The following is a 57,671-nucleotide window of genomic DNA, read 5'->3' as shown; positions in this document are numbered from 1 at the left end:
CCGTCCGCCACCCCGTCCGCCACCCTGTCGGAGGCCTCGTCGGAGGCCGTCGTCCCGGCGCAGGCCGAGGAGCGGGAGCCCGCCCTGGTGGGCGCCGCGCCGGTCGCCCCGGACGACGAGGCGCACACCCCCTCCTGGGCGCGGCCGGCCGTGGCCACGGCCACCCAGCCGCTGGCGGCGTACGCCTCGGCCGGCGGCGGGGACAACACCCCGGCCGGTTCCGCGGTCCACGGCTTCGTCCGCAACGCGGAGGGCCACCCCGTACCGCGCTCCGCGGTGACGCTGATCTCGCTCAGCGGGCGGCAGTTGGGCCGCGCGGTCGCCCAGGCCAACGGCTCGTACGTGCTCAGCGCCCCCGGCGCCGGTTCGTATGTGCTGATCGCCGCGGCCGACGGCCACCAGCCGCAGGCCTCCACGGTCGTCATCGGCGACCAGCCGCACGCCTACGACATCCTGCTCAGCGGCACCAGCGGCCTCGGCGGCCAGGTCCGCAGCGCGGCCACCGGCGCACCGGTCGACGGGGCGATGGTCGTCGTCACCGACGTCCGCGGCGAGGTGCTGGCCACCGGAAAGACCGGCGCCGAGGGCCACTTCGCCTTCGACGAGCTGGCGCCCGGTACCTTCACCGTCGCGGTGAACGCCCCGGACCACCGCCCGGCCGCACTGCCGGTCGAGATCGGCGGCCAGGGCACCACCCGGATCGAGATCGAGCTGCTGTCCGGCGCGCGGGTGCAGGGCGTCGTGCGGGCCGGTGCGCACCGCCGGCCGCTGCCCGACGCACGGGTCACGCTGGTGGACGCGGCGGGCAATGTCGTCGCCACCTCGACGACCGGGGAGGACGGCGCCTACGCCTTCACCGACCTGGACGCCGGCGACTACACCGTCATCGCGAGCGGCTACCCGCCCGTCGCCACCGGCCTCGCGGTCGATGCACGCGGGGTCGACGGCTACGACGTCGAGCTCGCACACCCCGGCGACTGAATCTCCCCGGCGACTGAATCCCCCCGGGGGACTGAATCCCCCGGGCCCGGGGATCTCACCCGGGAGCAATACCCCGGTCCGGGGCGCGCTTTGAGCGGACGCGCCCCGGACCGGACCCAAGGGCTCCGGCGGCGGCGCTGCGCACAGGCAGGGGACGGCCTGCACGCCGCCGTCCGGAGCCCGAACACTTCCCCACGCTCCCGGCTCCCCTCCGCACTCGGCTCGGTCCGAGCAGGCGGGGAGCCCATGAGCGGGGGACACACCAGGCAACAAACGGGAGAGGCAATGACTTCGACGGGCGCGGCAGCCGCGGGACTGCGGGCGCAGGTCCGCACACGGGACGGCTGGGCGGTCCAGCACGCCGTACTGACCGTCACCGACATGACCGGCGCGCAGGTACTGCGGGCCTCGGCGGACGACGAAGGCACCATCCGCAGCGCGGAGCCGCTGCCGGCCGGCCCGTACACGGTGATCGTGACGGCCGTCGGCTACGCACCGGTCGCCTCCAGCGCGATCGTGACGGCCAGCGGCCGGATGGACGTGGGCAGTGTCGTGCTGGCACGGCAGGGCGGGGCCGAACTGCCGCCGCCCGGTGCCTGGACCATCGACCCGATGCACTCGACGGTCGCCGCGGTCGCCCAGCACCTGGGGATCTCCAGCGTGCACGGCCGGTTCACCGAGTTCAGCGGCCGGATCGAGATCGCCGAGGACCTGTCCGCCTCGCGGGTCGAGGCGGACATCAAGGCCGCGTCCATCGACACCGGCAACGGGATGCGCGACGGCCATCTGCGCTCCGAGGACTTCCTGAACGTCGAGGAGTACCCGGAGATCACCTACCGCAGCTCGGGCCTGGCACCGGCCGGCCCGGACCGCTGGACGGTGCACGGTGAGCTGTCGCTGCACGGCGTCGTACGGCCGGTGGACCTCGATCTGAGCTACCTCGGCACCGGCCCCGACCCGTGGGGCGGGGTGCGCGCCGCGTTCCGGGCCACCGCGGAACTGCGCCGCGAGGACTTCAAGATGAACTACAACCAGGTCGTGGCGGCCGGTATCGCGGCCATCGGGACCACCTTGAAGGTCGAGCTGGACATCCAGGCGGTGCAGGGGGAGAGCCTGCCGGTGGGGTGAGGCCCTCCGGTCTTCCCTCCCCGGGGCCACGCCGGTCGGTTCCCCGGGCCCCCGCAGGTCGGTCCCCGGCCGGCCGCGTCAGCCCCCCGGCCGGCCGCGCATCGCCTCGATGCCCGCGATCTGCAGATCGAGGGCGAAGGCGAAGTCGCGGTCGCGCATCTCCCGTACGGTGGTGCCGCCGCGGGCCTCCATGACCTTGGTGGTGTTCTCCAGCGTCTCCGCGAACTCCGGACGGCTCTCGACCGCGGTCATCACCTGGTGGAAGTACTCGTCGACGGGCAGCCCCGCCTCCGCGCAACGGTCGTTGAACAGGCCCTCGATGGTGGCGAAGCCGTAGACGAACTGGAAGACGGCGGACAGCCCGCCGGTGATCTGCTGCAGCGACAGCCCGCTCTCCTTCATCACCCGCATGCTGGCGTTGGAGAAGGCGATCGAGTGCGGGCCGATGTTGATGTACGTGCCCAGCAACCGGGCCACCCAGGCGTGTCCGGTCAGCAGGGTGCGGTACTCGTCGGCCAGGGAGCGCAGATGGTCCCGCCAGTCCCGCTCGGTGTCGGCCTCGTCCGGCAGCCGCATCTCGCCCATGACGCTGTCCAGGGCGAGTTCCAGCAGGTCGTCCTTGGTGTCGACGTACCAGTAGACGGACATCGCGGTGACGCCGAGCTCGGCCGCGAGCCTGCGCATCGAGAACTTCGCCAGGCCCTCGGCGTCCAGCAGCCGGACCGTCGCCGCGACGATCTTGTCGAGGCCGAGTCCGGCCGGCTGGTCCGCCTTCCGTTTGGGCGGGGGGCGTTCGGTCAGCCAGACGCTGTTCGGCCGCTTCCCGGTGCGGCCGTCCGTCGCTGCCATGGCGCCCCTCCTTGCCCTGAGCGTCTTCGACGTCCTGGGTGTCGTCGTCGGTGTCGTCTTCGGTGTCCTCGCCGGTGCACGGCACGTACGGGTTCTCATACGTGCCGTGTGTACGTGCCGTTCACGATCACGTACCCGCCGATGATGCTATTCCGCCGAGGCGGCCGCCGGTTCCGCGGCGGAGGGCGTGGCAGGCGCCTCGGTGTCCTGGCCGGTGCGCTCCGCCCGGCGCAGCAGTACGGCGGCGACCAGCCCGCCCAGGAACACCGCGGCCGCGCCGACGAGCTGGCTGGTGCCGATTCCGGCGGCGAAGGCGTCATGGACGGCCGTGCGTTCGGCGTCCGTACGGGTCCTGGCGAGCGCCGCGGGCAGTGAGCCGGCGCCCGCGGCGGCCAGCGGAAGCAGCGCGACGAAGCGGGAGTTGAGGACCGCGCCGAGGACGGCGACGCCGAGCCCCTGGCCGAACTCCATCAGGGTGCCGTTGACGCCCGCCCCCACTCCGGCCTTGGCCGGCGGGATCGCGGACATGATGGCGTTGGCCATCGTCGGCATGGCGAGCGCGACACCGACACCCATCACGATCAGGCCGGTCAGCATGCCGCCATAGCTGTCCCCGCCGAGCAGGGAGATCGCGGCGAGGCCCGCCGCGAGCAGCGACATCCCCGAGACGATCATTCCGGGGGTACCGAGCCGGGGCAGCAGACGCGCGCTCAGACCGGTGAAGTTGAGCAGGATGACGGTGACGGCGAGCGGCGCCATCCGCAGTCCGGCGTCCAACGGGCCGTAACCGAGGACCAGTTGCAGATGCTGGGTGAGCAGGAACATCGAGCCGCCCATCCCGAAGGCGACGAGGATGCCGCCGGAGACGGCCCCGATGAAGCGGCGGTTGCGGAAGAAGTGCATGTCCAGCATCGGATACGGGACGCGCAGCTCCCACAGCGCGAAGACGGCGAGGCCGACGAGGCCGATGGCGGCGGAGACCAGCACCCGGCCGGAGAGCCAGCCGGTGACCGGCCCGGAGATGATCGCGAAGACCACTCCGACCATGCCGATCATGGACAGCAGGGCACCCACGAGGTCCGGCCGCTCGCCCGCGCGGCTCTTGGACTCCGGGACGAGGGTGAGGACGGCGGTCAGCGCCACCACCGCGACGGGGAGGTTGACCAGGAACAGCGAACCCCACCAGAAGTGGTCGAGCAGCACCCCGCCGATCAGCGGTCCGGCGGCGAAGCCGAGGGAGTTGACCGAGCTCCAGATACCGATGGCCTTGGGGCGCTCGTCGTCGTCGAAGATCTGCATGACGACGGCGAGGGTGGTGGTCACCAGCAGCGCGCCGCCGACGCCCATCCCGGCGCGGGCGGCGATCAGCTGACCGGGCGACTGGGCGAGCGCCGCGCCGAGCGACGCGACACCGAAGAGCACCAGGCCGACGGCGAGCATTTTCTTGCGCCCGTAGCGGTCCGCGGAATTGCCGGCGGTGAGCAGCAGGCCCGACTGGACCAGCGAATACGCGTTGATCATCCACTGGACGTCGGCGGTGCTGGCACCCAGGTCCTCGGTGAGGGAGGGGATGGCGACGTTGAGGACGGTGTTGTCGAGGATGACCGTCAGCTGGGCGAGGCAGATGACGGCGAGGATCAGCCAGCGGGCGGCGGTCCGGCCCGGCGGCTGGAGTGTGGTGGTGGCGTCGGAGGCCACAGGGGACATACGGGCTCCCTGGACGGTGTGAGCGGATGACATACACCGTACAGGGAGCGTTATACGCCGTACATTTTGTTTTCGGCTGACTGGTGGGGCGGGGGTCGGCGGGGGCGGTTTCGGCTGGGCGGGCGGGGGTGTGCGTGGCGGTCGGGGGCGCGGCTTCGGCTGCGCCGTCCGGGGCGCGTCTGGCGGTCCTGGGCGTACCTGGTGGGGCGGGCCTGCCGGGCGCGCCCCACCCGATCGCGCCTCCCCGGTCAGGCCTCCTCGATCACGCATCCCCGATCACGCCTCCCCGATCACACCCTCCGGGTCAGGTCGTAGAACGTGGCGCTGCCGACGGTGACCTTCTGGAAGGTCTTCGCCACCCAGGACGTGATCTTCGACGAGCCGCCCCGGCCGCCACCGGGGCCGCCCTGGCCGCCCGCGAGGAAGTAGTGGATCTTCCCGTCCGCGACGTACTCCTTGAACCGGGCGAGGGTCGGCGACGGATCGCTCCCGTTGAAGCCACCGATCGCCATCACCGGCTTCCCGGTGGCGAGTTGGTAGCTCGCCGCGTTCTGGGAGCCGATCGCCGCGGCGGCCCAGGTGTAGTCGTCCGCGTCCTTTTCCAGCAGCGCCTTGGCCCGGTCGCTCACCTTGCTGCCGTTGAGCAGCCCGCCCATACCGCGCATCCGGCCGGCACCGCCCTCGCCGAAGCCGCCCCGACCGCCGGGGACGCCCGGCCGGGTGCCCGGCGAGGGGAACTGCCCCTGCTTCCCGGCCTGCCCATTGCCCTGATTGCCGCCCGGAGCCCGGCCCTGGCCGCCCTTGCCGCCTTGGCCGCCCTGGCCGGGGGGAAGGGCCTGGCCCGGGGCCCCGCCCTGACCTGCGCCGGGTGCGCCGCCCATGCGGCCGGGCATCCGGCCGCCCGGGAAGCCGCCGGGGCCGCCCATGCCGCCCCGTACCGAGGGACCGGCCGTGATGATTGAGCCGCCCTTGGCCGTGTTGACCGTATTGAGCGTGTACGCGACCGGACCGGCCAGCGCCGTCACCACCGCGAGCCCGGCCGCGAGCACCACGACCCGCCTGCTCGCCCGTAGCGCCGCTCCGCCCGCTGCCGGCGCCCGGCCGGGTGCCGGCGCTCCGTCCTCTCCGTCCCCTCCAGGCGCTCCAGGCGCTCCAGGCGCTGCAGGCGTTCCCTCCGCCGTCTCCGCTTCCTTACGGGCCTTACGAGCCGCCCCTCCTGCCCACACCGGCAGCAGCAGGCCCAGCGCCGCCAGGAGACCGAGCGCCGCCACCGTCCAGCGCAGCCACGGCAGCCAGTCCGGCGACCGGTTCAGCAGCACGAACGACCATCCGGCGGTCACCGCCACCGTCCCGGCCAGGACGAGCGCGGCGGGCCGCCCGCCGCGCCGCCACAGCAGCGCCGCCCCCATCCCGACCAGCGCCGCGATGTACGGGGCCAGCGCGATGTTGTAGTACTGATGGAAGATCCCGGACATGAAGCTGAAGGTCGTGAAGGTCATCAGCAGCGCGCCGCCCCAGACCAGGAACTCCGCCCGCTGACCGGCCTGTTCGGCGGCGACCGCCCGACGCGCCCGCCACAGCACCGTCACCGCCGCGACCAGCAGGATCAGCGCCGCGGGCAGCAGCCACGAGATCTGGCCGCCCATGTCGGACGAGAACAGCCGGGTGATCCCGGTCTCCCCCCAGCCGCCACCGCCGCCACCGGGACGGCCACCGCCCCCGCCGACGCTGCCGGTCTCGTTGCCGCTGATCCGCCCGAAGCCGTTGTAGCCGAAGGTCAGCTCCAGAAAGCTGTTGGTCTGCGAGCCGCCGATGTACGGGCGCGAGGCCGCCGGCCACAGCTCGACGATCGCCACCCACCAGCCGCCGGACACCACGAGTGCCAGCCCGGCGAGCAGCAGCTGGCCGAACCGGCGGCGCACCGCCACCGGCGCGCAGCAGGCATAGACCACGGCGAGCGGCGGCAGGATCAGCCACGCCTGCAGCGTCTTGGTGAGAAACCCGAGCCCGAAGCAGACCCCGGCCAGCACCAGCCACTTCGTCCGGCCCTCCTCCAGGGCCCGCAGGACACAGGCGACCGCACCCACCATCAGCAGGCACAGCAGCGCATCGGGGTTGTTGAACCGGAACATCAGCGCCGCGACCGGCGTCACCGCCAGCGCCGCGCCCGCCAGCAGCCCGGCGCCCGCACCGAACCGTCGCCGTACGGCTCCGTGGAGCAGCCCGACCGTCGCCACCCCCATCAGCGCCTCTGGCACCAGGATCGCCCAGGAGCTGAGCCCGAAGAGCCGTACGGACAGCGCCATCGGCCACAGCGCGGCCGGCGGCTTGTCGACGGTGATGGAGTTCGCCGCGTCGGACGAACCGAAGAAGAAGGCCTTCCAGCTCTCACTGCCGGCCTGTACGGCGGCCGAGTAGAACTGGTTGGCATACCCGGAGGCGGACAGGCTCCAGAGGTAGAGCACCGCCGTGACCAGCAACAACGCCAGCAATGCTGGCCGCGCCCAGCGTGCTGTCGGCGCCGGTGCCACGGGCGCCGGAGTCGCGGGCGTCGGTGTCGCGGGCGTCGGAGTCGCGGGCGCCGGAGTCGCGGGCGTCGGAGTCGCGGGCGCCGGAGTCGCGGTGCCCGACGCCGGCGGACCCTCCGGTGAGGCGGACGGCAACTGGGCCGGCGTGCCGGGCCGGTGCTGCGGGGTCATCGAGTGCTCCTGGTCAGATCGTTCCGGTCGTGCGAGGGGTGCGGCGGGGTGGCGAGGTCGTCCCGGCTCGCGCGGTCCGGGAAGACCCAGGCGCGGAAGAGCAGAAACCGCAGCACCGTCGCCGCGAGGTTGGCGGACACCAGCACCGCGAGTTCGGTGCCGTGCGAGGGCGTACCGCTGGCGGCGTCGAGCGCCGCGAGCGAGCCGCTGGTCAGCACCAGTCCGATGGCGAAGACCACCAGCCCCTGGGCCTGATGACGGACCGCCCGGTCCCGTCCCCGTACCCCGAAGGTCAGCCGCCGGTTGGCGGCCGTATTGGCGACCGCCGACAGCAACAGCGCCGCTGCATTGGCCAGTTGGGCGCCCGTTCCGAGGCGGAAGAGGGAGTAGAGGCCGAGATAGAGCAGCGTGCTCAGCCCGCCGACGGCACAGAAGCCGACCAGCTGACGGGCCAGTCCGCCGGGCACACCGGACAGCTCACGGTCCCGCGGATCGTCCCCGAACGGCCGGGCGAGCCGGTCCAGCGGCAGCGCGCCGGTCCCCAGCGCCCGCCCCACCCGCCAGACGCCCTTGAGGTCGTCGGTGGCCGTCCGCACGAGCTGCACGGTGCTGTGGGGGTCGTCGACCCAGTCCACCGGCACCTCATGGATCCGCAGCCCGGCCCGCTCCGCGAGCACCAGCAGCTCGGTGTCGAAGAACCATCCGGTGTCCTCGACCATCGGCAGCAGCCGCTCGGCGACCTCGCCGCGGATGGCCTTGAACCCGCACTGCGCATCGGAGAACCGTGCGGCCAGCGACCCCCGCAGGATGAGGTTGTACATCCGCGAGATGAACTCCCGCTTCGGCCCGCGCACCACCCGTGCGCCACGGCTGAGCCGGGAGCCGATCGCCAGATCCGAGTGCCCGGAGATCAGCGGCGCCACCAGCGGCAGCAGCGCGTTGAGGTCGGTGGACAGATCGACGTCCATATAGGCCAGCACCGGCGCTTCGGAGAGCGACCACACGGTGCGCAGCGCCCGCCCGCGCCCCTTCCGCTCCAGCCGTACCGCGGTGACCTCTTCGAGCGCGTCGTCGAGCCGGGCGGCGACCTCCGGCGTCCGGTCCGTGCTCGCGTTGTCGGCGATGGTGATCCGGAAGCCGTACGGGAAGGTGCGCGCGAGATGCTCGCGCAGCCGCCGCACACAGGGCTCCAGATCGCGCTCCTCGTTGTAGACCGGGATCACCACATCGAGGACGGTCGCGATCTGGCCGAGCCGCAGATGCTCACGCGGTGGCAGGGAGCCCAGCGGTGTGCCGGGCGGCTGTGTCGTCGTCATGCGACGACACTCGCCACCCCCGCTGTCACGGCGGTGTGCTGAGGCTGTGTCCGGGCTGTGAGGCTGCCTGTGAGCCTGTCTGTGAGCCTGTCTGTGAGTGCGGGGAGGGTGGGTTGACCTGGGGATTCTTGGGGGTGGGCGTGGGCCCGGCCGGGCCGGCGGGGGTGCGGCTGGGTCGGCGGGCGGGGCGGCTGGGCCGGCGGGCTGGCGGGCTGGCGGGCGCTGCGGCCTGGCCGGCGGGCGGTGGGTGCTAGTCGGCGGACGGTGCGGCCTGGTCGGCGGATGGTGCCTCCCGGCCGACGGACAGCGCCTCGCCGGCGACGGATGGTGCCTCCCCGCCGGCGGGCGGTGCCTCCCGGCCCGTGGCCGGAGACTTCCGGCCCGTGACCGGCGGCTTCCGGCCCGTGACCGGCGGCTTCCGCCCCGGGACCGGAGACTTCCGCCCCGCCACATCCCACACCGCCGAGGTGGCCGCCGCCGTCGAATTGGCCGCCGCCGTCGGCAGCGTCACCGTGAAGACCGTCCGCCCCGGCTCACTGCCGACCCGGACCGTGCCGCCGTGCGCGGCCACCACCGCCTGCACGATGGCGAGGCCGAGCCCCGTACTGCCCGCGGCACGCGAACGCGAGGCATCACCGCGGGCGAAGCGCTCGAAGACATGCGGGAGCAGAGCCGCCGGAATCCCCGGCCCGTCGTCCTCCACCTCCAGCTGGACGACCCCGCCGCAGCCGGCGGCAGCGTCTGCGGCGGCACGCACCCGGGCGGTCACCGTGGTCCCCTCCGGCGTATGCGTACGGGCATTGGCCAGCAGATTCACCAGGATCTGGTGCAGCCGTCCCGCATCGCCGTACACCACCGCCGGCTCCTCGGGCAGCTCCAGCCGCCAGCGGTGCCCGGCCCCGGCCACCCGCGCATCGCTCACCGCATCGATCACCAGCGGCGACAGATCGGTGCGCGCATACGCGAGCGGGCGCCCGGAGTCGAGCCGGGCGAGCAGCAGCAGGTCCTCCACCAGCCCCGTCATCCGCTCCGCCTCCGACTCGATCCGCCCCAGGGCGTGCCGGGTCTCCGGTCCCGGCTGCTCCCGCCCGCGGCGGGTCAGCTCGGCGTAGCCCCGGATCGACGCGAGCGGGGTACGCAGCTCATGGCTGGCATCGGCGACGAACTGCCGTACCCGCGTCTCGCTCTCCTGACGGGCCGCGAGCGCCGAACCGACATGCCCCAGCATCCGGTTCAGCGCCGCACCGACCTGCCCCACCTCCGTACGCCCGTCCGACTCGGACGCCGGGACGCGGACATGCAGCGCCACCTCGCCCTGGTGGAGCGGGAGTTCGGAGACCCGGGTGGCGGTCGCGGCGACGCGACGCAGCGGCCGTAGCGCGATCCCGACCATGGCGGAGCCCGCCATCCCGGCGGCGACCAGACCGGCGACCGTCACACACGCCTCGATGAGGATGAGCGTGCCGACCGTCTTCTGCACGGAGTCGAGCGGCAGACCGAGCACCAGGGAGCCGTTCTGCGCGGACTCCACCCGGTAGGACCCGAGTCCGGGCAGCTCGGCGGTGTGCGACCGGCCGTCCCGCGGCACCTTGTTCAGCGCCGCGAGCTGCGCGCGGGTCAGCTCCGCCAGCCGATCGGGCAGCGGGCCGCTCGGGTTGTCCAGCTTCGCCCCGGCCTCGACGGTTCCTCCGGTCCCGATCCGCGCCCCCACCGTGCCAAGGGGCTGACCACCCATCGCCACGAAGTCCAGGCCGCCCTGCACAGGGCTCGGTTCATGGGGCCGCGGGAGCTGGGCCCGTACCACGAACTCGTGCACCTTCCCGTCCAACTGCCGCTGCATATAGGAGTGCAGCGCAATGGCAGTCACCGTCCCGATGACGGCCCCGACGACGGCGATCAGCGCCACCGCGGACACCACGAGCCGGGTCCGGAGGGACCAGCGGCGGCGGGGGGTGGGAGTGGGGCCGGCGGGGGTGACGGCGGGAGTGGGGGTGGTCACGGGGGCTGGAGAGGTCACAGGGGGCGGGGAGGTCGCAGGGGCTGGGGAGGTCGTGGGGGCTGGAGAGGTCGTGGGGCCTGGGGAGGGTGCCGTGGACGGGGAGGGGGCCGTGGACGGGGGTGTGGGGTCGGCGTTCCGGGACCGGCCGTGCCCAGGCTGCGGGGACCTGCCCTGCTCCGGCGGCCCGGGCTGCTCGGGCTGCTTCGGCCGCTCGGGCCGCTCGGCCGACGCGGGGGAGTTCCCGCTCACGGCCCGTTACCCACCCGGCTTGATCAGATAGCCCGCGCCCCGGCGGGTGTGAATCATCGGCGCCCGGCCCACGTCGATCTTCCGCCGCAGATACGAGATATACAGCTCCACGACATTGGCCTGACCGCCGAAGTCGTAGCTCCAGACCCGGTCGAGGATCTGCGTCTTGCTCAGCACCCTCCGCGGATTGCGCATCAGATAGCGCAGCAGCTCGAACTCGGTGGCCGTCAGATGGATCTCCTGGCCGTCCCGCCACACCTCGTGGCTGTCCTCGTCGAGCACCAGATCGCCCACCGTCAGCCGCGATGCGCTCCGCGCGGCGGCCGCCCCGGCCCGGCGCAGCAGCCCCCGGAGCCTGGCCACCACCTCTTCCAGGCTGAACGGCTTGGTGACGTAGTCGTCGCCGCCCGCCGTCAGTCCGGCGATCCGGTCCTCGACCGCGTCCTTGGCGGTCAGGAACAGCACCGGCACATCCGGCAGTTCACGCCGCAGCCGGCCGAGCACCGTCAGCCCGTCCATGTCCGGCAGCATCACATCGAGCAGCACCGCATCCGGCCGCCAACTACGGGCACAGCGCAGCGCACCGGCGCCGTCCCCCTCCGCGCGGATGTCCCAGCCCTCGTAGCGCAGCGCGAGCGACAGCAGATCGGCGAGCGAGGATTCATCGTCCACGACCAGCACCCGCACGGGGCTGCCGTCGGCCCGCAACAGCTCCGGCTGCTTCCCTGGCGCGCCCCTGGAGGACGACGCCGGAGCCGGCATACGGAACGACACTGAGGACGAGGAAGTCACGGTCATGCCCGGAGCCTGACCCGCCCCCGTGAGAGCTCCCTTGCGCCTTTCTGTGAATCTCCTGAGAAAACCCCGTGTGCCACTCTCCCCCTCCCCGGGCCCCCACCCCACCCCTGCCCACCACACCAGCCAAAAGCCAACCACCCGCCGCCAGCCGCTAGCCGCCAGCGGCCAGCGGCCACCCGGCCCACCGCCTGCCGCCTGCCGCCTGCCGCCTGCCGCCAACAGCAGCATCCAGCGCCGCCCCTCCCCCTGAGGCGGCCCACCCCCGCGCCGGACTTCCCCCTGCCCCGCCCGACCGAGCCAGTCCCCCGTCCCCCGGTTCCCCCGTTCCCCGGCCGTGGACCGACCTGGGCCGCCCCCCGCGCGGTCCAGGTCGATCACCACTTCTTAAGCATCGCACCTGCCACTGACAATCGGCCTGACCTGCACGTTCGTTGATTCCCCCTGACCTCACGACAGCCCCCACGGACGCCCTCCGCGAGACCCTCCCCACCCCCTCCGGTGCGCCCGTCCCGCCCGCCCCGGACCACGTACTGTCGCTCCATGAGACTCCTCGCCCTCTCCGGCAGTCTGCGTGCGCGCTCCTCCAACGGTGCGGTGCTGCGCTCCGCTCTCACCTTCTGGGACGGCCCGGCCGCCACCGCCGACATCGGCGCGCTCCCGCACTTCAATCCCGACCTGGACGGCGAGGACGCCACACCCCCCGCCCCGGTCGCCGCCCTGCGCACCGCCGTTGCGAGCGCCGACGCCCTGCTCGTGGTCAGCCCCGAATACGCGCACGGTGTCCCCGGCGCCCTCAAGAACGCCCTCGATTGGCTGGTCAGCAGCGGCGAATGCGTCAGCAAACCGGTTGCGGTGATCACCGCCTCACCGTCCCCCACCGGCGGTGACCACGCCAACGCCCAACTGCGCGAGGTCCTGCGGATGATGACCGGCGAGGTCGTGACGGCGGCCTGCCGCGAAATCCCCGCCATCAGCCCGAAGATCGACCCCACTACGGAACGCGTGACGGACGAGGCCACCCTCGCCGAGCTGGGCGTGGCCCTGTCTCATCTGGCCGCGGCCGCAGCCCCACTCACACCCTGAAGTTCCCGCCCCGCACCCACTGAACAGGGCTCTCAACTCCGCCTTCGCTCACGGCAACTTGAACACGAGGCGGCCCGCCACAGCCCTCACCCCTCACCCCTCACGGCACCATGAAGGAGGCCCGCACAGCCCGCCGCGCCGCTCACACGCCGAACAGCCGCGCCGCGTTCCCGTAACAGACCCCGCGCAGCCAGTCCTCCCCCAGCTCCAGCTCTGCGAGCACCTCCAACGCATGCGCGTACCCGTAGGGGATGTTGGGGAAATCGCTGCCGAACAGCACCCGATCACCGAGATCCATGAGCCGGCCTCGTTCCGCCCGCGGGAACGGCGCGATCCGCTCGGCGAAGTCCGTGAACGACATGGTCGTATCGAGGTACACGCCCGGATAGCGCTGTGCGAGGTCCAGGAAGTCGGCGTACTCCGGCATCCCCATATGCGCGATGACCAGCCGCAGTTGGGGGTGGCGGGCCAGCAGTCGTCCGATCGGCTCGGGCCCGGTGTGCTTGCCCGGGGCAGGGCCCGAGCCGCAGTGGATGACGACCGGCACCCCGGCCTCCGCAAGCGCTCCCCATACGGGGTCGAGCAGCGCATCGGCCGGGTCGTACCCGCCCACCTGCACATGCGCCTTGAAGACCCGGGCCCCGTCGGCGAGTTCGGCACGCACATACTGCGCGGCGCCGTCCTCCGGGAAGAATGTCGCGGTCCGCAGACAGTCGGGCGTACGGGACGCGAAGTCGGCCGCCCAGCCGTTCAGCCACTGCGCCATCCCCGGCTTGTGCGGATAGATCATCGAGGTGAAGGCGCGTACGCCGAAGCCGCGCAGCACCGCCAGCCGCTCGTCCTCCTCGAACCGGTACGTGATCGGCCACGCCCGGCCCACCAGCGGCCCCGCCGAGTCGAAGTACGCCCAGACCTTCGCCATCACCCGCTCGGGCATGAAGTGCGTATGCACATCGATCAGCCCCGGCAGCCCCAACTCCCGCCAGAACGCGCCGACCCGCTCATCACCGTCCGCCACGCGGGGCCCCTCCCTTACGGTTCGACCACTACGGCCTCGTCCCTACGGCCTCGTCCCTACGGCCCCGACCGGCACGGCCCGACCCCTTCGCAGATATCCGGGCCCGGGCCCGCGCCTACCTGCCGAACGCGCCCCCGGCACCCGGCACCCAACACCGGCAACCGGGCACAGGGCAACCCGGCACCCCGGAGGACCGCCCGGCCCGTGAGGCCCACACACCCGTATGGCCCGCCCGCCCACATGACCAGCGCGCCCGCATGTCCCACATGCCCGTATGACCAGCGCACCCGCATGTCCCACGCCCCCGTGTAGCCCACACAGCGGCCCGCTGAGCCCACCAGCCCACCCTCTACACCTGCACCCGGCATCTAAACGCCCCCGCCCGGCCCGAAACAACCCCTCTCAGCCGCCTTCCGCGCAACGCCAACCACACCACCGGCGCCCCGAAGGGCCCGGCCAAGGACCCGGCAACGGCCCCGGCAAGCCGGACTATCCCGCGCCGGCCGACTCCCCCCAGGCCGCCCCGGCCGACTCCCCCAGGCACACCCACCTCAGAACAACCCCTCCTGGCCCCCCATCCCCTCCCGCTCCCGCTCCCCGGCCCCGCGCGCCGCGGCCCGCACCGGCACCGTCGTCGCCTCTCCCACGGCGGGCCCCAGCACCCACCCCGACAACAGCCGCGCATCCATCACCGCCACCGCCCCGGCAACCCCACCAGCAGCGCCAGCACCCCTCTCCCGCTCCCCGGCCCCGGTACCGGCCCCAGCCTTGGCCCCGATCTCTTCCCCCGCCCCGACCCCGGCCCCGGCCCCCACCCCGGCCAACCGCAGATACACATCGGCCCCCACCCCGGTCAGCACCTCCCCCACGATCTCCGCCCCGGGCGTCATCCCGCCCAGCTCCGCCACCTCACCCGGAATCCGGTCGAGCCCGAACAGCTCCGTATGGTCGGCACAGGCGAACTCCACCGGTTCGAGCGTCTCCGGCCAGCCCGCCAATTGCCTTGCTGCGCGATGCAGTTGAGCCAGCTCGGCGGCCCGCTCCGGCACCGGGGGCAGCGCCCCGCGCGCCGCCCGCTTGGCCGCCTTCGCAAACCGGTCGGGCACCGACAGCGCACTCCCCAGCAGCGCCTCCGCCCGCCGCGCCGCCATCAGGGGCCCCCGCCCCAGCCAGGCGTACGCCACCGCCCCCTGCTCCACGAGCCGGGCCGGACCGCGCTCGGCGGCCGTGATCCCCACCTTGAGGAGACCGGGACCGAAGTACGCGAGATAGACGCCGTACGGACGCGGATCGTCGGCCATGGTGTCCGCGGCCACCGAACGCGACCGGTCCAACTGGGCGCACCGCGCACACTGATCCTTGGCACTCGCACCGTCGAGCACCGCACCGTACGGGCACACGATCCAGCGGCCGGCGCGCCACACCCCCAGACACAGCCGCTCGCCCTGCGCGGCGAAGGCCAGCCGCTTGCCCGCGGGGAGCAGGCTCACCCGCCCCTCGCCCCGCTCGGCGCAATACCAGCCGAGCCGCTGTCCGAACCGCCCCTCCGGCCCCGACCCCGGCCCGCCGCCCGACCAGCGCGGTCCCGTACATCGCCACACACCGCCAGCGTACGACCACCCACTGACAACGCCACCCGCCCGCACCCGGCACCGCGGCGCCCCCGGGGCCGAGCCCCCCGGCCCGCACCCCACACCCGCCCGGGGCCCGCGCCCCAAGCACCATCCCCCGCCCCACCAACGAGCCCCCACCGAGGCGGTCCACCACCGACCGGGCCACCACCGCCCCGCCGCACCCTCCCCGACTTCCCCCTCAAGCCCCGCCCCTCAAGCCCCGCCCCTCAAGCCCCCAACTCCCTCAAGCCACCAGCCCACCCCCACCCCCCGGCCCCCGAAACGTGCTCCGATACGCCCGCGGCGACACCCCCAACGCCGACTGCAGATGCTGCCGCAGCGAGGCCGCCGTCCCGAAGCCCGCCTCCGCCGCGATCCGGTCCACCGTCAGGTCCGTCTCCTCCAGCAACTGCCGGGCCCGCTCGATCCGTTGCTGCGTCAGCCACTGGAGCGGCGAAATGCCGACCTCCTCCCGGAACCGCCGGGTGAAGGTCCGTACGCTCATCGACTCCCGCGCCGCCAGCTCCCGCAGACTCAGTGGCCGGTCCAGATGCTCCAGGGCCCAGGCCCGCGCCACCCCCGTGGACGAGATCTGCGGCTCCGGCATCGGCCGCCGGATGTACTGCGCCTGCCCGCCCTCCCGATGTGGCGGCACCACCGTCCGCCGCGCCACATCGTTGGCCACCGCCGCCCCGTGGTCGCACCGGACCATGTGCAGACACAGATCGATCCCGGAGGCGACCCCGGCGGCCGTCAGCACCTCGCCCTCGTCCGTGTACAGCACCTCCGCATCCAGCTCGACGGCCGGGAACAACCGGCGGAAGTCGTCCACGGACCGCCAGTGCGTAGTTGCCCGCCGCCCGTCCAGCAGTCCGGCCGCGGCCAGCACGAACGCCCCCGTGCAGATCGACGCGACCCGGGCCCCGGGCCGGATCCGGCCCAGCGCCCCGGCCATCGCCGGACTCAACCGCCCGGCGCTCCGCTCCGCCCCCAGGTCGTAGTCCGCCCCGGACGCCGGTACGACCACGGTGTCCGCCTCCGCCAGCGCCTCCGGCCCGTGCGCGACATTCACCGTGAAGTCCGTGTCCGTCCGCACCTCACCGGGCTCCAACGCGCAGGTCACCAGCTCGTACAGCGGCTCCCCGTCCGCCGACCGGGCCTCCCCGAAGATCCGGTGCACGATGCCCACCTCGATCGGCAGCATCCCGTCCCGCACCAGCACCGCCACCCGGTGCCGCCGCCCGCTCCCCGCAACGGCCCGCACCCGCCCGGCCCCACCACTGCCACCGCTCCCGCTGCCACGCTCCACGACACCCATGGCCCGATCCTTGCACACTATGACCATCGGGCCACTCGTCCGGCGTCCCACCCCCGCGGAGAGTGGACTGCATGAAGGTCCTCTGGCTGTTCGCCCACCCCGACCAGCGCTCCCTGAGCGGCGCCCTCAAGACCGAGGGCCTCCGCGCCCTCGACGCCCAGGGTCACCGGCACCGCGTCTCCGACCTGTACGCCATGAAGTGGAACCCGGTGGTCGACGCCGCCGACTACGCACACGACCCGGCCGACCGCCTACTCATCGGCGAGGCCTCGGAACGCGCCTACACGGACGGCCACTTGGCCCCCGACATCCGCGCCGAACAGCACAAGCTCGCCTGGGCCGACACCTTGATCATCCAGTTCCCCCTCTGGTGGTACGGAATGCCGGCCATCCTCAAGGGCTGGTTCGACCGGGTCTTCGTCAAGGGCTTCGCCTTCGGCATCACCGACCCCGCCACCGGCCGCCCCCAGCGCTACGGCGACGGCAAACTCGCCGGCAAGCGCGCCATGGTCATCACCACCGCCGGCGCCCGCGCCGCCACCCTCGGCCCGCGCGGTGTCAACGGAGACCTCAACGATCTCCTCTTCCCTCTCCAGCACGGCACCCTCTGGTACACCGGGATCTCCGTCGTCCCGCCCCTACTGGTCCCGGGCGCGGACCGCATGACCCCCACCGCCTACGCGACCGCCGCCACCCGTCTGCGCGAGCGCCTGCGCACCCTCCCCACCACCGAGCCGCTCCCGTTCCGTCACCAGAACAGCAGCGACTACGACGACGAGCTGCTCCTCCACCCCGACCTGGCCCAGCTGCCCCCGCCCCGCACCGGCCCGGCCGTCCACTACACGGCCCCGCCGCCACCGGTCCACGGATGAAAAGCACGCACAAAAAGCCGCAGGCCCAGTGGAAGTGATTCCACTGGGCCTGCGGCGTCAGTAGCGGGGACAGGATTTGAACCTGCGACCTCTGGGTTATGAGCCCAGCGAGCTACCGAGCTGCTCCACCCCGCGTCGGTGAAATGAACACTACGCGACTCCCCGGCCAATGCCTAATCGTTTCTCTGCCCCTCACCCCGCCAACCCCCAACTGCCGCCTTGCGCACCCCTGTTGACCCGCCCTTGCAAAACTGACCGCATGACGTCGACACACTCCACACACTCCACACACTCCACAGACTCCACAGCCCCCGCAGACTCCACAGACTCCATGGCTCCCACCGCCCCCACCACCCCCACCCGCCCGGAAGGCCCCACCCATCTGATTGCGGTGGCCGGCAACAGCCCGGGGGTCGGCAAGTCGACCCTCTGCCGCTCCCTGGCCGACTGGATGAGGAGCACCGGAGCCACCGTCGACCACTTCCAGGAGGCCGACATCCTCACCCGCCCCGCGTTCCGCCCCGTGGCCGAGGAGTTCGCCGGCGGCGCCCACAGCGTCCGCCCCGAGACCCTGATCGCCGCCACCCGCGCCTACGTCACCGAGTCCCGCGCCGCCGGGATCGACGTCCTGGTCACCGACGCCCTGATCCCGTTCGTCCCGTCCCTGGTGGCCTGGGGCCATGACGAGCCCGCCATCGCCCGTTTCCTGCGCGAGGTGGCCACCGCCGTCGAACCGGCCCGGGTGACCGTGGTCTACGTGGAGGACGACCCCGCGACCGCCCTCCGGCGCGCCGTCGACCGCGAGGGCCCCGACTGGGAGAACTGGTATCTCACCAAGCTCGCCGCCTCCCCCGGCACCCGCTCCGTCCACGACCTCCCCTCGGCCGCCGCCCACCTGCGCCACGAAACCGCCCTGACCCACCGCCTGCTCGCCGCCACGCCCTGGCACGTCCTCACCGTGAACGTCGCCGACCTCGACGCCCTCCGCACGGCCCAGCACGTCCGCGACCACCTGGCCGCCGTCGTGGACGTCAAAGGCTGACGACGCATACCCCGGCCGCAGCCCCAGCCTCAGCCCCGGCGCCGTCCCGCGGCGCCCGCACCCTCAGCCACCCGCCAGACGTCGCGGTCGCGGTCACAGTCACAGTCACGGCAACCAGGCGTCCACCGCGCTCAGGCTTGGGCCCCGGCCGAGCACCAACAATCACCCCCGCTGAATTCCCTCGGTGTCGAGCAGCAACCCCCGGCGGCCGTCCGCGGACTGCGCGAGGATCGCCGGTCCCCGCTGCTCGACGGCGAGGTACCAGGTCCCCGGTATCAGCTCCGCCACCGGCTCCAGGGAGCCGTCCTCACGCACCATCTCGCGGGCCACCGGGACCGCGAACCAGAACGGCTGGAAGCCCGGCTCCGGCGCGGCCGCCACGGCCCCGGCCAGACGTTTGGCCTTGCGCAGGGCCTGCCGGGCATGGCTCTCCGCCACGTCGCTGCCCCCGTGCTGGATTCCGTCCGTCTCGAACAGCAGCCCTCTGCGACCGTCCTCGGTCTGCACCACGAAGGCCCCGTCGCTCTGCCCGACGGCGAGGTACCAGATTCCCGGCGCCAGTTCCGCCACCGGCTCCGGGGAACCGTCCTCGCTCAGCATCTCGCGGGCCACCGGGACCGCGAACCAGAACGGCTCGAAGCCCGGCTCCCCGGCTGCCCCGTAGTCCACGTAAAACCCGCGCTCGATCCCGTCCGCGTCGAGCAACAGCCCCCTGCGGCCGTCCTCGGTCTGCACCACGAGGGCCTGGCCCCGCTGCTCGACGGCGAGGTACCAGATCCCCGGCACCAGTTCCCCCGTCGGCTCCAGGGAGCCGTCCTGGCCCATGAGCGGACGCGACACCGGGACGGCGAACCAGAACGGCTGGACGTCCCGGTCGGGGGCGGCGGCGAGGGCGTTCGCCAGCCGCTGCGCGGTCTCCACCGTCTCCAGGGCGCGGCGCTCCGCCTCCTGACGCAGCGCCTCGCTCTCCAGGCGTAACAGTTCCGCGCGCCGCTCCATCTCCGCGAGCCGCTTCTCGGCTTCACTCTGCCGGGAGGCAAGCCTCTCCACATCGACCAGGAACGGCGGCACGGCCCCATCCGGTACGCCCCCCTCCTGCGCGGCCCGGTTGCGGGCGATTGCGATACGGCCCCCGGTATTGCGATTGCGCTGCTGGGGCACCGGCCGGGACCTGCTCGCCAGCCGCCCGCGAAGATGCCGGTAGAGGGTGTCCATGTCCAGCGGATCGGGCCGGTCCGGAACGCCCTCGGTCAGCGCCGTGATCAGCTCACCGGTGAACGCCGTGTACGTCTCCCCGGGCGGGGACAGCGCCGGCCGGGTCTCGGCGGAGGCCGTCAGCAGGCAGGTCCCCTCGACGATGGCCCGGTCCGCGATGTGCTCGCTGGCGCTCATCTTCCCGAGCAGGGCACGTCCGCTGTAACAGCAGTCGAGGATCACCACGGTCCGCCGGGGCCCCGCCTGCGGGTCCAGCACCGCCCGGCGCAAATACTCGTACCGCAGCGAGGTGTAGATGCGCTCACGCTCCGAGCCGGGCAGGGCGAGGTAGAGCTCGTCGGTGTGCGGGTCCGTGAGTCCGTGCCCGGCGTAGTAGACGAGCAGGGTGTCCCGGGCCTTGCCGGCTCGCTCCAGCACCGTGTCGAGCACCTGCGTGTCACTGCCGGGCTGCGAGAGCACCGTGCACGCCTCGACGGGCAGCCCCCACACCGCGGGATCGGTCAGCGCCTCCCGCAGCCCCACCAGATTCCGGGCGACCGCGGGCAGCTGCTCCAGGTGGACGTAGTCATGCACGCCCACCAATACGGCCTCGGAGCGGCCCGGGTCCGACAAGAGGGCCACGGCTACTCGCTGTCTCCGTCCGCCGGCGCCGGAGCGGGCGCACCGCTCTCGCTCCAGACCCGCAGAATCCGCTCGACCGTCTCGGGAGAGCCGTCCTGCACGGTCACCACCACACCGTCCCGTTCGAGCCGGATCTGCGGCGGACGGGGGCGCGAACCCCGCCAGGTGGCCACTGCGGTGATCAGGCTGCCCAGAGCAATGCTGTTGGCGAGCACGACATTGACGATGTCGAGCGCCCCGCCCATGTGTCCCGGCTCCGGCCGCCTCGGCCCGAGGGACACCTCCACCTGACCACGCAGCTCGGGCTCCGCCACCAGCCAGCGGTACAAGGACGCCGCCGACTCCGCGAGCCCGGCCTCCTCGGCATCCGTCGCGCCCCCTCCGAACGACAGGTTGACCTCCACCCGCCCCGGCCCCTTCCGTCGCCGCCGCTCCAGGCCCACATCATAGAAGCGCACCTCCCCGGCCACCGGGTTTTCCACAGGCCCGGATACCCCATTCCCGACCCGCGCGACGCCCACCCGACACCACCCCGCGACACCCGCCCGCACCGCACAAGAACACACCCACCACGCAAAGTTGACCTACAGTCAGGCCCCACCACCCGCGCGAACCACTGCACGCATCACCAGCGATCGGCAAGTCCCGCCATGCACCCTCAATTCTGGCTCAGATCGCTTCACACGCACCCGGCGTTCCGTACCCTCGAAGTACATGGCACTACGAACGGAGGACCAATGAAGACCCCCCTCAGCCGTCTGGCCTCCCGCACCGCCTCATTCCTGCTGCACGGACGGCGCCCCCGGCTCGACCACTCTGAATCCCACCGAGCCGCCCGGCCCAACCAACACGCAGGCCTGATCAACCACTACCACCCCTCTCCTCCCATGGCGGGCAGCAGCGGCCTATAAGACCCCCGCAACCACCCGCCCCAGGCCGAGCCGAGCCGAGCCGAGCCGAGCCGAACGAGCAAGAGGCCCGGCTCGGCTCTCTGCGAACTCTCCTGGCCCACGGGCGGCGGCACCGGCCCCGCCCCGGTTGCTGCACTTCACTGCCCTACGGCACGCCAAAGCCCCCGCCCGGACGACCCGGCGGGGGCTTCGGCCTCTGTGCATTACGACATCAGCAGGAACCCACTACTCCTGGAGCGGAATTGGGCGTGGCATGAGCCGCGTGACAGGTCTCCCTTCCCAGGGGATGACTCAGTGACAGGTTGTTGCCACGTCGCCCAAGAAGCAGCGACCTTCATCCAGGCTCCTGATACCTGATCAGTCGTCATCGCCGTCGTCGCCGTCGTTGTCGCCCTGGCTGTCGTTGTCGTCGTGGTCGATGTGCTGGTTGAGGATCTTGCCGCTGGCGGCGTCGATCGTGACGTCGTGGCTCTTGTGGTCCTTGCCGAGGACGTCGACCTCCCAGATGGTGGAGCCGTTGTGGTCGTTGTCGTCGAGGCTGTAGGAGACGACGGTGCCGGGCACTGCCTTCAGGGCCTTGTCGGTGGCCTTGTCGTGGCCGGTCTTGTCGGCCCTGAGCAGGGCCTGGGTCTCGGCGGCGTCCTCGGCGGCGTCATCGTCGCGGTCGGTGTGCTGGCTCAGGACCTTGCCGCTGCCGGCGTCGATGATGACCTCGTGGCTCTTGTGGTCCTTGCCGAAGACCTCGACCTCCCAGACGAGGGAGCCGTTGCGGTCGTCGTCGTCGAGTTCGGCGGAGGTCGCGGTGCCGGGGACGGCCTTCAGGGCCTTGGCGGTGGCCTGGGACTGGCTGATCTTGTCGGCCTTGACCTGCGCGCGGTCCTTTGCAGTGTCGTCCAGGTGGCGCTCGTTCTGGGAGAGCTGGACCGAGGACTGCGGGGCCGGGCCGCCGTCGTCGTCCGCGAAGGCGGTCGCGGCACCCGTGCCACCGATCAGTGCGACAGCGGCAGCCGTGGCGAGGACGACGGCGCGGGGGGTGAGCGTGCGCTTGGCGGGGGCCTTCATGAGGACGTTCCTCCGGATCGTGTCGCGGTCTTGTTCCGCCGGAGGGCCTGTCGCGCCCTTCCGACATCCACCACAGTGCCGACCCGAACCTGAACACAGCCTGAAGCCCTGAAACCCCCTTCAGTCCCCAGCCCCGGAACTCCCACTGCCTCCCGGCCGCACCACAGAGGTGCTCCTGTGACTTTGACTCGTACATGACCGGGAGGGGCGAGAATCCTGCAGGTCGCTGCACTGACTGCGTTGGCATCGCGTCTGAGGCTTGGCGAAGGCAAGCCGGCACCACTGGCTAGTGCGTCATGACGGCGCTGGGAGCCTCACCGTTCTGTGCCTGCTGGGCACGGGCTGTCGTAGTCGCTGCGAAGGATTGGAGGATGCGCAGGTCCGTGCCGCCGGCGCCCTTGTCCAGCATGACGACATTGATGACGACCGTCCCCACCCGGACCGCCGCGAACGCGCCGGTCGCCTCGGTGATCCCGGGCGTCGGACTGTTGGCCCATTCGACGGCGGCGGATTCGTCTCCGCCCACGTTCGACATGGCCACCGGCTTCGGCGTGGACCCGAAGTCCGCGTTCTGCCGCTTGATTTCCGCGTATCCGGCGGCAGCCGCTCCGACGCTCCCGTAGGTCACCACCTCGATCTGCGCCTGGTCGAAGTCGAAGCTCGGGGTGTAGGAAGTCTGGACGTCGAGCAGCGAGTCCTTGCACATCGCACGCCCCGTTCCACACTTCACCTCTTTGGGATTTCCCGCACGCACGCTCCAGCCGGTCGGCAGGCTGTCCAGGCCGGGAAAGATCTTCTTGGCCAGCGTCGCGTCCTTGATGGCCGTCGCGGAATCTCCGGACCCACCTCCGCCCTGTTCGAGGGAACCGCCACCGTTGAAGAGCCGCACCCCGCCATAGAGGCCCAGCGCCACCAGCGCGACCAGCACGAGAGCCGCGGCGAGCAGGGAGAAACGGACATTGCGGGTATTGCTGATGCTCACACCCGCCATGGAGATGATGGGCCGGCCCCGCACCGGGCTGTTGGCGAAGGAGATGCCCGCATTGACGCTTGGTGCGGACGCGGGCGGCGGACCAACCAGGGCCAGGGCAATCCGCTCGGCGAAGTGCGGGTCGGCGGCCACCTCCGCCTGGATCACGTTCCTCAGCTCCGCGACAGCCGCAGGGTCGGTGGGGCTGGTGTCGACGGTGCTGATCGCCGTACGGCCCCGCTCGGTTGTCCCCAGGCGATCGCGCACGATCGTCGACACGGCCTGGCCCACCTCGGCCCCGACTGCCGCGGCCGTTCCGCTCGCCATCTGCGTGAAGATCGCTAACACCTGTTCGACCATGAGTCGCCCCCCGGCAACCGCAGCAACAAGAGCTTCATTGTCGCCGCCGCCACACCAACCACGGAGGCGTATCACCAAACCTCGTGGCCACCTGCCACCGCACATGTACCGCTCACGCCGAATCACAGGTTCCCGCCACCCAACAGTGAGAGGCGAAACCAACCTCCAGCCGGGCCAGGGCCCTACTAGCCACTGAGCTGAAGAGCTGACCCATCTTCAGGAACCGGCCAACAACGAATCACTATGGCCATCTATCGAGCAACGCCAGATCCGATTTATGTGGGTTTGTATCGAATATCGCCAGAATCTACCCACAGGCATCCTGGAAGAGAGTTCCTGAGGCGGTTGCCGTCAACCACCGCCGTCACGAGAAACACCAGAGGCCCCGCCGAGTCCTCGGCGGGGCCTCTGGTCTGCTGTTCGCTCGGCAGGATTCAAACCTGCAACCTTCTGATCCGTAGCTCTGAAGAGATCGGTCATTGAAGGCCATACAGGCTGTGGGGAGGAGCATGGCGACCGATGCTCGGGGCTGGCGGTTGCTGGAGTTGCTGTACTTCGCTGCTGTACGGCGCATCTCACAAGGGCGCCAACAGGACCATCACTTGTCCAGCGAGTCGCGCAACGAGCTAATCACTCGCCCCAGCCGTTCGTTTGCCTCACTGGGCAGCTCCGGGATAGGAACGCCGGCTGCGATGTGCTCACCTACAAGCCACAGCACCTCGTGGAGATCCTCGGCGCTGGCGCGGTCGAGGCGCAAAACAATGTCATCAGGCATGCTGGCAAGCTTTCCGACGGGGCACCGGGCCGGTCCCTGTGGACGGAGCCAGCTACTTGGAACCGGGACGCGTGGCTGACCGCCGCTTTACAAGTTCGCCCGCTGGCTCCCTGCCGCACCGTGCACCTGGGGCTTCGTGCTGTGCCGGGTCACTCAGGGATATGCGGATGTGCGGCGTCGTTGATGTCAGCCTTAGTTGTCAGGACTGGAACAGCTGCGGGTGGGGGCAATGCTCCAGAGGGTCGCCGGGACGGTCGGCCCACTTCCACCAAACGTGCCCGCCAGAGCACCGCCACAGCATGCGGCAGGCTCGCGGGCCACCGTCTTCCCGGCCGGAGAGGACGAAGCCTCCAGCCTTCAAGGGCTGATCGCACTCAGGACAGAGGGGTGGGTCGTCGGACATGATGCGCAACATACCTTGAGTCCAGGCAGCAACGACATGAGCTGGGAATTACCGCCGGTTTGCCTCACTTACGTGCGCTGACCAGACAGAACGGTCCGTCGGTGCGCTGCCGCGAACCCTCGGATCGAACCGCCGTTGAGCGCGGTTCTCCGCTGCAACTGGTGCCCTTCTGGCGCGCTAGCCGTGCGACAACATCGCCGCTGCGAGTGCCCGGCCCCACTAACGACTGATGGGAATCTCGTAGACGATTTCGCACAGAGCGGCGGGGACGACGATGTCCGCTGTCTCCACAGGCCTCCCCTGGTCGCTGTAGTACGTCCGCCGGATGTGCGTGACCAGGCTGCCCTTCTGAATGCCGAGGACCGACGCCTCCTCGGCGTTCGCTTGCCGCGGCTCCGGCTGCTCCACAGCGTGGCTGACCGTGATGCCGATCTCGGCCATGCGATTCACCACGCCCACCCCGGCGTGCGGCCCACCCTCCGGGAGGACGACGACGGTGCCGGCCGTGAGGTCGTACGGCTCCCAGCTCGTCGACAGCTGCATCGGCTTGCCGTCGGCGAGGAACTCGTACACGGTGCGGACGCACAGGTCGCCCTCGCCGATACCGAGGCGCGACGCGATCTCAGCCCCTACCCCGGCGGCGGGTAGCGAGCGCAGCGAGCCTTGATGAAGTAGAGAAAGTTCTATCGCACCGACGTCAGCCGCTTGCCGTCATGGCTCCGCACGTGAGGTCCCGCACCATCCAGGGCATCCAAGAATCGGACCGCGTAGACCTCGGACATGGACTCGGCCACCTCGAGATCGGGAAGAACCTCGCCGCCCTGGTGAAGGTACCCAAGCCGAGGCGCCGCCGGATCAAGCCGTGGTCCGCGGTCGAAGCGGGGCAGTTCCTCGCGGACGGGGTGACTCGTGAGGATCCCCTCTTGGCTGCTTGGGTGCTCGTGCTGTGCCTCGGGCTCCGACGCGGGGAGGTGCTGGGCCTCACCTGGAAGTCGATCGACTTCGAGGCAGGTGAACTGTACGTGGACCACCAGATCCAGCGGGCGGGGCGTCAGATCCTCCACCGTGAGCCCAAGACGGAGGAGTCGGACGACTTCCTGCGGCTACCGGCGCTCTGCCTCAAAGCCCTCCGGATGCGGCGCGCTCAGCAGACCGGTGATCGGAAGGCGGCCGGTGATCTCTGGCAGGACAGTTACGGGCTGGTCTTCACGACGAAGTACGGCACGCCGATCGAGCCGGGGAACCTGACGCGGATGTTCGCTCTGTGAGCTCGCCGGGCCGGCCTCCGGGTCATTCCGCTGCGGAACACCCGGCACACCTGCAGCTCGCTCCTGGTCGCCCTCGGCGTCCACCCCAAGGTCGCTCAGCGCATCCTGCGGCACTCGCAGATCGCGATGACGATGGAGGTCTACGCCGAGGCGAGTGAGGAAGAGGTCCGCTCGGCCTTGGGCAAGCTTTCTGAGGCGATGGGTGGTACCGGCTGACCCGGTTGCTGTACTTCGCTGCTGTACGGCACGACAAAGCCCCCGTCCGGATTACCCGGCGGGGGCTTTGACCTGCTGTGCGCTCGGCAGGATTCGAACCTGCAACCTTCTGATCCGTAGCTCTGGAGAGATCGGCCATTGGGGGTCATACAGGCTGCGGGGAGGAGCATGGCAACCGGTGCTGGGTGCTGGTGGTTGCTGGGGTTGTGTACTTCGTTGCTGTACAGCACGATCGGGGCTAGGGGTGAGAGCGTGCAACGCGAACGACTCGAACAGTTGCTGAGCGGCGACGACGAGACCTCGGTGGCCGCTCTGGCCACTCTCCGCGCCAGCGCTTCTTACGTTGTCTGGGATGGCGCGATGCCTGCCGAGTCACTCGCCAGAGTTTATGGGCGCCGGCTCAGACACACCCTCCGGAAGAGCATCGAGACGTCCGGCCTTGAGCAGGCCGTGCAACTCAACCGATACGGCGGACCGGTCCGGCTGGGTCAGATCCGGGCTACTGACGGGTCGTGGATCTTCACGCTATTCCTCGACCAGGACGGCGGCACGCTGGTGGCGTGCACCGGCGTCCGGCAACCGGGCCCGCCGCCATCAGGCGCCTGCTAAGGCTCCATACCGGGATCACGGCTGCTATGGCTCTCGGCTTCTACTGAGACTGCCATGCTGCCCCGGCGTCGCTTGGGGGTATGCCCCTGAGCTGGGCCCGGCCTCACTACCGATTGATGGGAATCTCGTAGACGATCTCGGACAGGGCGGCGGGAACCACGATGTCCGCCGTCTCCACCGGCCGCCCCTGGTCGCTGTAGTACGTCCGTCGAATGTGAGTGACGAAGCCGCCCTTCTGGATCCCGAGGAGCGATGCCTCCTCTGCGTTCGCTTGCCGCGGCTCCGGCTGCTCCACTGAGTGGCTGACCCTGATGCCGATCTCGGCCATGCGGTTCACCACGCCCGCACCTGCGTGCGGCCCTCCCTCGGGGAGGACGACGACGGTGCCGGCGGTGAGGTCGTACGGCTCCCAGCTCGTCGACAGCTGCACAGGCTTGCCGTCGGCGAGGAACTCGTACACGGTACGGACGCACAGATCACCCTCGGCGATACCGAGGCGCGACGAGATCTCGGCCGGCGCCGGCACCTTCGCCTCGGTCCGGCTCTCCCAATCCCCCAACTTGCCTGCGGCCTTCATGTCCGAGCGGAACGGGGAACCGTCAGGATGCTCGCGCGCCGAGGAGCGGACCACGCGTACACGCTGACGAGGGGCGGCGACGTACGTGCCGGATCCGGCGCGACCTTCCAGCGCTCCCTGAGAGATCAGTAGCTCTTGAGCGCGACGAACCACGTTCTCGCCGACGCCGCATTCCTCGGCGATCTGGGCACGTGAGGGGAGCCGGTCTCCCGGCGTCCACTCCTGCTCCGCGATCCGTCGCCGGAGCTCGTCAGCGATGCGGAGATACGGCGGCTGCTCAGGCATATGGAAAATCTAGTCCACTAGCTCTAATCTAGTTAACTAGCTTCACTCCAAGTGACCGCCAGTGACGGAGGCTGCCCTGTGCCTGCTTCGGACCCAAGAGCCGAAGGCATTGCAGCCCGGCTATCCGCCGCCGGCCTCACCCCGCGCGTGGAGCACCACCACGTAGTCACCTCGATCGAAGCGGAGGTACCGGAAGAGCTCTCCGCCGAGTCATGGCGGGAGGTCTTGGAAGTAGTGGCGGAGGCCGACCGATTCGGGCTCCTCGCCAACAGCTTGAACGGCCGCACCTTATGGGCCGCCGTACGCAGAGCGGCCCCCGCGACGGGCGATGTCCGGGGGCCTGGCCGTCAGCGATAGGAGCTGATCAGCATGTTCAACCGTATCCGCCACAACTGGCCCGCGACGGCGGAGGCCCTTTGATGCCTCCTCGTCAGAAGCACTGCGTGACCAACCCGAAGGCCGTTACCTATCAATCGAGTTCCTGCCGGATCGGTAGGCACAGTGAGTGCGCGCATTCCTCGCCCGCGGCTGCACCGATCGGCGTTCCCATCGTCTACGAGGCGTGCAGTTGCGCCTGCCACACAGTGGCCTCCTGCGGTGACCGAAAGGACGGATCTCAGTGAGGGGCTGGGCGCCGGGTAGTGCACCGGCCGCCCCTGTCGAGATCACTTCTGCCAGCGTGCAGCGCGGCGACATCATCCAGATCGGTGGCCATTCGTGTCGTGTCACCAACCTGCTCCAGCTTCCCGGCGGAGCGAAGCGTCTGTGCTTCGAGTCGGGCGAACTGCTCACCATGCACGCCCGCTCTCGGCTTGTCGCCCTACGCACGCTGAGAAGGTGGTGATGCCGTCCGTGACTTCTCGCCGTCACGTCATTGCCGATGACATTCGGAACAAGATCTCGACCGGCCGGATCAAGGCCGGCGCATGTCTCCCTTCCGAGGCGCAGCTCGCTTCCCGCTACGGGGTCAGCACGGCGACGCTGCGGAGCGCGCTCTCGGTCCTCCAAGGTGAAGGGGTCGTCGAGAAGATCCACGGCAAGGGCAACTTCGTCCGGCACCCCCTCCGCAGAATCACGTACGTCGGGGGTGGTCCCTGGATGCCGTCCGCGGCCGAGTCGGCGTTACGCGTCAGCGTCCGCACCACCAACCTCCAGGCGCACGGCCAACTGGCCGGCCTGCTGGGGGTGCCGGTAAGCAGCCCACTCACCGAATTCCTCTGCCTCAGCCACGAGGGGAAGTCGCCGCACAGCCTCGCTCGCATCTATGTCCCTCGCGACCTGTCGCCGACCGACGTTCCTGTCGAGTCGCACTGCTGCAAGAGCGTCGAGGCGAAGCTGGCAGAGCTCCGCCCGCCACTGGCCGAGGTCCGGGAACGAGTCAGCGCCCGCCCTCCAACACCAGAAGAAGTGGCGACCCTTCGCATCAGCCCGGCACTGGCAGTGCTCGCGATCACACGGGTGGCCGCCGACAGCACGGGACGCGTGGTTGAGGCGGCGCTCCTGGTGCTTCCTGGCGGCCGTGCCGACGCATTCTTCACCACCCACCACATGACCGACGAGAGGACAAGCGAAGGATGACGCCCCACAATGAGCTGCGGCTCCTCCCGTGGTCAGGACCCGAGGGCAACCCCTGCTATTTGAGCACCGAGGACAGCGGCGGCTACCTGTCCCGCCTGGCTGACACCATCGAAGCGGTGCAGCTGGAAATGGCAGACGAACTCCTGGAGCACGCGCTCGAAGTACTCGGCGACGGGGAGGCGGAGTCGAACGAGGTCCGGCTCCTGGCGATGGACATGACTGAAGCCCTGCGTGACGTGCGTCGTGTAGCGATCAGCCGCGGCCACCGTCTGCCGGTAGCGGATCCTCACGCGTGCGATGGAGGCGACGAGGGCCCTCAACTGCCAGCGGCGGCCTTCGGCTAACAGCGACACATCGAACGGCAGGGGAGCCCCCAGGAATCGAGGCTCCGCTGCCGTTCGATCCTGAATTTCTCAGCAGCCAGCGGGCCACCAAGGTACGAAGTGCGCACACGACTCCGGAGGCCTCGTGTAGTCATGGCGTCCCGCCTGGTCACGTAGCTGTAGTGGATCGTTCGTACGTAACCTGTCCACGAATGGTCCACAGACCCGCGAATCACTATGGACGACGCTCAGATGGCCTGTGCGTCAAATCCACCAGTGCAGTACCACTCGCTCTCTGCGAGAGCTTCGTACATCGCAACCTTCCAACTATTGATACCAACTTTGCGTGCACTCTCAGCGTGATCCCGGAGGTAAGTTCTAACGCCTTGATCACCTAACTGATCAAATAGTTTACGAAGGAGCCATCGAATACTCGCCAAATCGTTGTTGGCGTGGTGTGAGTACAGTTCGCCGAGCTTGAAAACCTCGAAGTGGTGCCGCACCCTATTGATGAGAACTCTGGAGCAGTGCGCGGGTTCACTCACCGTGAATCGTAGGATGGCAGGTTTTTCGGCGATTACGCTGCACTGGATCCACTGCGCCTCTGAGACATCCTCAAAATAGGGGAAAAGGGTTTGTTCTTCTTTTCTTGTAGGCGCAACGTCGAGCTTAACTTTATTGCATTCAGAGCAGGCGGGAATCAAGTTCAGCGGGGTCACTGAAAGTGTCGCAAAATGCGCCTTAGGTAGATAGTGATCGAGTGTACTTACTCGACGTATCCCGCAAAGAGGGCATGCATCATTCGGTGCGGCCAGCTTGATCTGATCGTATATCTTACGTCCGGAGGATTTGGGGTGGGCCATACGATCGTCGTAGAGCTTTTCCGAAAGGTCCTTGGATGTGATTTTGAGAAGGGTTCCAGAATTTACTCCTTCGGGTCTAAAGTCGGCAACGTTAAGTAGATGTAGATCAAGTCTTTGAGCGTGCTGCTCGAATTGCGACTCTGCCTGCTCGATGAACTCGATTGCCGCTTCGTAGGCCTCCTTGGTGGCGGGGTCCCTGACCATCTCAAGGCACGCCAAGTAGGCCTCTCTCGTAGTTACTGAGGGGCGAGGCAGAGGAATCACTGCTTTGACCCTCCCGCGGCCTTTACGGCCATCAGGATCCGTACGATGCCCTGCGCCTCGCTACCGAGCTGGTTCCCGAGCCGGCTTGCCACCGCTTCGAATGAATCTTCTGCCGCAACCGCCCGCTGGAGCTCGGCGTGGTATCCCGACTGCGTAACCTCAAGACCGAATACTTCGTGGGTCAATACACCGACATTCTCGCCAAAGGTTTCGATCTGTGGCCGCTCCACCACGGACTCGTTGCCGCTGCGACGTAGCTTCCATACACAGCTCCGAGGAACTTCCTGCAGTACCACAGGAGAGTGGGTCGCAATAATCGCGGCCCCGTTTGTTTCGGCCAGTAAGTCAGAGAGAGCGCGCATATATGCTGCGAGCAAAGGAGGGTGGAGATGCGACTCTGGCTCATCGAAGAGCACAAGCGAACGTTCACGAACGTTCCGAATGAGCTGTGCAAGGGTAAGAAGGACTATTTTATGCCCTGAGCTTGCGCGATTGTTAAAAAGGTCCATCAATTCGTCCGCAAGAGACCAGGAGAGATCCTCATCAGCCCCGTCCTTAGCAACGGAAACGGTTGTAGAGATCTGCAAATCACGAAAAAGCGGATCCACTTCAAGCGCTTGCACGGCGCGAATCCACTTGCCTCGCAGGGACTTTCTCGCCAAGCACTCGCCAACGCTGTTGACGAAGGTGGTTCCCAAGTTTCTGGTATCTCTTAGGTGCCCTTCCTCCTCTGAGCTGCCCAGACCTATATATGCCAGAGGGACGCGAGGGCTCCCAGTGTCAAACAATGTGTCAGGTTCCGGTTCAGCGTTCGATACCATGGCGGAGAATGAATCGAACGCGCTAAAGCTCACGAAAATTACATTGAAGAACGGGAACGGGTCCCTGCCGGGCTCCCAGTCGGCTTCAAGGTCGGTGAATGTTCCCGCATCTTCTCGCCTTACCCCTGCCGGCGATGCCAGGGCACGCGACATTCCCCGGAGCAATGTTGTTTTGCCTACGCCATTGCCTCCGATGACGACGTGAATATTGGTAGATGGCTCACTCTCGGCTAGAACTTCAAATCTGAGCTCTAGTGGGTTGCTTTGCGGGTCTGAATTCGGAGATGCGTACTGGAAGACAAAGTCTCGAAGTTTGACGCCGCCGTGCGCAATCCGACGAAACTGCGTGTCGACTGTTGAGGAATCTACGTGGCGGAAGAGTGACTTGCGGGACACTTCGTTTTCTATGACCGCGGAATCCAATGAATCGTAATACGCGACGTCGCGAAGCGAGGAAAGAGTGACTTCTCGAATTCGGCGATCCTTCAGACGGTCGTAATAAGTGGCATCCTGCCCGAGTGAAAAGAACTCTCGATTTAGTTTCGTAAATCGTTCGGGCAGTGGAGTGCGACCGTGTTCTTGACTTGCGTGTGCGATCTTTACCTGGCCAATCTCCTCAAAGATCCCCAGATTATTTTGATAGTAGAGATCGTAAAGGGTCTTGAAGCCGTAGTCGTCCCAGGAATCGGGTATCAACACAAGCGATTCCCCGACCGTTTCGAATGGGGAATTTCGGTCGGGTAGAACTACGAAAGGCAGCGGATCTGTGCGCTCGGAGTTTGTCGGGCGTGACCCCTCCGAATCAGCGGTCTTCGGATGGCGGTCGACCTTGAACGGGCCGAATGCCTCTCGAAGATGCGACATGGTCTGGAACGCGAATTGATCGCCGACTGGAATTAGCCCGTAGGCGGGTCGCCAGGCTGGTTGAGCAGCATCTTGCTGCAGGATCAGAACTGGCTTGCGCTCATGATTTGCAAACTCGCGGGCGGCTCGTTGAATCGCTTCGTCTTGATCGGCACGCTTAACAACGAACACCATGAGCTTGGCGTCTTTTGCGCGTTTAGACTGCCCACTGCGAACGCTGATATTGCCAGCCTTGCTCGCATAGGTTGGGTAGATAAGCTGCGGATCGAGATCCGTGTGCTGGGCCAGAAGAAGCTGAAGCTCGCGATATTTGCTTACGCTCGGGGCAGAGTGATCCACTGCCTCAAGGATGCTGGTGAGCTGATGCAGGTGGTCGGCATGGGGCACGGCGACACCTTAGCGGTCAAGATCGGTGTCCGGCAGTGGTTTGCCGTAGTAGCCCGCTGGCCCGCCCCTATGCACACTTCGCCGTCGCATGCTCAATGTGTGCTTTGAGCGCCGACGCAAAGTCCTCTGGGTATCGCAGGCGGCTTCGCATGAGCCGGTCATGGAACCCGGTGGTAGCTCGAAGGCTCAGCGGTACAGCTGACTGTACGTCGAGCAGGTCTAGGAGGTGGGCATAGGGGTGCTTCTCCGGCCAGAAGCTCACAGCCACGGCTCTACGGGCGCCATCGCTACCCCATGCTGCGGTCGGCCACCTGGCTCCCTCCGGCAAGTTCACCTCGGGCGCTTTGATGGGATGGCCCGGCTGGGCGAGGCGCCGCCCCAGCCATTCAGACACACCAACGGTGACGGCGTTACCCACCAGCTTCCAACGCAGGCTTGCGCGGCCTCGATGCTGTGCTGGCTCTGTCCACCCTCGGGGGAACCCCTGCAGGGCCTCGGCGTCTGTGATGCATGGCGTTACGATGGCCTGCCCGGTTTCGGCACCCTGAATCCAGATGGCAGGTGCTGATGGAATTCCCAGCCCAGACCCGCCTTTGAGGGTTGGGATAGCATCCTGAGCCCAGCCTAGCCCTGTGTTGCCCTCAGTCCAGTAGAAGCCAAAGGCATCTTCGCGGTAGTCGGCTTCGGGGCGCTCGCCGGCATCGTCAGCAAACAGGACGGTTCGAGGATCTGCGACTTGTGAAGCAACAAGGATTACCCGCTGGCGTCGCTGGGGTACGCCGGTGAAACGAGAGTCTACAAGTCGATATGCCCATGCATATCCAAGCCTTTCGAACTGAGTGACAAGGTATTCCATGGCTGTTCCCCGATCGAGGGAAAGCATGTTTCGAACATTCTCGATGATCACCCAGCGAGGCGACGCAGTTTCCAGAAGATCGAATAGATGCTTGATCATTCCGGAGGCTTTCCCGTGGATCCCGGCTGTTCGCCCGGCCTGCGAGAGATCGGTGCAAGGGAAGCCAGCGGTCACGACATCTACGTCAGGGAGCGCGCGCAGAGTCTGAATGTCGTCGTGAAGAGGCACATCCGGAAAGTGGTGTTCTAGGACGGCTTGTGCTGGTTCCCACCACTCGCAGAGCAGCTTTGTCTGCATCCCTGCTGCCTGTAGTCCCAGCTCAACCCCGCCGATCCCTGCGAAAAGGCCGGCTACGGACAGTGGGGTTGTTTGTGGGGTGGGTTCAGGCATGAGAGGAATGATCGCACGTCCCACTGACAATGGTCCGCCGCAGTGGGATACCGCGCGGGCAGTGCGATCGCGTGGTGGACCGGACGCCCCGGCGCATGTGAGACCGAGGTCCGTGGATCCACTGGGCGCCGTGGTCTGGACAGGGACTACTCCTGGGAGGGGAGTCGCGCCCCAACCTCGCCCGCTGTCTCCTGTATGAGGCTTCGAAGCTCTCCGGGTGTGGGCCACGGTGCACGGCGGTGGACCATTCGGTGGCAGTTGGCACAGATCAACGAGAGATCGCTGAGCTTGGTCCGCCCCTCGCCGGCCTCGTGCAAGGGCACGACGTGATGGCACTCAATGTATCCGGCGCCTCGCGGACCGTAAGTCGCCTCGAAGTCGAAGCTGCATGTCTCACAGGCGAGGTGGCGGCCCTGGCGCAGAACGGCATCGATCTTTCTCTTGCGCAGCCCTCTGTCCCGCTCGCGGCTCTTGTGGCGGCGCATCAGCAACCTGCCCTCAGGTGCGCTGTAGTCGTCCTCCTCCTCGGCCTCCGGCGGTAGGGCCTGGAATTCACCTGTGGTGAGACCGTCCCGGATGTGCTGGGCCACCTTCGCCATGTCGGCCGGCCGGGCAAGGAAGTCGTTCAGGACTTCGACGTCGAGGGCGTTGCCGTTCGTGGGCTTCCCGCGGTAGTCCGGGTGTCGGGACGTGATGTCGACGGTCTTGCGAGCCACGCCGTTCGGATTCCGGAACAGCTCCGTACGTACTTCTTCAGGGTGGATCGGCATGGTTTGCAGCAGTGCGGACAGCTCGATCACGCGGGGGTCGTTGTACTCCAGTCGCTTCCAGCCGTTGGTCATCGCCACGTTGCAGGCAAGGATGATCTCGTCGCGCGTCCAGTCGGGATCTCGCGACGAACGGATCACGAAGCCGAGTCGAGCGAGCCACCTGGCGGCGTGCGACCTTCCGCCGCTCAACTCATCCGGCCTCAGCGCTCGGCCTTGATCAAACTTGTGGGCCACCCCGGCAATGGCCTTCGAGTCGTACGTCTGGTCCTCGTGTATCAGGAGGTACCCCGTCGCCGGCTTGTACCCGTACTCGGCCAGGAACCGGTCACGGCCCCAATCCTCGTACTCGGCTATGGCCTTGAGGACACCGTCTCGGCTGATCGCACCTTTGCGCATGTCGGAAGGGTAGACGTCGCCACTGACAACCCGTTAGACATCCTCTCTCCTTAACCACCACTCTCCCCAGCTCCCATCCCGTCCGCCGTCGACCCACACACCGTGGAGCGGGCGTGGTTCATGGCGTCCAGGTGGAGCGCGCCACTGTACGAACGACCTGGACGCCATGGGCCGCGTCTGCTCGGCTCTGCCTGGGTCGATGGTGGACGGGATGGGAACCCACCACGCTCGCCACAATGTGCCCGCAGTCGGGAACGGCGCCCCCTCCATCCCGGTGCCGGACGATCCCCCGCCGGAGGCTCGTTCTGACCGCAGCCTCGTTCAGGCGAGAGCAAACAACACCCATGGCAGCGTCCGCCGTCCGGCCGGTGCGGATTAGCGGGCCGCATGAACGCCCGCGCGTCTGGTCGCGTCGGTCCGCGTGCCGCCGCCACCACGATCCGGCCTCTTTCGGTAACACAAAGCGTCTTTGACCTGCACCGTTGGGGACCATCGTTAGTCCCTGTGCCCCGTGTTGGAATGTGGCCGCTGCGTGTGGCGACGGATGGGCGGCGACGTGCGCCGGTGGCGAAGACATGGAGGCCGCGCGGCGGCGACCGGCCGGCGCCGCCGCGTTGTGCGGCCCTCGGTTTGATCCGACCTACTGGTGTAGGCAACCGGGTGGAAAGGGGTGCGGCGTGGCCCCGTAAGCGGGGCGTTGAGGTCCGACCGCAGTTGGGTCTTTCCCCTCCCGAGGCCGGATCGTGGTGGCGGTGGCATGTGGGCCGTAAGCGGGCGTTGATGCGCTTGGGGCGGAGTGTGCGGCGGTCGGGTTGGCGGTGATCGATGAGCGCCGGTGACCGCCGGCCGAGCGAGCGCAGCGAGCCTTGATGAAGTAGAGAAAGTTCTATCGCACCGACGTCAGCCGCTTGCCGTCATGGCTCCGCACGTGAGGTCCCGCACCATCCAGGGCATCCAAGAATCGGACCGCGTAGACCTCGGACATGGACTCGGCCACCTCGAGATCGGGAAGAACCTCGCCGCCCTGGTGAAGGTACCCAAGCCGAGGCGCCGCCGGATCAAGCCGTGGTCCGCGGTCGAAGCTGGGGCAGTTCCTCGCGGACGGGGTGACTCGTGAGGATCCCCTCTTGGCTGCTTGGGTGCTCGTGCTGTGCCTCGGGCTCCGACGCGGGGAGGTGCTGGGCCTCACCTGGAAGTCCGTCGACTTCGAGGCAGGTGAACTGTACGTGGACCACCAGATCCAGCGGGCGGGGCGTCAGATCCTCCACCGTGAGACCAAGACGGAGGAGTCGGACGACTTCCTGCCGCTACCGGCGCTCTGCCTCAAAGCCCTCCGGATGCGGCGCGCTCAGCAGACCGGTGATCGGAAGGCGGCCGGTGATCTCTGGCAGGACAGTTACGGGCTGGTCTTCACGACGAAGTACGGCACGCCGATCGAGCCGGGGAACCTGACGCGGATGTTCGCTCTGCGAGCTCGCCGGGCCGGCCTCCGGGGCATTCCGCTGCGGAACACCCGGCACACCTGCAGCTCGCTCCTGGTCGCCCTCGGCGTCCACCCCAAGGTCGCTCAGCGCATCCTGCGGCACTCGCAGATCGCGATGACGATGGAGGTCTACGCCGAGGCGAGTGAGGAAGAGGTCCGCTCGGCCTTGGGCAAGCTCTCTGAGGCGATGGGTGGTACCGGCTGACCCGGTTGCTGTACTTCGCTGCTGTACGGCACGACAAAGCCCCCGTCCGGATTACCCGGCGGGGGCTTTGACCTGCTGTGCGCTCGGCAGGATTCGAACCTGCAACCTTCTGATCCGTAGTCAGATGCTCTATCCGTTAAGCTACGAGCGCTTGGCTTTCCGGCGGTTTTTCTTGCCGGTCGGCGTTGCGGGAACAACATTACATGACCTGCGCCGTGAGGCGAAATCCATTGCCCGCAGCGTCTCTGACCTGGGGAAACGCCCTTGTGGCGGGGGTTTCGGGGCTACTGGGGCCAGGGGGAGTCCTCGATGATCCGGACGAAGTCCGGGCGGGTGTAGCCCTCTTCGAAGCGGTCCAGGGCGTCGGCCTTCACATTGCCGAACGTGATCCGGGGGCGGTGGGCCAAGCCGGTGTGGACGGCGTGGAGGATCCGGCGGTTGAAGTCGGGGCGCGGGTGGGTGGCGACGATGGCCTCGCGGGTTTCCGTGGGGAGGGTGTCGCGGTCGATTTCGAGGACGCTGAGTTCGAGGATGCCGAGCTCGACGCCGGCTGTGACGCGCGCCACTTCCGTGGGCTTGTGGTGGGGGACCTCTGGGATGTGTGCAGGGCGATGCCCTCCCCCCCCGGACGAGGCGGGCATGGCCCTCGGGGCTTCCCGGCCAGTCGGTGCGCGGTCCGGCCCATCGCCGTCCGCCGGCGGACGGCGCCGCTCGGGCGGCCGCCAGGCGTGCGCACCTCCGTCGACGTGGCCGGGCGGAGGTGCCGGCGGTGTGACCGGTGTGATCCGCGGCGGGGCCGGTCGGGTGGCCGGGCCGGGCGGCACGGGATGCGGGGGGCGTGGGGCCGGGCGGCACGGGATGCGGAAGGCGTGGGAGCGGGCAGCACCGACACCGAGGTTTGGGCAGGACGCCAGGCCTGGCGCCGCCACCGGATCACCGGGCTGGCGCCGGCCGCCGGATCACCGGGCAGCTCCGCCAGCCGCCCCCGCCACCGGATGCCCACACCACCCAGCCGCCGCCGGGCCTCCGCGCCACCACCGGGCGCCCGCACCGCCCACCCAGCCGCCCGACCGCTGCCCCGCCTCCAGCAAGCGACCAGATGGCGCACACCCGCAGAAGCCCGGAAAAGCGTTCAGGCCCCGGTCTGGTGAAGACCGGGGCCTGAACGAAGAGGAGCGGAGGCGGAGGGATTTGAACCCTCGATGGGGGGTAAACCCCAAACCGCATTAGCAGTGCGGCGCCATAGACCGGACTAGGCGACGCCTCCACACACCCCACGCGCGCATGCACGCTGTGGCGTGTCCAGATAATGGCACAGCCCCAAGGGCTGTCACCAATCGCCCCCTACGGTACTAGGCGCGTGGGCCACCCGGCAAAGACGTTCCTGCAGCGCAACGTCGGGGGCGGCGGCGCGTTAGAGGTGTCGGGGCCGCGACGGCTGCGTTGTCGTGCGCCCCCGGCGTGTACGTACCGCGTACCGCCCCGCACTCGCCTCTGGAGCCTGTGATGCCGTACCGCCGGACGTCGTCCCTCTTCACCGCGGCCGCCACCGCCACCACCGCCACCACCAAGGCCGTGGCCCGCCTCTCCGCCACCGCTGCCACCTCCGCCAGCACCGCCGTCCCCCGCCTCTCCGCCACCTCCGCCACCTTCGCCGCCGTGTCCGTCCTCTCCGCCGCCACCGCGCTGGCCCTGGCGGCGCCCGCCGCGTCGGCCGCCCCGATCCCGCTGCCGCACGTCCGGTCCGGGGACGGCATCACCGGCGTCGGCCACCACGCCCCGGCCGCCCAACCCGGCTCAGCAGGCCGCCACGCCCCCGTCGCACAGCCCACCCCGGCAAGCCACCACACCCCCGCCACACAGCCCGCCCCCGCAGGCAACGACGCCCCGGCCGGCCAGCGCGGCCCCGCCGGGCAGCCCGTCCCCGCAACCCAGCCCGTCCCCGTCGGCCACCGCCCACCGACCGGCCAGGGCGTCCCGGCTCCGGATCTCTCCTCCGTCGATCACCTCACGCTCACCGTCCGCGGCACCGGCTCGGCGGCCACCGATGGCACCTTCGAGCTGTACTGCCACCCCGCGCGCGGCAACCACCCCCAGGCCAAGAAGGCATGCAAGAAGCTGGACGGGATGACGCGGTGGGGCCGGGACCCCTTCGCGCCCGTGCCGCAGGGGGTGAACTGCACGATGATTTACGGCGGCCCGGCCACCGCCCATGTCAGCGGGACCTGGGCGGGGCGCCCCGTCAACGCGGATTTCCGACGCACCAATGGGTGTGAGATCAGCCGCTGGAGCACCTTCGAACCCCTGCTCCCGTCGACCAGTTCATGACCCGGTTCATGCCGTAGTAGCGGGCCAGGTCAGGACGATGGGGCACATGTCGGGCGTGCGGTGAGTCGCACAGGGCCGTGGCATTACCTCCTCGTCATCCGCCTCCGCGTCCCGGGCAAGTGCCCGTAGACTCCATTCCAGCGACCTGCCACGGTGGGTCGGCAAGGTGCGGTAACAGGGAGGAAGCGTCGTCGTGAGCAGCAGGCCATCCCGAGGCGCTGCTCGCCTCGCAGCCATACTCGACGCCCTCCCCGACGCGCTGTTGCTCGTCAACTGCAACGGCACGGTCGTCAACGCCAACACCATCGCGCTGGAGACCTTCGAGGCGCCGGGCACGGCCCTGGTGGGGCGCGGGCTGCTCGATCTGCTGCCGTCCTTCGACTCCAAGCGCATCCCGGGGTCCATGCGGCGCCGGGACGAGGAGACGGCAGAGGGCCGGACGAAGCCGACGCGGATGGTCGCGCGGCGTACGGACGGGACCGAGCTGCTGGTCGAGGTGACCAGCGCCAACCTGGAGGACGGGCGCACCCCGTACGAGTCGGCCTTCGAGGCCGCGTATGCCGATCACCGCAATGGCTATACGGGCAATGAGCTGCTGATGCTCGTCGTCCGGGATCTGACCGGGACGCTGGACACCGAGACCGAGCTGGCCCGCCAGCAGCGGCAGACCGAGATGATTCTGCGGGCCGCGGCCGAGGGCGTGGTCGGGGTCGACGCCGAGGGCAAGGTCGTGCTCGTCAATCCGTCCGCGGCGCAGATCCTGGGGTTCCGGGCGAGCGAGCTGGGCGGCAAGGAGCTGCATCCGCTGATCCACCACTCGCGGGCGGACGGCTCGCCGCTGCCGTGGGAGGACACCCCGCTGGCCGACACGCTCAAGTCGGGGCGCAAGCACCGGGTGCGCGGGCAGGCGCTGTGGGCGAAGGACGGACGGGCGGTGTCCGTCGATCTGACGACGGCGCCGGTGCGGGACGGCGATCAGCTCGTCGGCGCGGTGATGACCTTCACCGACCGCCGGGCCTTCGACGCGCTGGCGGCCCGGCACACCCAGCTGCTGGCCGTCCTCGACCAGGCGCTGCGCGGGCCGCTGGAGGAGCTGAAGGGCGAGCTGGGCACGCTCGCTTCCGACCCGGCGGGCCAGCTCTGGCCCGAGGCGAACCAGATCCTGCACCACCTCGCGGCCGGGCACGCCCGGATGACGACGCTGGTGGACAACGTGCTGAGCTATCAGCGGCTGGACGCCGGCAAGGAGAAGCTCAACCGCACGAAGGTTTCGCTGGACGGTGTCGTCGCGGCGGGTGTGGAGGGCGCGATCGAGCTGATCGGTCCGGGCCGGGCGCAGTTCGCGGTGCATGCGCCGCCGATAGAGGCGACGGTCGACGCGGAGCGGATCGCTCAGGCGCTGTCGCATCTGATCGCGGATGTCGCGGGCGTGGACTCGACGGGCCGGATGCCGGCCGGTGAGGCCGCCGCGGGCGGGCGTTCGGGGCCGGTCCCCGGCGATTCGACGATCGTGGTGGCGGCGGCCAAGCGCGGTGATGTCGTACGGATCGAGGTGCGCGGCCCGTTCGGTGGCGGCGACCCGGTCCATGAGCCGATCGTCCGCGGCATCGTGCGGCAGCACGGCGGGCTGATGCAGACGCATGAGGTGCCCGGTGGCGGGCCCGGCGCGGGCGGCAGCTCGTATGTGCTGGAGCTGCCGGTGGCGGCGGACGGCACGTCCCCGGACGGTGCGACGGCCGGGGCGGACGCGCCGACCGGCAATGAGACCACCGTGATGCCGGTACCGGCGGCGCGTGCGCGCGGCACCCAGGGCAACGCGGCGGACCCGGGCAGCGATGCCCAGGGGCCGGACGACGAGGGACACGAGGGCGGCGAGGGGCCCTCCGGCGGTGACGGCGGAGGGGGCGGTACCGGCGGGTCCGGTGAGCCGCTCGGCGGCGGTGGTGGCGAGCACGGCGCGGCGGTGCCGGATCAGGCGGGCGGGGCCCAGCCGACCGGCCGGCGGCGGGCGCGGCACTCGGGCGCGGAGCAGGGCGGGCATCCGGGCGGCCCGGATGCCGGTGTTCCGCACGGTGCCGCCGGCGAGGGCACGCAGGGTGCGGCGGGCCCGGGTGCGGTGGACGGCGGCACCCAGGGGGCGCACCCCCAGCACGGTGACGCCGCACGCGGTACCCAGGGCGGCCCGGCCACGGACGGCAGGGGCCTGCCGCCCGGTATGGCGGGGGCCGAGGCCGTACCCCCGACGGGACGGCGCCGGGCCCGGCAGGGGGCCTCGGAGGGCGGCGGACTGCCCGCGCTCCCCTCAGGGGCGAGCGGGGCTCCGGAGCAGCAGCCTGTCCCCGCGGCGGGGACACAGGGCCGGGGACCGGCGGCCGGTCCGCAGGGGCCCGCGACGCCGTCGGCCAATGGGCCGGTGCCGGCCTCCGCGTCGGCCCCCGCTCCGGCGAACCCGCAGATTCCAGGTCAGAGCCCGGCTCCGGAGCAGACTCCGGCTCCGGGCCGGCCGCATGTTCCGGGGCAGGCCGCTGCCCCCGGCCAGGCGCCGGCCCCGGGGCCGCAGGGTCTCGGCCCCGTCCAGACGGGCGGCCGGCGGGCCCGCCGGGCGCTGGCCGAGGCGCCCGAGCGGACCGCCCCGGGTGAGCGGGACCGGGCGACGGCGGCCTCCGGGGCGCAGCAGTCCGCCGGTCCGCGTACCGCTTTCGCGCTGCCGCCCGCCGCCGCGGACCGGACCCCGGAGTCGTCGGTGCCGGCGCTGTCCGCGACCGCCGACCAGGTGCCCGCGCAGTCGGCCGGTCCGCAGGAGGCCGCCGGTACGGGACGCCGTCGGGCGCGTCGGCCGGTGGCCGGTGGCCCGGAGGCGGCGGCGATGCCCGCCGGGCAGCCGGGGTACGAACTCGAAGCGGCCGCCACCTCCGGTGCGCCGCAAGGGGAGTGGGACGCCGAGCCGACCGGCAGACGGCGGGCCAGACGGGCCGCGGCCGAGGAGCGCGCGGCGGCCGCGATGGCCGATTCCGAGTCGTCCGGCACCTTCGTCGCGGGCCCGGAGGGGCTCGTGGCGCAGCCCACCGAACCGGCCGAGGCGACGGGCACGGCCGGCGGCACGGCGCCCGGGATCGTCTCCGCGCCGGACGCCGGTGCACCCCAGGCGCCCGCCGCGCCGCAGCCGTCCCCCGCTCCCGTCGCACCTCAAGAACCCCAGAGCCCCCAGGCCCCCACCGGCCGTCGGCGGGGCCGCCCCAGCCCCGCCGAAGAGGCCGCGGGCCCGCCGCCCGTGCCTCCGCAGGACCGGCCCGCCGCCGCGGCGCACCGTCAGCCGCTGCCGCCGGCCGCCGAGGACGACGGGTATGCCGCGGGGCACTCCCAGGGGCGGGCGTTCAGCGTGCGGACGCTCGGTCAGGGGGTGCCGTTCGCCCAGCAGATCGCCGATCAGCAGCGCCCGCCGGTGCCGCCCGGCAGCACCCCGCCCGGCGGTACGTCCGCGGGTTCGGGCCGCCGCCGTAAGCTCGCCGCGCCCCCGCAGGAGGGGCAGCGCGCGACGGCCGACGGGTCCGCGCCCGGCGAGGCGCGTCCGCACCCCCATGCACCGCAGCCGCAGCCCAAGCAGCAGGCCCCGGCCCCGCCGCAGTCCCCGCCCCAGCCCCAGCCGCATCTGATGGATGCCAGCGAGGGCCGGGCCTTTGCGATCTCCGCGCCCGACGAGGGCAGCGAGGGCCCCGAGCCGCTGGACGGCCCGAACGGCGCCATAGAGGTGATGGACCGTCAGCCGATGCCGATGGACGACGAGCTGCCGCCGGAGCCGCTGGACAATCCGCGCCGGCTGCTGGTCTGGCCGGCGCCGGATGTCGCCACTCAACAGGCGCTGAGCGACCGTGGCTACCGCCCGGTGATCGTCAACTCCCGCGAGGAGGTGGACGCCCAGATCGCCGCGTACCCGGCGGCGCTGTTCGTCGACCCGCTGACGGGGCCGATCACCCGCACCGCGCTGCAGTCGCTGCGCCAGGCGGCGGGCGCGGCCGAGGTCCCGGTGCTGGTCACCGCCGGTCTGGGGCAGGCCACCCGGGAGGCCGCGTACGGCGCCGACCCGGCCGTGCTCCTCAAGGCGCTGGCCCCGCGCGACAGTGAGCAGCACCCGGCGCGGGTGCTGCTGATCGAGCAGAACGACGACATCGCGGGCGCCCTGACCATGTCGCTGGAGCGGCGGGGGATGCAGGTCGCACGGGCCGGCGGGGACACCGACGCGGTCACCCTCGCGACGCAGATGCGGCCGAATCTGGTCGTGATGGATCTGATGCAGGTGCGGCGCCGCCGGGCCGGCATCGTTGACTGGCTGCGCGCCAACGGGCTGCTCGACCACACACCGCTGGTCGTCTACACCTCCGCCGACATGGACCCGGCGCAGCTGCCCCGGCTGGCGGCCGGCGAGACGGTGCTCTTCCTGGCGGAGCGCTCCACGAGCGCCGAGGTGCAGGCCCGGATCGTCGACCTGCTCGCCAAGATCGGCACCAACTGACCCGTGGTGGAGCCCGGATGCCGGGCCCCACCACGGGATGTCCTACGCCAGCAGCGTCACATCCAGCTCGCCCTCCGCGTACTGCTTGCGGAGCACCTTCTTGTCGAACTTGCCCACGCTCGTCTTGGGCACCGCCGGGATCACCGCCCACCGCTCCGGCAGCTGCCAGCGGGCGATCCGCTCGCCGAGGAACGCCTTCAGCTCCTCGTAGCCGATGGTCGCGCCCTGGTTGAGCACCACCGTCGCCAGCGGCCGCTCGCCCCACTTGTCGTCCGGTACGGCGACCACCGCGGCCTCCGCGACATGCGGGTGCGCCATCAGATGGTTCTCCAGCTCGACCGAGGAGATCCATTCGCCGCCGGACTTGATGACGTCCTTGGCGCGGTCGGTCAGCGTGAGGTAGCCGTTCGGGGTGATGGTGCCGACGTCGCCGGTGCGCAGCCAGCCGTCGGGGCTGAACTTGTCCTCGGGGCGCAGCGGTTCGCCCTGTGCGCCGCCGTAGTAGGCGCCCGCGATCCACGGGCCGCGGACCTCCAGCTCGCCCGCGGCCCGGCCGTCGCACGGGAGGTGCTCGCCGTTGGGGCCGATCAGCCGCGCCTCGACGGAGGCGGGGAAACGGCCCTGGGTGGCGCGGTAGGTCCACTCCTCGTCGCCGCTGACGCCGGCCGGCGGGTGGGCGACGCTGCCGAGCGGGGAGGTCTCGGTCATGCCCCAGGCGTGCACGACGCGGATGCCGTGCCGCTCCTCGAAGCCGCGCATCAGAGCGGGCGGGCAGGCGGAGCCGCCGATGACGACCGTGTGCAGACACGCGACATCCCGCTGCTTGGCGTCCAGTTCGGCGAGCAGGCCCTGCCAGATGGTGGGTACGGCGGCGCCGATGGTGGGGCGCAGGGTCTCGATCATCTCGGCGAGCGGCGCGGGCTGCAGGAAGCGGTCCGGCATCAGCAGCGAGGCACCGGCCATGAAGGCGGCGTGCGGCAGGCCCCAGGCGTTGACGTGGAACATCGGCACGACCGGCAGGGTGAGGTCGCGTGAGCTGAGCGCGAACGCCTCGGCGGTGTTGACCTGCATCGAGTGCAGGTAGAGCGAGCGGTGGCTGTAGAGGACGCCCTTGGGGTCGCCGGTGGTCCCGGAGGTGTAACAGAGCGCGGCGGCCTCCCGCTCGTCGATCTCCGGCCAGGTGTAGCTCTCCGGGCGTTCGGCGATCAGCGCTTCGTAGTCGTGCACCCGGGCCTGCGCGCCGCCGAGGACCGACAGGTCGCCGGGGCCCACGACGACGATGTGGCGGAGCTTCGGCAGCTGCGGGAGCAACGGGGCGAGCAGCGGCAGCAGGGTGCCGTTGACGAGCACGACCCGGTCCTCGGCGTGGTTGATGATCCACACCAGCTGCTCGGCGGGCAGCCGCAGATTGAGCGTGTGCAGCACCGCCCCCATGGAGGGGATCGCGAGATAGGCCTCCATGTGCTCCGCGTTGTTCCACATGAGCGTGCCGACCCGCTCCTCGTCGGCCACGGACAGCTCGTCGCGCAGCGCATGGGCCAGCTGCGCGGCCCGGCGGCCGATCTCGGCGAAGGTGCGCCGGTGCGGATCCCCCTCGGTCCAGGTGATGACCTGCGATTCCCCGTGAACCGTCGACCCGTGGGCCAGGATTCGCGAGACGGTGAGCGGTACGTCCTGCATCGTGCTGAGCACCGGGTGCCTCCGCTTTATACGGGCGGGTAATGGTGCTGAGATTGTCAACGCATACCACGCGGTATGTCACGCCCCCAGAGGTGTGTTCTTGCCCGCTCATGGCCGCATATGGGCTGAGCGGGGCCGGGGCGGGACCGGGTCCCGGGGTCGGGGGCTGCCGCCGGGCTATCCGCCCGTACGGTCGATACGGACGGCCAGCCCGTCGAGCACCCGCTGAAGGCCGTAGGCGAATTTGGCGTCGCGCGTCTCGCGGGGGTCCTTTTCCCGTAGGGCGGCGTACTGCTCCTGCAATTGGGGGTGCCCCTGGGCGGCCTCCTCGGCGGCCGGCAACAGGCGCTCCATCCACTCCTGTTCGCTCTCGCCGCCGCGGGCGAGCAGCGTCAGCCAGGCGGCCTCGCTGACGGCCATGCCGATGACGTACGCGGTCAGGGTGCTCACGGCGGCATCGGCCTCGTCCGCGGGGAAGCCCGCCGTGCGGAACATGCCGACCATGGCCTCGGAGATCCGCATCATGTTCGGCCCGAGGTACGCCGCGCCCACGCCGCCGAGCACGGACGCCATCCACGGGTGCCGCAGCATCGCCGCCCGCAGGCTGTCGGCGCAGCCGCCGGCGGCACCGCGCCAGCCCTCCCGGCCCTCGGCGTCCGGCACCTCGATCTCGCCGTAGACCTCGTCCACGACCAGTTCGATCAGCTCGTCCTTGTTGGTCACGTGGGAGTAGAAGGACGTGGCCCCGGCATTCAGACGGGTGCCGAGGCGCCGCAGGCTCAGGGCGTCGATGCCCTCCTCGTCGAGCAGCCGGACGGCCTCCGCCACGATCTGGCTCCGGCTGAGCGCGGGCTGCTCCCGCTTGCGGCGCTGCGGGCGCGTCCACACCGACGGGATCGGCTGCTTCTTGTCGACCGGCATCCGGCCTCCTCTCCTCGGCGGACACCCTAGCTCCAGGTCGTACATCGTGCGTGCTTGCGCACAGCGCTCGGAAGTCCGTACAGTGTTCGGAGTGACGCACAGCGTTCGAGCGTGCCTCGTCCGAAACCATGGAGACGCCCATGTCCAGGTACCTGAAGCAGGAAGCGGCCAAGGCCGGAAGTCCGCTGCGCGGTGCGGGAGTTGACGTCCCGGCGTTCGACTCCGCCCGCTGGCAGACGCGGCTCGACGAGCTCCTGGCGGCGCATCATGTGCCGGGCGCCGCCCTGGCCGTGGTCTCCAACGGCGCGGTTCACGAACTCGCGAGCGGTGTGCTGCACACCGGGACGAGGGTGGCGGTGACACCGGACTCGGTGTTCCAGATCGGCTCGATCAGCAAGGGCTACACCGCCACCCTCGTGGTGCTGCTCGCCCACGCCGGAAAGCTGGACCTGGACGCGCCGGTCACGGACGTCCTGCCGGACTTCGCCGTCGCCGACGCGGAGGCCACGAAGACCGTCACGCCCCGGCAGTTGCTCAACCACACCAGCGGTATCGAGGGCGACTTCGTGAGTGACACCGGTCGCGGCGACGACTGCCTGGCGCGCTATGCGGAGGGCGTCAGGGACGTGGGCCTGACCAACCCGCCCGGCGCAACGATGTCGTACTCCAGCACCGCGTACAACATCCTCGGCCGGATCGTCGAGGTGGTGACGGGGCAAACCTGGGACGAGGCGCTCAAGGAGATGCTCTGTGTCCCGCTCGGCCTCGCGCACACGATGACGCTGCCCGAGGAGGTGCTGCGGTTCCGTGCGGCGATGGGACACATGGGCGAGCCGGGCGAGGACCCGGTCCCCACCCCGTTGTGGAACATGCTGCCCCGCTCGGCGGGTCCGTACGGCGGGATCTGTGCCACGGCGGGCGACGTCGCGCGGTTCGCCCGGCTCTTCGTCGACGGCGGCAGGACGCCGGACGGGAGCCAGGTGCTCGCGGCCGAGGCCGTCGAGGCGATGCTCCGGCGCGAGGTCGAGATGCCCGACCAGTGGTACCTCGGCGCCCATTGGGGCCTGGGCTGGGGCCTGTTCGAGTGGGACGGGGTGCGCGGATTTGGCCATGACGGCAGCACCTTCGGGCAGCTGGCCTATCTGCGCGCCCTCCCGGAGGCAGGGATCGCCGTCGCCCTGCTGACCAACGGCGGGGCCGCCGCGCCGAAGGTCTTCGAGACGCTCTGCCGTGAACTGACCGCCGAGCTCGCCGGGGTGGGCATGCCGGAGTTCGGGCCGGCAACGGAGGAACCAGCCATGGACCCGGCGCTGTTCGTCGGCAGCTACCGCCGCGAGGGCTTCCTGATGACCGTCACCGACCGGCCCGCCGGGGAGGGGGTGCTGCGGATGAAGTACGAGGGCGCCGACGGCCTGAAGGACACCTTCGAGCCGCTCTTCTGGAACCTCGTCCCGGTCTCGGACACCCCGTCGAAGACGGTGTTCGCCGGGCGCCGCAACGACAAGGACGGCTGGATACCGGTGGTGTTCTACGCCCTGGCGGACGGCTCCCGGTATGTGCACTTCGGGGTACGGGCCACGGCCAAGTCCAGCTGAGCCGCCGCCCCGGCCCGGGACACGGACGGCCGCGAACGGCTGGGGGCGCCCCGCGCCCCGCACCCCCGCACTCCGCACCTCGGGCAGTGCGCCTGCCTCGCCGCATTCCCAGCACCACCGCCCCACCGGATTCCCAGCACCACCGCCTCGCCGGATTCCCGGCACCACCGCCCCACCGGATTCCCGGCACCGCCGCCCCGCCAGGAAAGCCGTCCCCCGTTCTCCCAGGTCAATTGTTCTCCCAGGTCAAAGCACGAGCAGCCGTCGTTCACCCGGAGGGATGGCCCTTACGGCACGTTGCTTGTGCCGTATCCGGACGGAGCAGCACGCTGACGATCATCCGGTTTCCCGGTTCCTCTCCTGACAGGAGCGTCATATGCGCCCCCACCTCGGTCGTTGCCTCGTCATTGCCGCCCTGGGCGGTGTCAGCGTCCTCGCCTGCGGCACCGCTCAGGCGGCGCCCACCGCCGCACCGGCCCCCCGGGCCTCCGGCGACGGCCCCTCCCTCGGCCGCCCGCTGTTCGGCGGGCAGTTCGACCCCGTCGGCGGGCTGGGCGGCGGCGTGATCTCCGGTGGCGGAAGGCCGGTGGCCACCCAGGCCGGCGGCGGGATCTGATGCCACGGCGCTGACCGCCGGACACCGGCGGCCCGGCCGGCTGCTCACGGGCGCCGATCGGCCACCGGGGTCACCGCCTGGAGGACCAGCACCGACAGATCGTCCTCGACCGGGCCGGTACCGAAGTCGTGCGCGGCACGCCGTACGTGCTCGGCAAGGGCCTTGGCTCCCAGCCCCATACCGTCCCGCACCACCTCGATCAGACCGTCGTTGTCGTCCAACTGCCAGTTCCCGCAACGGCGTTCGGTGACACCGTCGGTCACGCACAGCAGCGTCTCGCCCGGGGCCAGGGCGAAGGAGCTGGCCTGGAATTCGGTGCCCTCGTCGATGCCGAGCAGCATCTGGGGTTCGGAGGCCGCCTCGACGGTGCCGTCGACGAACATGTGCAGCGGCGGCGGATGGCCGGCGGTGGCGACCGTGCAGCGGGCCCCGGGTGCGCCCGGATCGACCTCCAGCTCGCCGTAGAGCAGGCTCAGGAAGCGGGAGCTGGCCTGTTCGCCGCCCAGTTCCACCGCCTCCGCGCTCTCCTCGGCCATGGCCAGGTTCAGCCTGCCGAGCACCGACTCGACGCCATGGCCCTCGCGGGCCAGCAGCCGCACCAGGTGGCGGGCCAGACCGGTGACGGACATCGCCTCCGGGTCCTTGCCCTGTACGTCCCCGAGCAGGAAGCACCAGCGGCGGTCGCCCATCGGGAAGACGTCGTAGAAGTCGCCGCCGACGGTCTGGCCCTCACCGTGCGGCTCGTAGACGATCGCCGTGTCGACGCCGGGGATGCTGGCGAGCGTCGCGGGCAGCTGCCGTCGCTGGAGCGCCAGGCTGATCGTGGTCTGCCGGGTGTACTGCCGGGCGGTGTACACGGCCTGTGCGACCCGGCGCGCCACATCCTCGACCATCCGCACCACGGTGTCGGTCATCTGGAGGTGTCCCGCCCGGCCGAGCAGCAGCATCCCCTGGTCGGTGTCCCGGGCGACCAGGGGGAAGGCCAGCGCGGACCCGCCCGAGGAGGTCGCGCCGGCGCACTCCGGCCAGGGCCAGGGGGTACCGGCGGTGCGGATGAGGTCGGAAGGCGGGTCCAGCTCCAGGTCGGCGCGGAGCGGGGCGATCCGCCGCTCATCGACATGCCAGACCCGGGACAGCTGCATGCTGCCGCCTTCGGTGGTCAGCCAGATCGCGCACCAGTCGGCGAGCCGGGGCACCAGCAGCTGGGCGGCGAGCGCGGTGACCATGTCCTGGTCGAGCTGCCCGGCCAGCAGTTCGCTGGTCTCGGCGAGGAAAGACGGGCCGCCCCGGTCCGCCCACTCGGCGGCGTATCCGTGCGGGCGGCCGCGCGGGGCAGCGGGCTGGGCCGGACGCACCGGAGGCTCCGCGGCCCGTGCCTCGGGCCGGAACGTGGAGGCGATCGTTCCGGGCTCGCCCTCGGTGGACTCCAGCCGGAACCACACGGTCTTCACCGACTTGCGGTAGGTCACGCCCCACGACTCCGCCAGCGCGCTCACCAGCTGCAGGCCGTATCCCGGCTCTCCGGTGCGGGCGTCCACCCCACCGCGTACGCGCCGGGCGGGGTGGCGGTCGGAGACCTCCATCACCAGGCCCAGCCTGGCCGGGCGGCGCTCCCCGTCGCCGTCGGGGGACGCCTGGTCGTGCTCCAGCCGGCAGGTCACATCGATCTCGGTACCGGCGTACATCACGGCATTGGTGACCAGCTCGCTGGTGAGCAGGACGGCGTCGTGGATGAGCTCCGCGTTGATCGCCGCCGAGCCGGGCCCTGCCGTGGCGGGTGGTGCCGCCGCCCGTTCGGTGAGCAGCGCGCGCACGAATTTCCGGGCGCCGGCGGCCGCGAGCTGGTTCGCGGGCAGCCCTTTCCGGGACACGGTTTCCGTCGTGGGCGGGGAGGACAGCGCTACCACTGCGCCCCCTGGATATGCCGGGAAAAAGTAATTACGAGCGCTTTATACTATGTCATACCTGCCCAAATGGATCACTCTGCCCGACTGGATTTCCCCACATCGATCACTGGGGGATGGTGTGCCATGGCGCTCGACCCGGCCCGGCCCGAGTCTGCTTCTTCACCCCCGGAGCCTCCCGAGCCCGCTCAGCCCTCCAAGCCCTCCGCTCCGTCCGAGCCGTCGTCCGAGCCGTCCGAGCCCACCGCGTCCGTCCAGCCCGTTCAGCCCGCCGCACCCCCGCCCGACGGACAGTGGGTACGGACGAGTGCGCTGCGGCCGCTGCTCGCGGCGATGAACGCGGTGCGCGACGGGGATTTCACCGCGCATGTGGAGAGCCTGCCGGACGGCGGCTCCACCGACGGTGTGCTGGCCGACATGGCCGGCGTCTTCAACCAGATCACCGCCCGCAACGCCCATCTCGCCTCCGAGCTGCAACGCGTCCGCAGCGAGATCATCCGGCAGGGCCGACTGGACGAGCGGATCTCCGCGAGCCCCGGCCAGGGGACCTGGACATCGAACATCGACGCGGCCAACACCGTGCTCGAAGCGCTGGTGGTACCGCTCGCCAAGGCCACCCGGGTGCTGGACGCGGTGGCCGACGGCGATCTGACCCAGCGGGTCGATCTGCACGACGGCAACCGCCAGCTCCGCGGCGATCTCCGCCGCCTGGGCAACGGCGTCAACCGCATGGTCGACCAGCTGTCCCTGTTCACCGGCGAGGTCACCCGCGTCGCCCGCGAGGTCGGCACCGAAGGCCGGCTGGGCGGCCGGGCCAAGGTCCAGGGGCTCTCCGGGGACTGGCTCCATGTGACCGAGGCCGTCAACACCATGGCGTCCCGGCTGACCGCGCAGGTGCGGGACATCGCCGTGGTCACCACCGCGGTGGCCACCGGCGACCTGACCCAGCAGGTGACGGTCGAGGCGACCGGTGAGCTGCTGGAGCTGAAGCTCACCGTCAACAAGATGGTGGACCAGCTGCGGGCGTTCGCCGACGAGGTCACCCGCGTCGCCCGCGAGGTCGGCACCGAAGGCCAGCTGGGCGGCCGGGCGCAGGTCAGAGGCGTCTCCGGGGTCTGGAAGGACCTCACCGACAACGTCAACTTCATGGCGTCCAACCTGACCTGGCAGGTCCGCAACATCGCCCAGGTGACCACGGCCGTGGCCAACGGCGACCTGAGCCAGAAGATCACCGTGGACGCCCGGGGCGAGATCCTCGAACTGAAGTCGACGATCAACACGATGGTCGACCAGCTTTCCGCCTTCGCCGACGAGGTCACCCGCGTCGCCCGCGAGGTCGGCACCGAAGGCCGGCTGGGTGGCCGGGCGCAGGTCAGAGGCGTCTCCGGGGTCTGGAAGGACCTCACCGAGAGCGTCAACTTCATGGCCGACAACCTGACGTCCCAGGTCCGCAACATCGCACTGGTCGCCACCGCCGTCGCGGAGGGCGACCTCGGCAAGACGATCACCGTCGAGGCCAAGGGCGAGATCCTGGAGCTGAAGTCGACGATCAACACGATGGTCGACCAGCTTTCCGCCTTCGCCGACGAGGTCACCCGCGTCGCCCGCGAGGTCGGCACCGAAGGGAACCTGGGCGGTCAGGCTCAGGTCAGGGACGTATCCGGGGTCTGGAAGGACCTCACCGACAACGTCAACTTCATGGCGCTCAACCTGACCTCACAGGTCCGCAACATCGCCCAGGTGACCACGGCCGTGGCCAACGGCGATCTGTCCAAGAAGATCGATGTCGACGCCCGCGGCGAGATCCTGGAGCTGAAGGAGACCGTCAACACGATGGTCCAGCAGCTGCGGGCCTTCGCGGACGAGGTCACCAGGGTCGCCCGCGAGGTCGGCACCGAGGGCCGGCTGGGCGGCCGGGCGCAGGTCCATGGCGTCTCCGGCGTCTGGAAGAACCTCACCGACAACGTCAACTTCATGGCGGACAACCTGACCTCCCAGGTCCGCAACATCGCCCAGGTCGCCACCGCCGTGGCCAAGGGCGATCTGTCCAAGAAGATCGACGTCGACGCCCGCGGCGAGATCCTGGAGCTGAAGACGACGATCAACACGATGGTCGACACCCTCTCCTCGTTCTCGTCCGAGGTGACCCGGGTGGCCCGCGAGGTCGGCAGCGAGGGCCAGCTCGGCGGTCAGGCCCGGGTCGAGGGCGTCTACGGCACCTGGAAGCGGCTGACCACCAGCGTCAACGAGCTGGCGCTGAACCTGACAACGCAGGTCCGGGCGATCGCCGAGGTGGCCAGCGCGGTCACCCAGGGCGATATGTCCGGCTCGATCACCGTGGACGCCCAGGGCGAGGTCGCCGCCCTGAAGAACAACGTCAACCTGATGGTCGCCAACCTCCGCGAGACCACCCGCGCCAAGGACTGGCTGGAGTCCAACCTGGCCCGTATCGCCAGCCTGATGCAGGGCCACCGCGACCTGGTCGAGGTCGCGGATCTGATCCTGCGCGAGCTGACCCCGCTGGTGAACGCGCAGTTCGGCGCGTTCTTCCTGGCCGAAGCGGGCGCCGAGCCGGGTGAGGGCCTGGAGCTGATCGCCGGTTACGGCACCGGCCAGCCCGAAGGCCGCCGTTCCCTGCCGCGGCTGCGGCTGGGCACCCCCGGCTGGGGCCTGATCACCCAGGCCGCCATGGAGAAGAAGCGCATCGTCGTCGAGGCCGTGCCGCCGGACTACATCACCATCAGCTCCGGACTCGGCGCCGCGGCCCCGGCCAGCATCGTCATCCTGCCGATCCTCTTCGAGGACCAGGTGCTGGGCGTCATCGAGCTGGCCTCGTTCAGCCGCTTCAGCGACGTCCACCTCGCCTTCATCGACCAGTTCGTGAACACCATCGGCGTCTCGATCAACACCATCATCGCCAACTCCCGAACGGAATCCCTGCTTTCGGAATCCCAGCGGCTGACCGCCGAGCTCCGTCAGCGCTCCGACGAACTCCAGCTGACGAACGCCGAGCTGGAGGAGAAGGCGGCCCTGCTCGCGACCTCCTCCCAGTACAAGTCGGAATTCCTGGCGAACATGTCGCACGAGCTGCGCACCCCGCTGAATTCCCTGCTGGTGCTCTCCCGGCTGCTCGCCGACAACCCCGACGGCCGGCTCTCCCCGCAGGAGGTGGAGTTCGCCGTCACCATCCACCGCGCGGGCTCCGACCTGCTCCAGCTCATCAACGACATCCTGGACCTGTCGAAGATCGAGGCCGGCCGGATGGACGTCCACCCCAAGACCCTGCCGCTGATCAAACTGCTCGACTACGTCCGCGCCACCTTCCGGCCCCTCACCGTCGACCGCGGCCTCACCTTCGACGTCACGGTCGGCGAAAACGTCCCCAAGGAACTCTTCTCCGACGAACAACGCCTCCAGCAGATCCTCCGCAACCTCCTGTCCAACGCGGTGAAGTTCACCTCCACCGGCGGGGTGGAACTCATCGTCCAGCGGGTACCGGGCACGGATTTCGAAGAGGAATCCCTCCGCACCGCCGACGATGTCATCGCCCTCTCCGTCAAGGACACCGGCATCGGCATCTCACCGGAGAAACTCGACGGCATCTTCGAGGCGTTCCAGCAGTCCGACGGCACCACCAACCGCAAATACGGCGGCACCGGCCTCGGCCTCTCCATCAGCCGCGATATGGCCGCACTGCTCGGCGGCCGGATCATCGCCGAGAGCGAGCCGGGCGTCGGCTCGACCTTCACCCTGTATGTGCCCGCGCGCTACACCGGCCCCTTCCCCGCACCGAGCCCGACCGCCGCCACCCGCCCCGCGGACAGCACCGCACAGTCCGGTCCCGTCCTGGCCGAACAGCTCACGGCCAAGCCCGCACCCCAGCAGAGCACACCGGCCGGTGACCTCTTCCCCGCCCCGGCGGAGCGGGAGCTGACCCCTGCCGCGGGCGAGCACTCCGCCGACGGCACCGCCGTCACCTGGCCCGAAACCACCCGCCTCAAGGACTGGCTCAGCGGACGCGCCGGCGAGGTGCTCGCCAAGCGCCGCATCCTCATCGTCGACGACGACATCCGCAATGTCTTCGCGCTCACACACGTATTGGGCCGGGTCGGCATCAGCGTGAAGTACGCCGAGAACGGCCGCGAGGGCCTGGAAGTGCTCGACCGGACACCCGATGTCTCGCTGGTACTGATGGACATCATGATGCCCGAAATGGATGGTTACGAGATGATCAAGGCGATCCGTCACGCACCTCGATTCGCGGAGCTGCCGGTCATCGCGCTCACCGCGAAGGCCATGCCGGGCGACCGCGAAAAGGCCATCGAGAGCGGGGCCAATGACTACATCCCCAAGCCGGTGGATGTGGACCGGCTGCTGACCGTGATCTGCCGCCTCCTCGACCCGGAGCACGCCGATTGCTCGCCGCACCCTGACCCCGAGAACCCCGACAACTCCCCTGCCGCCGACGGCAGCGGCGACCAGGACGACCAGGACGACCAGGGAACGACGGGGCAGGAATCATGACGACCACACCCGACACCTCATCCAGCATCCTCATCGTCGACGACATGGAGGAGAACCTGGTCGCGCTGGAGGCCGTTCTGGGCTCCCTCACCCAGAAAGTGGTCCGGGCGCGCTCCGGCGAAGAGGCCCTCAAGGCCATGCTCCGCGAGGAGTTCGCGGTGGTGCTCATCGATGTGCTGATGCCGGGCATGAACGGCTTCGAGACCGCCGCCAACATCAAGGGCCTCGACCAGACCAAGGACGTCCCGATCATTCTGCTCACCGGCGCCTCGGTCGACCCCAACTACGCCTACCGCGGCTACACGGTCGGCGCCGCCGATTTCCTCATCAAGCCCTTCGACCCCTGGCTGCTGCGCACCAAGGTGAACGTCTTCCTGGACCTGCACCGCAAGAACCGCCAGCTGGCCGCCCAGGCCGAGCAGTTGAAACGCCTGCTGACCTCGGACGAACGCCCTGGCGGCGAGGGTCCGCCGCCCGCCGCGACCACCGCCGCGACCACGGCCACGACCGGAACGGACACGGGCGCGCCCCCGGCCCCGCCCGTGGTGTCGGCTTCGGCTCCGGCCTCGCCCACGGCCCCCCAGGAGTTCCCGGATCCGCAGCACCGCCCGGAGCCGGGAGGGCAGGCCGGGCATCCGCCCATTCCCCCGGAGGGCCCCGGCGCCCCGGCGCCGTCCGAGCCGCTCCCACAGCCGGCGCCTCCCGCCGCGGGCGACGCGTCCCGCCTCGCGGAAATCGCCGGCCAGCTCGCCGAGGTGGAACTCCTCCTGCGTGACGCAAAAGGCTCCGACAAGGAGCGCCTTGCCGACCGCATCGCCGAATTGGAGGCGTCGGTGGGGAGGCTGATGGTGAGCCGGGGGACCTGAAACCCCCGTACCGCACAGCTGTGCCGACGGCGCCCGGTGGACACCGCCGACACAGCCTTTTCCCCTTTTCGGCCCGCCTCTTACTCGCCGCGCGCCAAGAAGGGACGAACAGTTCTCAGGATTCGGAATCGCCGACGCATGACGCCAAGAACGCTACGCCTCCGGACCTTCTTGGGCGCTCTTGTTCCGACTCCCCGGAACCTTGTCGACAGTAAAGGCGTAAATCCCTGCGAGGACGAATAGCGCCAGGTACTGAGCCCAGGTGACGTCATCGAGCACCCTGTTCACCGCGATCACGACGCCGGCCCAGAGAAGAGTGAATACGATCTTGGCCATCAGGATTCCCTAAACCTTTAGGCGAGCGACGAGAGGCAGCCGGTGGCTCCGGCCACAACCGTCTTCTTCGCGATGTCCGAGGCCACGTCCTTGCTGACGTACCGGCCGACGACCAGCGCACCAGCCCCGCCGATCGCGCCCTTGATCAGGCAGTCCTTCACCATCTTCCGCATCTTGGTGTGGTTCATGAGGTAGGCGCAGTCGTCCTTGCTCTTGGACATGATGCACATCGAACGGGCTTCTTCGATGGGGTGCACCATGCTCGACCGAACCGCGGGCCGCGGATTCGAGTCGGCGTGGGCCACGCCGGTGCCACTGGCGAGGACGATGCCTCCCAGCATGACGGCCGACATCGCACCTGAGACAAGGCTCTTCATTGAATTTCCCCGATTCAACTTCTTTATTCAGAGCGGGTATGGGTCAGATACCGCGCTCTCTTTGCCACCAAGAACGTACTTGCCGGTATGCGCCTCGGGAAACCCAGTTGAGCGGATCTTGAGCTTGACGATTTTGTGAAACTCGCATGCGGCAGTTGATGTTCGCCTTTCGGCGGACTGATACTCAATGTCCAAATATCTGCGGCCGCGGGAAAGTTGCGAAGCGCGGGGTGGGGCGCCGCCCCCGGGGACGGTCATTCCCTGCCGTGCGCACCATCCGGCGACGCCCCGCTTCACGACTACGACCGTCCGCCGAACTGCCAGCGGTGCACATCGATGTCGGCGTACCGGTCCGGGGTGAGGACGGCGCGTGCCGTGTCCGCGTCCGGCGCCCGCACCAGCGCCGCCGTACCCAGCCAGGCGGCCCCGTCGTCCGACAGCAGCGGCCCGTACGCGATCAACTCGTCCTGGGCGGGCATGGGCGGTACGACGAGGTCAACGGGCTGCCCGGCACCCAGGCCGAGCACCAGATACCGGTTCCCCTCGTCCGGGCCGCCGGGGAAATCCCACATGGTGCGCCCCAGCAGGTTGCGCCACCGACGCAGCATCACCTCGCGGTACACACCCGCCTGATAGCCGGGCTCGTCGAAGGCGAACGCGCGGGCGGCGGCGGCATCCGGAAGGTCGACGATGTGCACACTGCCGGTGGGCACCTCACCGTCGCCGGTGAGGGTCGGGCCGCGGGCGATCATCTCCGCCGCGTACCCGTCCATGTAGGACCAGTGCTCTTCCAGCAGCTCGTCACGGAGCGCCAGGGAGTCGGACCGGTCGCGGTGGTAACAGAAGAATTCCATGCCCGCAGTCTTCATC

At 69.9% G+C, this 57,671-nt stretch carries 41 protein-coding genes, 3 tRNA genes and 7 pseudogenes (1 of these 51 only partly in view); 18 read left to right on the top strand and 33 right to left on the bottom strand.

Going from position 1 to position 57,671, the window contains the following annotated elements; all coding sequences use genetic code 11:
- Positions 1-981, top strand: the final stretch of a protein-coding gene (locus NUT86_RS22025; protein WP_266440984.1) for an MFS transporter. It extends 1,629 nt beyond the left edge of the window; only the last 981 of its 2,610 coding nucleotides appear in the window; its start codon lies beyond the left edge, outside the window; its stop codon occupies positions 979-981.
- A 285-nt stretch (positions 982-1,266) separates the two neighbouring features.
- Positions 1,267-2,109 (top strand): YceI family protein, encoded by an 843-nt coding sequence (locus tag NUT86_RS22020; protein WP_159487230.1) that lies wholly within the window; start codon positions 1,267-1,269, stop codon positions 2,107-2,109.
- A 78-nt stretch (positions 2,110-2,187) separates the two neighbouring features.
- Here the strand turns inward: NUT86_RS22020 and NUT86_RS22015 are convergent, their stop codons facing one another.
- From NUT86_RS22015 to NUT86_RS21990, 6 genes are all read right to left on the bottom strand, one after another.
- Positions 2,188-2,958, bottom strand: coding sequence for a TetR/AcrR family transcriptional regulator (locus tag NUT86_RS22015; protein WP_159487232.1), 771 nt, complete (start codon positions 2,956-2,958; stop codon positions 2,188-2,190).
- Positions 2,959-3,105: 147 nt separating this feature from the next.
- Positions 3,106-4,665, bottom strand: a complete 1,560-nt coding sequence (locus NUT86_RS22010) for an MFS transporter (RefSeq protein WP_274737221.1) — start codon at positions 4,663-4,665, stop codon at positions 3,106-3,108.
- Between the two features lie 290 nt (positions 4,666-4,955).
- Positions 4,956-7,364: a glycosyltransferase family 39 protein gene (locus tag NUT86_RS22005; RefSeq protein ID WP_274737219.1), complete on the bottom strand. Its 2,409-nt coding sequence runs from the start codon at positions 7,362-7,364 to the stop codon at positions 4,956-4,958.
- Positions 7,361-8,680: a bifunctional glycosyltransferase family 2/GtrA family protein gene (locus NUT86_RS22000; RefSeq protein WP_159487236.1), complete on the bottom strand. Its 1,320-nt coding sequence runs from the start codon at positions 8,678-8,680 to the stop codon at positions 7,361-7,363. The genes NUT86_RS22005 and NUT86_RS22000 overlap by 4 nt, the downstream gene beginning before the upstream one ends.
- 250 nt (positions 8,681-8,930) lie before the next feature.
- Complete coding sequence (locus tag NUT86_RS21995) at positions 8,931-10,679, bottom strand: sensor histidine kinase (RefSeq protein WP_274737217.1); 1,749 nt, start codon at positions 10,677-10,679, stop codon at positions 8,931-8,933.
- 255 nt (positions 10,680-10,934) lie between these two features.
- Positions 10,935-11,690 carry a response regulator transcription factor gene (locus NUT86_RS21990; RefSeq protein ID WP_026169666.1) on the bottom strand — a complete coding sequence of 252 codons (756 nt, stop codon included), beginning with the start codon at positions 11,688-11,690 and terminating at the stop codon, positions 10,935-10,937.
- Between the two features lie 576 nt (positions 11,691-12,266).
- Between NUT86_RS21990 and NUT86_RS21985 the strand changes: the two genes are divergently transcribed.
- Positions 12,267-12,809: an NADPH-dependent FMN reductase gene (locus tag NUT86_RS21985; RefSeq protein WP_274737216.1), complete on the top strand. Its 543-nt coding sequence runs from the start codon at positions 12,267-12,269 to the stop codon at positions 12,807-12,809.
- Between the two features lie 142 nt (positions 12,810-12,951).
- On the opposite strand, the gene NUT86_RS21980 is transcribed toward NUT86_RS21985, so the two are convergent.
- From NUT86_RS21980 to NUT86_RS21970, 3 genes are all read right to left on the bottom strand, one after another.
- Positions 12,952-13,827 (bottom strand): amidohydrolase family protein, encoded by an 876-nt coding sequence (locus NUT86_RS21980; RefSeq protein WP_274737215.1) that lies wholly within the window; start codon positions 13,825-13,827, stop codon positions 12,952-12,954.
- 551 nt (positions 13,828-14,378) lie between these two features.
- Positions 14,379-15,428 carry a DUF2797 domain-containing protein gene (locus tag NUT86_RS21975; RefSeq protein ID WP_446750778.1) on the bottom strand — a complete coding sequence of 350 codons (1,050 nt, stop codon included), beginning with the start codon at positions 15,426-15,428 and terminating at the stop codon, positions 14,379-14,381.
- Positions 15,429-15,684: 256 nt separating this feature from the next.
- Positions 15,685-16,758: a GlxA family transcriptional regulator gene (locus tag NUT86_RS21970; RefSeq protein ID WP_446750777.1), complete on the bottom strand. Its 1,074-nt coding sequence runs from the start codon at positions 16,756-16,758 to the stop codon at positions 15,685-15,687.
- A gap of 71 nt (positions 16,759-16,829) precedes the next feature.
- Here NUT86_RS21970 and NUT86_RS21965 point away from each other — a divergent pair, with 71 nt between their 5' ends.
- Positions 16,830-17,630, top strand: coding sequence for an NAD(P)H-dependent oxidoreductase (locus NUT86_RS21965; RefSeq protein WP_018089824.1), 801 nt, complete (start codon positions 16,830-16,832; stop codon positions 17,628-17,630).
- 61 nt (positions 17,631-17,691) lie between these two features.
- Here the strand turns inward: NUT86_RS21965 and NUT86_RS21960 are convergent.
- A tRNA-Met gene (locus NUT86_RS21960) sits at positions 17,692-17,765 on the bottom strand.
- 196 nt (positions 17,766-17,961) lie between these two features.
- Between NUT86_RS21960 and NUT86_RS21955 the strand changes: the two genes are divergently transcribed.
- Positions 17,962-18,672: a hypothetical protein gene (locus NUT86_RS21955; protein ID WP_174876359.1), complete on the top strand. Its 711-nt coding sequence runs from the start codon at positions 17,962-17,964 to the stop codon at positions 18,670-18,672.
- A gap of 675 nt (positions 18,673-19,347) precedes the next feature.
- Here the strand turns inward: NUT86_RS21955 and NUT86_RS21945 are convergent.
- From NUT86_RS21945 to NUT86_RS21910, 8 genes and pseudogenes are all read right to left on the bottom strand, one after another.
- Positions 19,348-19,557: pseudogene (locus NUT86_RS21945) on the bottom strand (hypothetical protein); the annotation flags it as partial.
- Between the two features lie 279 nt (positions 19,558-19,836).
- Positions 19,837-20,508: pseudogene (locus NUT86_RS21940) on the bottom strand (caspase family protein); the annotation flags it as partial.
- Positions 20,509-20,510: 2 nt separating this feature from the next.
- A complete protein-coding gene (locus NUT86_RS21935; protein ID WP_159487244.1) occupies positions 20,511-20,978 on the bottom strand; it encodes an effector-associated constant component EACC1 in 468 nt (155 codons plus the stop codon).
- A gap of 798 nt (positions 20,979-21,776) precedes the next feature.
- Positions 21,777-22,481 carry a PepSY domain-containing protein gene (locus NUT86_RS21930; protein ID WP_274737211.1) on the bottom strand — a complete coding sequence of 235 codons (705 nt, stop codon included), beginning with the start codon at positions 22,479-22,481 and terminating at the stop codon, positions 21,777-21,779.
- A gap of 286 nt (positions 22,482-22,767) precedes the next feature.
- Positions 22,768-23,811, bottom strand: a complete 1,044-nt coding sequence (locus tag NUT86_RS21925) for a hypothetical protein (protein WP_274737209.1) — start codon at positions 23,809-23,811, stop codon at positions 22,768-22,770.
- A gap of 598 nt (positions 23,812-24,409) precedes the next feature.
- Positions 24,410-24,586: a hypothetical protein gene (locus NUT86_RS21920; protein WP_274737207.1), complete on the bottom strand. Its 177-nt coding sequence runs from the start codon at positions 24,584-24,586 to the stop codon at positions 24,410-24,412.
- A gap of 622 nt (positions 24,587-25,208) precedes the next feature.
- Positions 25,209-25,616: pseudogene (locus NUT86_RS21915) on the bottom strand (UTRA domain-containing protein); the annotation flags it as partial.
- 56 nt (positions 25,617-25,672) lie between these two features.
- Positions 25,673-25,786: pseudogene (locus tag NUT86_RS21910) on the bottom strand (NUDIX hydrolase); the annotation flags it as partial.
- Here NUT86_RS21910 and NUT86_RS40470 point away from each other — a divergent pair.
- Together NUT86_RS40470 and NUT86_RS21900 are read left to right on the top strand one after the other, a co-directional pair.
- Positions 25,784-26,473 (top strand): annotated as a pseudogene (locus tag NUT86_RS40470) (site-specific integrase); the annotation flags it as partial. The pseudogenes NUT86_RS21910 and NUT86_RS40470 overlap by 3 nt on opposite strands.
- Positions 26,474-26,725: 252 nt before the next feature.
- The gene (locus tag NUT86_RS21900; protein ID WP_274737203.1) at positions 26,726-27,082 is read left to right on the top strand and encodes a hypothetical protein; all 357 of its coding nucleotides are present in this window, start codon (positions 26,726-26,728) and stop codon (positions 27,080-27,082) included.
- A 106-nt stretch (positions 27,083-27,188) separates the two neighbouring features.
- On the opposite strand, the gene NUT86_RS21895 is transcribed toward NUT86_RS21900, so the two are convergent.
- Positions 27,189-27,944 (bottom strand): GntR family transcriptional regulator, encoded by a 756-nt coding sequence (locus NUT86_RS21895; protein ID WP_274737201.1) that lies wholly within the window; start codon positions 27,942-27,944, stop codon positions 27,189-27,191.
- Between the two features lie 78 nt (positions 27,945-28,022).
- Between NUT86_RS21895 and NUT86_RS21890 the strand changes: the two genes are divergently transcribed.
- The 4 genes from NUT86_RS21890 to NUT86_RS21875 all read left to right on the top strand — a co-directional run bounded on the left by NUT86_RS21890 (position 28,023) and on the right by NUT86_RS21875 (position 29,866).
- Positions 28,023-28,301 (top strand): hypothetical protein, encoded by a 279-nt coding sequence (locus NUT86_RS21890; RefSeq protein ID WP_274737199.1) that lies wholly within the window; start codon positions 28,023-28,025, stop codon positions 28,299-28,301.
- Between the two features lie 262 nt (positions 28,302-28,563).
- Positions 28,564-28,788, top strand: coding sequence for a hypothetical protein (locus NUT86_RS21885; RefSeq protein WP_274737197.1), 225 nt, complete (start codon positions 28,564-28,566; stop codon positions 28,786-28,788).
- Positions 28,785-29,522, top strand: a complete 738-nt coding sequence (locus NUT86_RS21880; RefSeq protein ID WP_446750830.1) for a GntR family transcriptional regulator — start codon at positions 28,785-28,787, stop codon at positions 29,520-29,522. The genes NUT86_RS21885 and NUT86_RS21880 overlap by 4 nt, the downstream gene beginning before the upstream one ends.
- A gap of 59 nt (positions 29,523-29,581) precedes the next feature.
- Positions 29,582-29,866, top strand: a complete 285-nt coding sequence (locus NUT86_RS21875) for a hypothetical protein (protein ID WP_446750776.1) — start codon at positions 29,582-29,584, stop codon at positions 29,864-29,866.
- A 227-nt stretch (positions 29,867-30,093) separates the two neighbouring features.
- Here the strand turns inward: NUT86_RS21875 and NUT86_RS21870 are convergent, their stop codons facing one another.
- The 5 genes and pseudogenes from NUT86_RS21870 to NUT86_RS21850 form a co-directional block, all read right to left on the bottom strand.
- Positions 30,094-30,972 carry an HNH endonuclease gene (locus NUT86_RS21870; protein WP_274737193.1) on the bottom strand — a complete coding sequence of 293 codons (879 nt, stop codon included), beginning with the start codon at positions 30,970-30,972 and terminating at the stop codon, positions 30,094-30,096.
- Positions 30,969-33,044: an AAA family ATPase gene (locus NUT86_RS21865; protein WP_274737190.1), complete on the bottom strand. Its 2,076-nt coding sequence runs from the start codon at positions 33,042-33,044 to the stop codon at positions 30,969-30,971. Before NUT86_RS21865 ends, NUT86_RS21870 begins: the two co-directional genes overlap by 4 nt.
- 67 nt (positions 33,045-33,111) lie before the next feature.
- Positions 33,112-34,290, bottom strand: coding sequence for a DNA cytosine methyltransferase (locus NUT86_RS21860; protein ID WP_274737189.1), 1,179 nt, complete (start codon positions 34,288-34,290; stop codon positions 33,112-33,114).
- 146 nt (positions 34,291-34,436) lie between these two features.
- The gene (locus NUT86_RS21855; RefSeq protein ID WP_274737186.1) at positions 34,437-35,456 is read right to left on the bottom strand and encodes an HNH endonuclease; all 1,020 of its coding nucleotides are present in this window, start codon (positions 35,454-35,456) and stop codon (positions 34,437-34,439) included.
- A gap of 886 nt (positions 35,457-36,342) precedes the next feature.
- A pseudogene (locus tag NUT86_RS21850) lies at positions 36,343-36,456 on the bottom strand (NUDIX hydrolase); the annotation flags it as partial.
- Here NUT86_RS21850 and NUT86_RS21845 point away from each other — a divergent pair.
- Positions 36,454-37,144, top strand: a pseudogene (locus NUT86_RS21845) (site-specific integrase); the annotation flags it as partial. The pseudogenes NUT86_RS21850 and NUT86_RS21845 sit on opposite strands and share 3 nt — an antisense overlap.
- 78 nt (positions 37,145-37,222) lie before the next feature.
- Here the strand turns inward: NUT86_RS21845 and NUT86_RS21840 are convergent.
- From NUT86_RS21840 to NUT86_RS21830, 3 genes are all read right to left on the bottom strand, one after another.
- Positions 37,223-37,295, bottom strand: a tRNA-Arg gene (locus NUT86_RS21840).
- Positions 37,296-37,428: 133 nt separating this feature from the next.
- Positions 37,429-37,710 (bottom strand): hypothetical protein, encoded by a 282-nt coding sequence (locus NUT86_RS21835; protein ID WP_274737183.1) that lies wholly within the window; start codon positions 37,708-37,710, stop codon positions 37,429-37,431.
- A 610-nt stretch (positions 37,711-38,320) separates the two neighbouring features.
- Positions 38,321-38,411: transfer RNA gene (locus tag NUT86_RS21830), tRNA-Ser, on the bottom strand.
- 239 nt (positions 38,412-38,650) lie between these two features.
- Between NUT86_RS21830 and NUT86_RS40465 the strand changes: the two genes are divergently transcribed.
- Complete coding sequence (locus NUT86_RS40465) at positions 38,651-39,472, top strand: SSI family serine proteinase inhibitor (protein ID WP_342456253.1); 822 nt, start codon at positions 38,651-38,653, stop codon at positions 39,470-39,472.
- Between the two features lie 193 nt (positions 39,473-39,665).
- Positions 39,666-43,982 (top strand): PAS domain-containing protein, encoded by a 4,317-nt coding sequence (locus NUT86_RS21820; RefSeq protein WP_274737181.1) that lies wholly within the window; start codon positions 39,666-39,668, stop codon positions 43,980-43,982.
- A 42-nt stretch (positions 43,983-44,024) separates the two neighbouring features.
- On the opposite strand, the gene NUT86_RS21815 is transcribed toward NUT86_RS21820, so the two are convergent.
- Positions 44,025-45,674 (bottom strand): long-chain fatty acid--CoA ligase, encoded by a 1,650-nt coding sequence (locus NUT86_RS21815; protein WP_262039552.1) that lies wholly within the window; start codon positions 45,672-45,674, stop codon positions 44,025-44,027.
- Between the two features lie 165 nt (positions 45,675-45,839).
- Positions 45,840-46,583, bottom strand: coding sequence for a TetR/AcrR family transcriptional regulator (locus NUT86_RS21810; RefSeq protein WP_018089813.1), 744 nt, complete (start codon positions 46,581-46,583; stop codon positions 45,840-45,842).
- A gap of 140 nt (positions 46,584-46,723) precedes the next feature.
- Here NUT86_RS21810 and NUT86_RS21805 point away from each other — a divergent pair, with 140 nt between their 5' ends.
- Positions 46,724-48,178, top strand: coding sequence for a serine hydrolase domain-containing protein (locus NUT86_RS21805; RefSeq protein ID WP_274737177.1), 1,455 nt, complete (start codon positions 46,724-46,726; stop codon positions 48,176-48,178).
- 376 nt (positions 48,179-48,554) lie between these two features.
- The gene (locus tag NUT86_RS21800) at positions 48,555-48,794 is read left to right on the top strand and encodes a hypothetical protein (protein ID WP_159487258.1); all 240 of its coding nucleotides are present in this window, start codon (positions 48,555-48,557) and stop codon (positions 48,792-48,794) included.
- 44 nt (positions 48,795-48,838) lie between these two features.
- On the opposite strand, the gene NUT86_RS21795 is transcribed toward NUT86_RS21800, so the two are convergent.
- A complete protein-coding gene (locus NUT86_RS21795; RefSeq protein ID WP_018089810.1) occupies positions 48,839-50,665 on the bottom strand; it encodes a SpoIIE family protein phosphatase in 1,827 nt (608 codons plus the stop codon).
- Positions 50,666-51,031: 366 nt separating this feature from the next.
- Between NUT86_RS21795 and NUT86_RS21790 the strand changes: the two genes are divergently transcribed.
- Both NUT86_RS21790 and NUT86_RS40670 read left to right on the top strand, forming a co-directional pair.
- Positions 51,032-55,222, top strand: coding sequence for a HAMP domain-containing protein (locus tag NUT86_RS21790; RefSeq protein ID WP_381279878.1), 4,191 nt, complete (start codon positions 51,032-51,034; stop codon positions 55,220-55,222).
- Positions 55,219-56,088, top strand: coding sequence for a response regulator (locus NUT86_RS40670; RefSeq protein WP_018093489.1), 870 nt, complete (start codon positions 55,219-55,221; stop codon positions 56,086-56,088). The genes NUT86_RS21790 and NUT86_RS40670 overlap by 4 nt, the downstream gene beginning before the upstream one ends.
- A gap of 153 nt (positions 56,089-56,241) precedes the next feature.
- On the opposite strand, the gene NUT86_RS21780 is transcribed toward NUT86_RS40670, so the two are convergent.
- The 3 genes from NUT86_RS21780 to NUT86_RS21770 form a co-directional block, all read right to left on the bottom strand.
- The gene (locus NUT86_RS21780) at positions 56,242-56,424 is read right to left on the bottom strand and encodes a hypothetical protein (protein ID WP_018093488.1); all 183 of its coding nucleotides are present in this window, start codon (positions 56,422-56,424) and stop codon (positions 56,242-56,244) included.
- 17 nt (positions 56,425-56,441) lie between these two features.
- Complete coding sequence (locus tag NUT86_RS21775) at positions 56,442-56,645, bottom strand: hypothetical protein (protein ID WP_141725591.1); 204 nt, start codon at positions 56,643-56,645, stop codon at positions 56,442-56,444.
- Between the two features lie 455 nt (positions 56,646-57,100).
- On the bottom strand, positions 57,101-57,655 hold the full coding sequence (locus NUT86_RS21770; RefSeq protein WP_018093486.1) for a YciI family protein: 555 nt from the start codon (positions 57,653-57,655) through the stop codon (positions 57,101-57,103).
- Positions 57,656-57,671 lie beyond the last annotated feature (16 nt).

Source organism: Streptomyces sp. G7(2002), assembly GCF_028870195.1.
In the GTDB taxonomy this organism is placed as follows: domain Bacteria; phylum Actinomycetota; class Actinomycetes; order Streptomycetales; family Streptomycetaceae; genus Streptomyces; species Streptomyces nigrescens.
This window is presented reverse-complemented; position numbering and strand designations above follow the sequence as displayed.

Coding starts and splice junctions, on each gene's coding strand:
- NUT86_RS22005 (WP_274737219.1), bottom strand. CDS start 7,364: ATGACCCCGCAGCACCGGCCCGGCACGCCGGCCCAGTTGCCGTCCGCC.
- NUT86_RS21925 (WP_274737209.1), bottom strand. CDS start 23,811: ATGGTCGAACAGGTGTTAGCGATCTTCACGCAGATGGCGAGCGGAACG.
- NUT86_RS21930 (WP_274737211.1), bottom strand. CDS start 22,481: ATGAAGGCCCCCGCCAAGCGCACGCTCACCCCCCGCGCCGTCGTCCTC.
- NUT86_RS21800 (WP_159487258.1), top strand. CDS start 48,555: ATGCGCCCCCACCTCGGTCGTTGCCTCGTCATTGCCGCCCTGGGCGGT.
- NUT86_RS21790 (WP_381279878.1), top strand. CDS start 51,032: ATGAACGCGGTGCGCGACGGGGATTTCACCGCGCATGTGGAGAGCCTG.
- NUT86_RS21770 (WP_018093486.1), bottom strand. CDS start 57,655: ATGGAATTCTTCTGTTACCACCGCGACCGGTCCGACTCCCTGGCGCTC.
- NUT86_RS22015 (WP_159487232.1), bottom strand. CDS start 2,958: ATGGCAGCGACGGACGGCCGCACCGGGAAGCGGCCGAACAGCGTCTGG.
- NUT86_RS21955 (WP_174876359.1), top strand. CDS start 17,962: ATGGCTCCCACCGCCCCCACCACCCCCACCCGCCCGGAAGGCCCCACC.
- NUT86_RS21855 (WP_274737186.1), bottom strand. CDS start 35,456: ATGCGCAAAGGTGCGATCAGCCGAGACGGTGTCCTCAAGGCCATAGCC.
- NUT86_RS21970 (WP_446750777.1), bottom strand. CDS start 16,758: ATGGGTGTCGTGGAGCGTGGCAGCGGGAGCGGTGGCAGTGGTGGGGCC.
- NUT86_RS21985 (WP_274737216.1), top strand. CDS start 12,267: ATGAGACTCCTCGCCCTCTCCGGCAGTCTGCGTGCGCGCTCCTCCAAC.
- NUT86_RS21990 (WP_026169666.1), bottom strand. CDS start 11,690: ATGCCGGCTCCGGCGTCGTCCTCCAGGGGCGCGCCAGGGAAGCAGCCG.
- NUT86_RS21860 (WP_274737189.1), bottom strand. CDS start 34,290: ATGCCTGAACCCACCCCACAAACAACCCCACTGTCCGTAGCCGGCCTT.
- NUT86_RS21895 (WP_274737201.1), bottom strand. CDS start 27,944: ATGCCTGAGCAGCCGCCGTATCTCCGCATCGCTGACGAGCTCCGGCGA.
- NUT86_RS40670 (WP_018093489.1), top strand. CDS start 55,219: ATGACGACCACACCCGACACCTCATCCAGCATCCTCATCGTCGACGAC.
- NUT86_RS21780 (WP_018093488.1), bottom strand. CDS start 56,424: ATGGCCAAGATCGTATTCACTCTTCTCTGGGCCGGCGTCGTGATCGCG.
- NUT86_RS21965 (WP_018089824.1), top strand. CDS start 16,830: ATGAAGGTCCTCTGGCTGTTCGCCCACCCCGACCAGCGCTCCCTGAGC.
- NUT86_RS21810 (WP_018089813.1), bottom strand. CDS start 46,583: ATGCCGGTCGACAAGAAGCAGCCGATCCCGTCGGTGTGGACGCGCCCG.
- NUT86_RS22020 (WP_159487230.1), top strand. CDS start 1,267: ATGACTTCGACGGGCGCGGCAGCCGCGGGACTGCGGGCGCAGGTCCGC.
- NUT86_RS21805 (WP_274737177.1), top strand. CDS start 46,724: ATGTCCAGGTACCTGAAGCAGGAAGCGGCCAAGGCCGGAAGTCCGCTG.
- NUT86_RS40465 (WP_342456253.1), top strand. CDS start 38,651: ATGCCGTACCGCCGGACGTCGTCCCTCTTCACCGCGGCCGCCACCGCC.
- NUT86_RS21775 (WP_141725591.1), bottom strand. CDS start 56,645: ATGTCCAAGAGCAAGGACGACTGCGCCTACCTCATGAACCACACCAAG.
- NUT86_RS21920 (WP_274737207.1), bottom strand. CDS start 24,586: ATGCCTGATGACATTGTTTTGCGCCTCGACCGCGCCAGCGCCGAGGAT.
- NUT86_RS22010 (WP_274737221.1), bottom strand. CDS start 4,665: ATGTCCCCTGTGGCCTCCGACGCCACCACCACACTCCAGCCGCCGGGC.
- NUT86_RS22000 (WP_159487236.1), bottom strand. CDS start 8,680: ATGACGACGACACAGCCGCCCGGCACACCGCTGGGCTCCCTGCCACCG.